This window comes from Tenggerimyces flavus (assembly GCF_016907715.1).
Lineage (GTDB): Bacteria > Actinomycetota > Actinomycetes > Propionibacteriales > Actinopolymorphaceae > Tenggerimyces > Tenggerimyces flavus.
This window is the reverse complement of sequence record NZ_JAFBCM010000001.1, coordinates 4,435,787-4,492,815: the sequence shown is the minus strand read 5'-3', so window position 1 is coordinate 4,492,815 and position 57,029 is coordinate 4,435,787. Positions and strand designations below refer to the sequence as shown.

Genomic DNA, 57,029 nt, shown 5'->3' with positions numbered 1-57,029 from the left:
CGACCCGCGCCTTCGCGGGAAGCCGGTGCTGGTCGGCGGCGGCGTGGTGTTGGCGGCGAGCTACGAGGCGAAGGCGTTCGGGGTCAAGACCGCGATGACCGGGCGGCAGGCGCGTGAGCTGTGCCCGGACGCGATCACGGTGCCGTGCCGGTTCGACGCGTACTCCAAGGCGAGCGACGAGGTGTTCGAGATCTTTCGCAACACCACGCCGTTGGTCGAGGGGCTGTCGATCGACGAGGCGTTCCTCGACGTCGGCGGGCTGTGGCGGATCGCCGGCTCGCCGCGGGAGATCGCGGCGAAGCTGCGGCGGGACGTGTTCGCCGAGGTGGGGTTGCCGATCACGGTCGGGGTGGCGCGGACGAAGTTCCTGGCGAAGGTCGCGTCCGGGGTGGCGAAGCCGGACGGGCTGTTGGTGGTCGAGCCGGAGGAGGAGCTCGCGTTCCTGCATCCGTTGCCGGTGCAGAAGCTGTGGGGCGTCGGCGCCGTCACCGCGGAGAAGCTGTACCAGCGCGGGATCGTGACGGTCGGCGACGTCGCGCTGCTGGCCGAGCGCGGGCTGACGTCGATGCTGGGCAAGGCGGTCGGGCACCACCTGTTCGCGCTCGCCAACAACCGCGACCCGCGGCCCGTGACGGTGGGCGTACGTCGTCGTTCGATCGGCGCGCAACGGGCACTGGGTACTCGGCGAAAGCCACCCGGTGCGGTGGAGGCGGCGCTGGTCGGGCTCGTCGACCGGGTGACCCGCCGGCTGCGGAAGGCGAGCCGGCTGTGCCGAACGATCACCCTGCGGCTGCGCTTCGACGACTTCTCCCGCGCCACCCGTTCACACACGCTGTCGCGGCCGACGCAGCAGACCGAGAAGATCCTGCACACCGCCCGCGGCCTGCTCGAGCTCGCGATGCCGATCATCGAACGCCAGGGCATCACGTTGGTGGGGGTGGCCTTGCAGAACCTCGACGACGACGCGACCGTCCAGCTGGAGCTGCCGTTCGACCACGCCAACCTCTCGGCGCTGGACGTGGCGATCGACGACGTCCACGAGAAGTACGGCACGTCGGCGCTCACCCGGGCCGTCCACCTCGGCCACGACCAGCACCAAACCGTGCCGCTCCTCCCCGACTGAGCTGACGCGGTGATCATGTTCGTGATCATGAAGGCTTAGCCGTCGTATGCGCCGGTTTGCCTTCATGATCACGTACATGATCACGGGCTGGGTCAGGGCTGGCGAAGGACCTCGCGCAGCTTCTTCGCGAACGGGGCCGGGTTGTCGACGAAGCCGGTGTGGTCGCCCGGGAACAGGGTCGGCTCGATGCCCAGCTCGGCGCCGAGCGCGCGCGACGTACGGTCGCACTGCTGGTCCGTCGACTCCTCGCCGATCCCGATCACCAGCCGCGCCGGGCCGGACCGCAGGGCGCCAAGATCCGGCGCGAAGTGCGTGGTCGCGCGCAGCTCGTGCAGGAAGAACCGCCGCTCCTCCTCCGCGCGTGCCGCGTCCCGCTCGCCGCCGAAGATCATCTCGAAGATCTCGTCCGGCAGGTTCAGGTTCCCCACCTTCATGAACAGCCGCCACGCACCCACCGGGTCGCCCGACCCATAGAGCGCGATCATCTCCTCGGTCTTCTCGTGCAGCGTCTCGCGATCCGGCAGCAGCTCGTTCAACGGCGGCTCGTGCGCGATCACCGTGTGCACGGCCGAAGGGTGCCGCGCGGCCAGCGCGAGCGTGGTCACCGCGCCGCCGCTCGAGCCGAACACTGTCGCCGGCCCCAGGTCCAGGTGCGCGACCAGGGCCACCATGTCGTCGGCTCGGTCCTCCGGCGTCGAGTCCTGCGACGGGTCGTCCAACGGGCTCCGGCCGATGCCCCGCGGGTCGATCGTCAGCACCGTGAAGTCCGCGGCCAGGTCGTCCGCCAGCGGAGCGAACGCCGCGGCATCCATCGGCGCTGCCACGAGCGCCAGCAGCGGCCCGCTGCCCCGCACCTCGTAGTACTGCGTGCCGCCCGCGACGGGGATGGTGCCGGTACGAATCGAGTCGTTCATCGGAGGTCTCCTTCGTAGCTGCTCGAGGGCGATCCTGCCCTCTCGAAAGATGGGACCGCCGCCGGCAAGGCAGAATCATCGCGTGGGCGAAACTTTCTTCGAGCAAACCGCGGATCCCGACCTCGCCAGCGCCAGATCCGGCGACGACGAGGCGTTCGACCGCCTGGTGGCGCCGCTGCGTCGCGAGCTGCACGCGCACTGCTACCGGATGCTCGGTTCGGTTCACGACGCCGACGACGCGCTGCAGGATGCGCTGATCCGCGCCTGGCGGAAGCTGGACCGGTTCGAGGGCCGCGGCACGTTGCGGTCCTGGCTCTACACGGTCGCGACGCGGACGTGCCTCGACGCCGTCGAACGACGCGAGCGCCGCGCGCTGCCGATGGACCTCGGCCCGTCGAGCTCCGTGGCCGTCCTCGACGACAAGCCCAACACCGAGGTCGCCTGGCTCGGCCCGTACCCGGACGTCGGACTCGACGAGAGCATCGAGCAACGCGAAGGCGTCGAGCTCGCGTTCATCGCCGCGCTGCAGCACCTGCCGGGCAACCAGCGCGCCGCGCTGCTGCTGTTCGAGGTGCTGAACTTCTCCGCCGCCGAGATCGCCGACGTCATGGACACGAGCACCGCCTCGGTGAACTCCGCGCTGCAACGCGCACGCAAGATCCTCGCCGAGAAGGTGCCGACCAGGAGCCAGCAGCAGACGGTCCGCCGGCTCGACGACGCGCGTCTGAAGGAGATCGTGAACGGCTTCTCGGCAGCGCTCGAACGCGGCGACGCCGAGGCGTTCGTCGCGCTGGTCAGGCAGGACGTCACCTGGTCGATGCCGCCGCTGAGCTGTTGGTACCAGGGCATCGACGCCGTGCTGGAGTTCGCGACGAAGATCCCGTTCGTCTGCGGCTCGTGGCGGCACACGATCGTCAGCGCGAACGGCCAACCCGCCATCGCCTGCTACCTGCTGCCGATCGGCGAGGAAGGCCCACACCGCGCCTGGTCGATCGACGTGCTCACGCTGCGGGACGACAAGATCGCGGAGGTCACCTCGTTCATCGGCGCCGAGCACTTCGCGTTGTTCGGACTGCCGGCAACGGCGCCACAGAGCTAGTCGTTCACACGTTCCTCACCCGAGCTTCGCCCGGACGTGGCAGCCTGGCTCGCCATGAAGATCCGTCATCTCGTCGCCGCGACCGCGATCGCCGCTCTCGGCGGCACCCTCCTGGCCGCGCCCGCCGAGGCGTCGAGCGGTTGGTTCGGGACGAAGGTCCGGTTCGCGACGTTCAACGCCTCGCTGAACCGTGCCGCCGCCGGCCAGTTGGTGTCCGACCTGTCGACCCCGGACAACGCGCAGGCGAAGAAGGTCGCCGAGGTCGTGCAGCTGAACCGGCCGGACGTCCTGCTGATCAACGAGTTCGACTACGTCGCGAAGAACGTCGCCGCCGACCTGTTCCGGAAGAATTACCTCGAGCGTTCGCAGAACGGCGCCAAGGCGATCCGGTACAAGTACGCGTACACCGCGCCGGTCAACACCGGCGTGCCGACGGGTCTTGACCTGAACCGGGACGGCAACCCGAACGGGCCGGACGACGCGTACGGCTTCGGCTTCTTCCCCGGCCAGTACGGGATGCTCGTGCTGTCGAAGTACCCGATCGACAAGCGGGACGTACGAACGTTCCAGAAGTTCCGCTGGAAGGACATGCCCGGCGCGTTGCTCCCCGACGACCCGGCCACGCCGGCGAAGGGCGACTACTACTCCCCCGAGGTGCTGAAGATCTTCCGGCTGTCGTCGAAGTCGCACTGGGACGTGCCGATCGAGATCCGCGACAAGACCGTGCACTTCCTGGTCAGCCACCCGACGCCGCCGGTGTTTGACGGACCGGAGGACCGGAACGGGACGCGCAACGCCGACGAGATCCGGCTGATGGCGGACTACGTGACGCCGGGCCGCGGCTCCTACATCTACGACGACAAGGGCCACCGCGGCGGACTGAAGCGCGGAGCGAAGTTCGTCGTCGCCGGTGACAACAACTCCGACCCGTTCGACGGCGACAGCATCCCGGGCGCGATCCAGCAACTGCTCGACGCGCCGCGCGTCCAGGACCCCAAGCCCTCGTCCGCCGGCGGCACCGAAGCCGCCGCGCTGCAGGGCGGGGCGAACGTGGGGCACAAGACCGACCCGAAGTTCGACACCGGCGACTTCACCGACAACGCGCCCGGCAACCTGCGCGTGGACTACGTGGTCCCGTCGACCGGCCTGTATCCGCTGGACGGCGCGGTCTTCTGGCCAGTGGCGAGCTCCCCGCTGGCGAGGCTGAACGACACGTCCGACCACCACCTCGTCCGCCAGGACATCTGGATCCCCCGCTGGTAAGCCAACCGGTCGGGCACCTCGAGCGTCGTGAGGGAGAAGGCCGCCGTTGCCAGGAGTGGGCGGCCCCGACCTGGGACGGTGCGGCCATGAGCCCTGCCCGTTGGCGCGGCGGGTGCCTGCTCGCTGCCCTGGCGTTCGCCGTGTCGTGTTCGCCAGGCATCGTCGTCGAACAAGCCGAGGGCGGACGACTGGGCGGAGACTGGCGGCCTGCCGCGTGGATCACCGACGACGGGCACCTCGCCGTGGTCGTCGCCGGGAGCAGCGGGTGCCCCACCGAACCGGTCGAGGTGGAACCGCTGGATCCGCACCACCTCGTGGTCACCGTCCGACCCGATGAGCCGAGTAACGGGGCAGTCTGCACCGCGGACCTGGTCCCGACGACCAGCGTGATCCGCCTGCCCGCCGAGATCTCGGCACCACCACTGACAGTCGACTTCCGCGGCAAGGGTCACGGAGTGCCGCACTCGGTGACCCTCCGCTGAACGTCAACCCCGCCAGGTGAGGCGGACGGGAACGATCGCGCCGCAGGGTTTTGGCTGGGTCGGGGGCACCCTGGTCCGAACCTATGGGACCAGGGTGCCCCTCACCCCAACCGTCGACCATCCGTCCATGATCATGAACGTGATCATGAAGGCAAACCCGCCGTATATGACCAGTTCGGCTTCATGATCACGGGCGTCGAGCGCACCTGGCGGATGGATCGGCCTCTCCGATAGTGGGACGCCCCCATCGAAACGCCCAGACGCGTCCCGCATCGTGACATTGCCCATCAAAGGGGCGTTCCCGACCACAGCGAGCACCCTCCGAACGCCCCCTTTATGGGCAAAGTGCAGGAGCTCGGCCGCGAGGGAGGGGCGCGGCGAGAGCGGGCGTGAGCTGATCGACGGGGGGTGATGGGCAGGGGAACTGGCAGGGAGTCGATCAGGCGCCACGTCGATCTCGTCCATGCGCCTTTCCGGTCGCGGCGGAGCTAGTCAAGGGTCGAAGATCGCGAAGCGACGCCTCTCTCCCGCGCGAAGCGACGCCTCTCTCCCGCGCGAAGCGCCGCCTAGAGAGGCGCCCTTGACTCGCTCCGCCGCGACCGGACACGGGCGGACGAGATGGCGAGGCGGAGCACCCACGCCCCAGAGAGCGCGCCGTAGAACGCGGCAGGGTGCAAATCGACTGGACCGTGGTCGCTATCGTGGGGGTACAGGCTTCGACCCGGCTATCACCGGTGAGCCTCCGGAAGAACGGCGCCAAGAGGCGCTCAGTAGAACCGGACGGGTACGGCCCGTCACAGCCGACACGAGCGGCCCCCGCACGAGCAGCAAGCGGGGGCAAGCGAGGTGGTACCGCGGGCTCCGGCTCGTCCTCGCCCAAGGCACGAACGGGCAGACGGACAGAGGCAGAAGACCGATGAGTTATCCGCGACACCGAGACGACGACCACGTCACCGCGAGTCCGTCGTTCCCTGACGTCGAGCGCGACGTCCTCGCGTACTGGCAGGAAGACCACACGTTCCAAGCCAGCATCGACCAACGCGAGGCCGGACAAGACGGCAGCAACGAGTTCGTCTTCTACGACGGCCCACCGTTCGCCAACGGGCTCCCCCACTACGGCCACCTGATGGTCGGCTACATCAAGGACATCGTCCCCCGCTACCAGACCATGCGCGGCCATCGGGTCGAGCGCCGGTTCGGCTGGGACTGCCACGGCCTGCCGGCGGAGGTGTACGCGGAGAAGGAGCTCGGCTTCAGTTCCAAGCGCGAGATCGTCGAGTACGGCGTCGGCAAGTTCAACCACGTCTGCCGCAGCTCGGTCCTGCGCTACACCAACGAGTGGCACCGGTACGTCAACCGGCAGGCCCGCTGGGTCGACTTCGACAACGACTACAAGACGCTCGACGTGACCTACATGGAAAGCGTCATGTGGGCGTTCCAGCAACTCCACGAGAAGGGCCTCGTCTATGAGGGCTTCCGCGTCCTGCCGTACTGCTGGCGCTGCGAGACGCCGCTCTCGAACTCCGAGATCCGCGTCGACGACGCCTACCGCGACCGCACCGACCCGGCGTCGACGGTCTGGTTCGAGCTCGAGACCGGCGAACGCGCGCTGGCCTGGACCACGATGCCCTGGACGCTCGTGCCGAACGTCGCGCTGGTCGTCAACCCCGACGTCGACTACGCCGTGGTGGAGAAGGACGGCCACCGGTACGTGCTCGCGGAGGCAAGGCTCGCAGCGTACGAACGCGAGTTCGGCGACGCGGTTCTCGTCGACACCGTCCCCGGCCACACCATCGTAGGCCGCCGTTACAAGCCGATGTTCGACTTCCTCACCACCCAGCTGGCGGACTCCCCCAACGCGTTCACCGTCCTGGCCGGCGACTTCGTCTCGACCGAGGACGGCACCGGCATCGTCCAGGTCGCGCCCGCACACGGCGAGGAGGACTTCGACGTCTGCACGGCCGCCGGCATCCCGACCGTGCTGACCGTCGACGACCAGGCACGCTTCACCGCGGTCGCGCCGCCGTACGAGGGACAGCAGGTCTTCGAAGCCAACAAGCAGATCCTGCGCGACCTCGCCGCACGCGGTCAGCTGGTCCGCCAGGACAGCTACACGCACGCGTACCCGCACTGCTGGCGCTGCGACACCCCGATCGTCTACAAGGCGGTCGCGAGCTGGTTCGTCGAGGTGACGAAGCTCAAGGCACGCATGCTCGAACTCAACCGCGACGTCACCTGGGTGCCCGAGCACGTGCAGGACGGCTCGTTCGGCAAGTGGCTGGAGAACGCGCGCGACTGGTCGATCAGCCGGAACCGCTTCTGGGGTTCGCCGATCCCGGTCTGGAAGTCGGACGATCCCGCGTACCCACGCGTCGACGTGTACGGGTCGCTCGCCGACCTCGAGCGCGATTTCGGCGTACCCGTCGATGATCTGCACCGTCCAGGGATCGACGACCTGACCCGGCCGAACCCCGACGACCCCGCCGGGAAGTCGACGATGCGGCGCGTGCCGGAGGTGCTGGACTGCTGGTTCGAGGCCGGCGCGATGCCGTTCGCGCAGGTGCACTACCCGTTCGAGAACGCGGACTGGTTCGAGCACCACTTCCCGGGCGACTTCATCGTCGAGTACATCGGGCAGACGCGGGCCTGGTTCTACAACCTGCACGTGCTGTCGACGGCTCTGTTCGACCGGCCGGCATTCCGTACGGCGGTCACGCACGGCATCGTGCTCGGTGACGACGGCCGGAAGGCGAGCAAGTCGCGGCGGAACTTCCCCGACCCGGAGCTGATGTTCGACCAGTACGGCGCGGACGCGGTGCGCTGGTCGCTGATGTCGTCGCCATTGGTACGCGGCGGCGAGGGCGCGGTCGGCGAGCTGTGGATCCGCGACGCGGTGCGGCAGGCGATCAACCCGTTGTGGAACGCGTACTCGTTCTTCGCGCTCTACACGAACGCGGAGACCGCGACAGCGACTTGGCGCACGGACTCGCCGCACGTGCTCGACCGGTACGTTCTGGCCAAGCTGCGTTCGACCGTCACCGCGATGACCGCGGCGCTGGATGCGCACGACATCCTCGCGGCGTGCGGTGAGGTGCGGTCGTTCCTCGACGTGCTCACGAACTGGTACGTCCGGAGGTCGCGTTCTCGCTTCTGGGCAGGCGATTCCGACGCGTTCGACACGCTCTACACGGTGCTCGAGGTGCTCTGCCGGGTGGCGGCGCCGCTGCTGCCGATGGTGACGGAGGAGGTGTGGCGCGGGCTGACTGGCTCCCGTTCGGTGCACCTGACGGACTGGCCGTCGGCCGACGAGCTGCCGGACGATCCCGCGCTGGTGGCGTCGATGGACGCGGTGCGGACGGTGTGCTCGGCCGCGCTGTCGTTGCGGAAGGCGTCGTCGCTGCGGGTCCGGCAACCGCTGGCCTCGCTGACGGTCGCGTCGCCCGACGCCGCGGCGTTGGAGCCGTTCGTCGAACTGTTGCGCGACGAGGTGAACGTGAAGTCGGTGGTGCTCGACGTCGACGTCACCGCCCACTGTCAACGTGAGCTTGCGGTCGTGCCGCGAGCGCTGGGGCCGCGGCTCGGCGCCGAGGTGCAGCGGGTGATCAAGGCCGTCCGGGCCGGTGACTGGTCGGTGTCGGACGACGGCGTGGTGGCGGGCGGAGTCTCCTTGCGACATGGCGAGTACGAGCTGCGCCTCGTACCGCTGACCTCGGAGTCGGCCGTCGCGCTGCCCGGCAACGCGGGCGTCGTGCTGCTCGACACGAAGCTGACGCCGGAGCTCGAGGCGGAAGGCGTGGCGCGGGACGTGATCCGCGCCGTGCAGCAAGCCCGGCGCGACGCGTCGCTCGACGTGTCCGACCGGATCGCGCTCCGCGTGACCGCGCCGGACGAGACCGTGGCCGCGGTCGACGCGAACCGCGACCTCGTCACCCGCGAGACGCTGGCGACCTCGCTGGAGCTGGCCGAAGGGGACGAGCTGGCGGTGGAGGTCGCTCGCGAGCGGTAATCGGTCGAGCGTGCCAGGATCTGCACGGTGATCGTCCTGGCCAGCGTCGTCGGCGTGCTGCTGCTCGTCGTCGGGTGGGCGGAGGTCGTCAACGGACGAGCGTCCCGGCAGTTGACGCACCCCGACCGGGGCGGGAGCGAGGCCGTCGTCGTCCTCGGCTTTCGCAATCCTCGGCCGGACCGGTTGAACGTCGTCAACCGCTGGCGAGTTCGCGCCGCCCTGCGGTCGATCGATCCGAGCGCGCCGTCGACCCGCCTCGTGTTCAGCGGTGGACCGCACGAGGCGGAGCTGATGGCGCGCTACGCGACCGGCCAACGCGGCTACGCCGGCGAGGTCGTCGTGGAGACGAAGTCGCGCAGCACGTGGCAGAACGTCGAGTTCTCGATCCCGTTCGTCGAGGACGCCGACCGGATCAAGATCGTCTCCCAGCCGTTGCACGCGCTCAAGGCCCGGCTCTACGTCCAGCGCCAGCGGCCCGACCTCGCCTCTCGGCTGGTGCGATCCGCCGACTACCGGCTCGGCGAGTGGGCTCCGCTCAAGCCGCTGCTCGCCGCGTACGGGCTGCTGGCCTTGGCGAAGGCCAGGCGGAGCCTCGCCGCCTAGCTCGCGGGTCGGGCGAGCGGACCGAGCGGACCGGCGCCGGTGGCGAGCAGGGCGGTGTCGAGCCGTTCGAGCGCGAGGCAGACCGCGCCAAGCGCTGCGGAGTCGGCGCCCAACGTGGAGCCGCGTACGGTCGGCGGCCGCAGGCAAAGAAGCTCCAACTCCCTTTCCAGCAAGGGCAACAACAGCTCGGTGTGCGCCGACATCGAGCCACCGAGAACGACCACTTCGGGGTCGATCATCGACGCCGCTGCCGCCGCGGCGACCCCCAGCTCGCGCACGTACCGCCGTACCGCCACGAGCGCCTCGGCATCGCCCTCGGCCGCCGCGACGAGCACGTCCGCGACGTGGTCGTCGGTCGGCCCGGAGGCCGGTTCGGCCTTGCAGAGCAGGAGATACTCGATCGCCGACTCCCACTTCAGTACCCGGTGCATGGACAGGTCGCCGGCGGCCGAGCCGAAGCCGCGATGGGGCCGCCCACCGATCACGAGGCCGAGGCCGGTACGCCGCCCGGCCTGCAGCAGCACCAGGTCGGCGACGCCGACACCGGCACCGCGGCGTTGCTCGGCCAATGCGGCGAGCCGGCTGTCGTTGTCGACCACGATCGGCCCGTCGACGATCGTGCGCAGCTTGCCGGCCAGATCGACGCCCGCCCAGTCGGGGATGGACGCGGACAGCAGGATCTGTCCGTCGCCGTCCACCCATCCCGTACTGCCGGCGACGGTCGCCCACACCTGATCGGACGAGACCGAACCCTGTTTCAGGCAGTCACGGATCGCCCGCTCGATCGCCTGAAGTCGCTTGGTGCGTGGCAGCTCCGGCTCGGTCCGATGCCGTAGCGAGGCGAGCACGGTGCCCTCGAGATCGGCCAGCTGGACGCGCACGTTGTGCGCGCCGATGTCGAGGCCCAGCACCCGGCCGGCGTCGGCGCGGAACGCGTACCGGTGCGCCGGCCGACCGCGACCGGCGACGACGGGCGCCTTCTCCTCCAGCCAGCCGTTGCCGACCAGGCCGCGCACGACCTCGCCCACAGACGCACGAGCGAGCCCGGTGCGTTCGGCGATCTGGGCGAGCCGCAGCTCGCCGCCCGCGCGCACGGTCGCCAGCACCGCGAGCTCGTTGAACCGCCGCAGCCGAGCCAGGTCCGCGCCGTCGGTCGTCATGACCCGCCAGCTTAACGATGGAAGCCGTCAATATTGCAACCGCTAAGCTCCACGCGTGTTTCGCGGATTCGGGACCCTACTGAACGTCGCCACCGTCCTACTGGGCACCGGTTTGGGTGTCCTGCTCGGCCACCGGCTTCCGCAACGTACACGCGACGTCGTCACCGACGCGCTGGGGCTGGTGACGATCCTCATCGCCGCGTTCTCCGCGGTCGCCGTACGGGACGCGCCGTTCGTCCGCGACGTCGGCGACGCCGCCACGATCCTCGTCGTGCTGGCCGCGCTGGTGATCGGCGGCGTCGTGGGATCGCTGCTGCGGCTGGAGAACCGGCTCGAGGGCATCGGCGGCGCGCTCCAACGCCGGCTGTCCAAGGGTTCGGAGTCGGAGGAACGCCGGCGCTACGTCGAGGGGTTCGTCGCGGCCTCATTGGTGTTCTGCGTCGGTCCGCTCACGGTGCTCGGCTCGATCTCGGACGGGCTCGGGCGCGGCAGCGAGCAGCTCGTGCTGAAGGCGACGCTGGACGGGTTCGCCGCCATCGCGTTCGCCGCGAGCTTCGGCTGGGGTGTCGCCGCCGCGGGCCTCGCCGTGCTCGTCGTCCAGGGCACCCTGACGCTCGTCGGCCTGGCACTCGGCGAGTTCCTGTCCGAGGGGCAGATCTCCGCGCTCACCGCGACCGGCGGGCTGTTGCTGTTCGGCGTCGGGCTGCGGCTGCTGCGGATCAAGCAGCTCCCAGTCGGCGACCTGCTGCCGGCGCTGGTCGCGGCGCCGCTGCTCACCTTGGCGGTGGCAGCCTTCCGCTGAAGCGGGAGCTACCGCGGCAACGTCCCGTTCATCTCGATCGTGTCCCGGTCGATCGCGACACCCTTCGCGTCGTACGCGGTCACCAGGTACGGCTGGTACGTCGGCGCCCCCGGCCCGATCACCAGCACCTGCGGCTGCGCGGCGGCCGACTCCACGACCCGCCGACCCCGCCCGTCCGACACCTGGAACCGCGCCGTCCCCGGCTTCGCCACCACCGCCAGGATCGTCTTGTCCAGCGTCGCGTCCGCACAGCCGATGGCGACGAACGACCGGTCCGCCAGGTCCGGATAGATGGCGTCGCCGACGCACTCCACCCGGTTCCGCCCCCAGACGACCAGCACCGCGGTCGACACGCCTTGCCTGCGGGTCTCGAGGATGGAGGTCCGGGTGTCGGTCGTCCGCGCCGCGAGCAGGGCGACATCGCCCTCGACGTGGTCCGGCCCGAGCACCGTTCCAGCCGCGCGGGCGTCGTCGTACACGAGCTCGTCGAACGGCGTCATCGGCCCCCACGTCGGGTCGGCCAGCTGGATCGTCGGCTGCCGGGTGAGCAGCGCCTCCGGCGACGCGGCGATCGTACGGACGGAGTCCCGGCCACGGGACGAGGGCCACACCATCGCGATCACCGTGCCGTCGGGCGACAGCCGGTCGATGTGCAGCCAGGTTTTGCTCATCCCCCGGTCGTCGACGACCAGCGGCTCCCAGCTCGGCTGGTCGTTCGGGCGCTCCCGCGTCCGCCGCAGCAGCCGCGGGGTCCCGACGTGGCGCAGCGCGTGCGGCGGTGCGAGCAGGAGCTGCACCAGCGAGGCACCCGTGCCGGTCTGCGTCATCGGCATGTTCAGGTTGCCGTCGTACCTGACCACGATCCCCAGCGGCTGCTCGTCGAGCTGCTCGACCCGGTCGACGACCCACTTGGCCGGCTCGCCGCGCTCGGAGACCTGCGCGAGGTACGGGACGTCGTCGGGCCCGACGGACTGCAGCAGCACAAGGCGGCCGGCGGCGATCCGCCCGGCCCACACGACGTAGATCTCGCGCCCGGGGCGTTGGCCCTGGTACGCGCGCCAGGCGTCGCTCGCCTCGTTCACCGTCCCGCGGTCGTCGGTGAGCTCGCCGCGCGGCTGCCAGCGCAGCAGCCGGGCGTCCTCCGGCGCGGTCGGTTTGTCCAGCCAGTCCAGGGTCGCGCTGACGGCGACGGGGGCGGCGAGCAGCAGGACCAGGCCGAGAACGACGACCAGCCCGACCCGCCTGCGCTGACCGCCGCGCAGCCCGAGCCTGGTGAGGAAACCGGGGCGCCTCGTGTCGCGTTCGGCGACGTACCGGACGCTGTCGCCGAGCAGGGGTGCCGCGGACGGCGCGGCGCCGGCGAACCGCATGCCCGCCTTCTCCATCACGCGCGTCGACGCGCCGTTCGCCCGGTACGCCTGGGCGTAGACGCGCAGCGCGCCGAGCTCGGAGAAGCTGACGTCGAGAGCGGCCTTGAGGGCCTCGGAGAGGTAGCCCTGGTTCCAGTACTCCGGGCGCAGCGCGTACGACGCTACGTACTCCCCCGCCCGGGTGTCGATCGAGCTGCCGATCCGCAGCCAGCCGATGACCTCGCCGGAGCGCAGCAGCACGATCGCGCAGTCGTGCGAGTGCCGCGGCCTTGTCGCGTTGGCGCGGAGCGCGGCGTCGAACCAGTGGTCGGCGTCCGCCCCGGTGGGGTTGTCCAGGTAGCGGGTGACGTCAGGGTCGTGCCGCCACTGCCGTACGGACTCGCGGTCGTCCTCCCGCAGGTCGCGGATCAGCAGCCGAGCAGTCTGTACGCGCATGCTCGGCACCTCCCGCGGGAACCTCGGCGGGCCGGACGGAGACCCTGTCGTCTACAGGCTAGAACGTGCCAGGCCGTCTCCGGGTAACGGAGCGCGTGGACCGCCGCGTCTGGCAGGTGGTCGCCTCACCCGGCCAGTGGCCCCTCTACCTGGCATCCGCCCGGCGTAAAGGGGCCAGACCGGTCGAACCCGACCACAGGACGAAAGATCGCGACTAGTCTTCGCCGAGGTAGGCCTTGCGGACTTGTTCGTTGCCAAGCAGCTGCTGGCCGGTGTCCGACAGCACGATCCGGCCGACCTCGAGGACGTAGCCGCGGTGCGCGAGCTCCAGCGCCGCCTGGGCGTTCTGCTCGACGAGCAGGATCGTCGTCCCGTCCGTCACCAGCTCGCGGATCGTCGACATGATCCGCTGCATCATCAACGGCGACAGGCCCATGGACGGCTCGTCCAGCATCAGCAGCTTCGGCCGCGACATCAGCGACCGGCCGATCGCGAGCATCTGCTGCTCACCGCCGGAGAACGTGCCCGCGGCCTGGCGACGACGTTCCTCCAGCACCGGGAACAGCTCGAACACCCGCTTCAGGTCCGCCGCCACCCCCGTGTCGCGACGGGCGTACGCACCGAGCCGGAGGTTCTCCTCCACGGTCATCCGCGGAAAGATCCGCCGCCCCTCCGGCGCGTGCGCCAGCCCCTGCTCGACGATGCGGTGCGCGGGCATGCCGTCGATGCGCTCACCCTGGAAGGTGATCGAGCCGCCCGTCAACGGCAGCAGGCCGGAGATCGTCCGCAGCGTCGTGGTCTTGCCGGCACCGTTCGTCCCGATCAGCGTGACGACCTCGCCCTCGCTGACCGTGAAGCTGATGCCCTTGACCGCGCGGACCTTGCCGTACGCGACGACCAGGTCCTTGACCTCGAGGATCGTTGTCATCAGGCGCCCTCCGCAGCCTCGGGTCCGGTGCCGATGTACGCCTCGATCACCCGCGGGTTGGACTGGACCGACTCCGGGGTGCCCTCGCAGAGCTTCTCGCCGCGGACCAGGCAGGTCACCCGGTCGCACAGGTTGAAGATGAACCGCATGTCGTGCTCGATCACCACGACCGCGAGGCCCTGCTCCCGGATCCGGAAGATCAGCTCCATCGCGCCGCGGGTCTCCTGCGGGTTCATGCCCGCGGTCGGCTCGTCGAGCAGCAGCAGCCCCGGGTCGGTCGCCAGGGCGCGGGCGATCTCGAGCCGCCGCTGGTCGCCGTACGGCAGGTTGCGGGCCAGGTGGTCCGCGCTCCGCTCGAGCCCGACGAACCGCAGCAGCTCGAGCGCCCGTTCGCGCGTCTCGCGTTCCTCGCGCCGGTACTTCGGCCCGTGCAGAATCGCCGAGATCGGGCCGGTCGTGGTGCGGCAGTACCGGCCGACCATGACGTTCTCCAGCGCGGTCATGTTGGCGAACAGCCGGATGTTCTGGAACGTCCGTGCGACGCCGGCTTTGGTCACCGCTTGCGGCCGCGGCCGGAGCGGGCGGCCGCGGAACGAGACCGTGCCTGAGGTCGGCTTGTACATGCCGGTGAGGCAGTTGAAGAACGTCGTCTTGCCGGCCCCGTTCGGCCCGATCAGCCCGACGATCTCGCCCTCGTACACGTCGTAGTCGACGTTGTTGACGGCCACCAGGCCGCCGAACCGCATCGTGACGCCGCGGGCGGACAGCAGCCCGGCGGCGGCGTGCCGGCCCGGCGCTGGAGCGGCTTGCTCGACGGTCATCGTGCCGTCACCTCCGCGACATCGTCCTCCACGCGTTCGGCGAGCGCCTCGTCCTCTTCGTGGAACTCCAGCTGTCTTCGCCTACTGGCCACGAGGCCCTCCGGCCGGAACCGCATCATCAGGATGAGCACGGCACCGAAGAACAGCAGCCGGTACTCGGAGAAGAAGCGCAGCTTCTCCGGCAGCAGCTTGAGGATCGTCGCGCCGAGCAGCACGCCCGCCACCGTTCCCATTCCACCGAGCACGATCGCGGCGACGAGGAACGCGGACTCGAGGAAGACGTACTGGTCCGGTGTCACCGAGACGTCGTGGTGCGCCTTGATCGTGCCGGCGAGGCCGGCGAGCATCGCGCCGCCGGCGAACGCCAGCAGCTTCAGGCCGAACGTGTTGACGCCCATCGCCTCGGCGGCCCGCTCGTCCTCGCGGATCGCGATCCAGCCACGCCCGATCCGGGAGTTGTTCAACCGGGCGAACACGGTGATGACGAACGCGATGAGGATCAGCAACACGAAGTAGTAGTTGGCGAATCGCCCCATGGTGACGCCGAAGATCGTGTGCTGGTCGCCGAAGTTGAACCCGAACAGCTCCAGGTCGGGGATCGCCGGGATGCCGTTCGGACCGTTGGTGAGGTCCGGCCCGTTCGTTCCGTCGAGGTTGTTGACCGTCAGCCGGAAGATCTCGCCGAACGCGAGTGTCACGATCGCGAGGTAGTCGCCGCTGACCCGCAACGTCGGACTGCCGATGATGATGCCGAGGAAGCCGGCGACGAGCGCGCCGATCAACAGCACCAGCGGGAACGGCGGCGTCCAGCCGATGTTGGCGAACGTCGACGCCGACAGCATCGCCCCGACGTACGCACCGGAGCCGAGGAACGCGACGTACCCGAGGTCCAGCAGTCCGGCCAAGCCCACCACGATGTTCAGGCCGATCGCGGTCGCGGCGAAGATGAGGATCTGGGTCGCGATCGACATGTTCGCGTCGCTGTCGCCCTGAGTCAGCGGGAACAGGAACGCGACCACGAACGCCGCGAGCAGCGTGACCCGGCGATGCCGGCCGGCCATGCGGGTGAACCAGCCGAGCAGGCCGCCCTTCTGCAGGATCGCCGCGACGCCGCCGACCATGATCAGCACGAGGACGAAGATCCACGCCTGGTCGGTGTTGAGCGCGTACGCGGCAGTGAGCAGCAGACCACCGAGAACCGCGGCGATGATGAGGATCTCGATGATGTCGTGCAGCTCGCCGTTCAGCTCCGGCGTCTCTTCGACCGGCATAGCGCGGGAGCCGACCAGCAGGATCAGCGCACCGGCGCCGGAGACGAAGCCGCCGGGATCGACGTTCACCATGCCACCGAGCGCGGCGGCGATCGCGATCAGCGTCAGCCACACGACCACGGTCGCGAAGATCCCGGCCATGCGGACGGGTCCGGAGCCACCGCGGAACAGCACGCCGAGCAGACCCGCCAGCGGTCCGCGCTGCGCGAGCAGATACACCAACGCAAGCCCGCCGAGGATGATTGTGTAGACCTGCGCGCCGGCGGGATAGAAGTAGACCGTCAGGTCGTGCAGGATGCTGCGGTCGTACGTCCACGGCAGCAGCGTGCCGACGGTGGTCAGCGCGGCGCCGATCAGTGCCACCAGCCAGGCCGCGTTGCCGAGCAGCCGCTCGAGCAGCGCGTCGATTCTCATGACGAGCCTCATGCGCGGTCCACCACCCTCGCACCCAGCAGGCCCTGCGGCCGGAAGACCAGGACCAGGATCAACAGGACGAAGGCCCAGACGTCCTTCCAGGCCGTTCCGCCGAACTGGCCAGGCACGTACTGGATCGCCATCGCCTCGGCCAGCCCGAGGACCAGGCCGCCGACGACGGCGCCGTAGATGTTGCCGATGCCGCCGAGGACCGCGGCGGTGAACGCCTTCAGCCCGGCGAGGAAGCCCATCCGGAAGTCGATCTGCGTGTACCGCAGCCCGTGCGCGACACCGGCGATCGCCGCGAGTGCGGCGCCGACGCAGAACGCGATCACGATGATGCGGTCGACGTTGATGCCCATCAGCCGGGCGGTGTCGGGGTCCTGCGAGGTGGCCTGCATCGCGCGGCCCGTACGGGTCCGGTTGACGAAGAACCACAGCAGCACGGTGCAGAAGATCAGCGCGACGATCGTGAACGCCGCGGCCCGCTGGATCACCACTCCCCCCATCGCGATCGGCTCGCCGGTGACGAACTCGATCTGCGGGAACGGGATCGCGCGCTTGGCGTCGTCGAAGCCGGGAATCCGCCCGTAGAACAGGCGAACCGCTTCCTGCAGGAAGATCGAGACCCCGATCGCCGTGATCAGGGGTGCTAATCGTGGTGCGTTGCGGAGTGGTCGGTAGGCGAACCGTTCCATCAGGATGACCACGCCGACGGAGGCCGCCATCGCGCCGATCACCATGACAGGAAGGACCCAGAGGGACCGCATGTCCTCGTCGAACGCCACCGTGTGGACCGTCAGTGCGCCGAACGCCCCGATCATGAACACTTCACCGTGGGCGAAGTTGATCAGCTGGATGATCCCGTAGACGACGGTGTATCCAACCGCGATCAACGCGTACAGCGAACCGAGCGACAGCCCGTTGATGAGCTGCTGGAGAAACTGGTCCACACACCACCTCCCTGACCGAGGTACGAGTGCCGAAAGCCTGCTAGTTCTGACTCAGTGGAGAACGCCAAAGGGGGCGGGCTCGTCGCCCGCCCCCCATGGCTCAACTGCTACTGGCCAAGGTCGTCCGTGCTGGCTGCGGCCCACTTGCCGCTCTCGACCTTGTACATGGTCAGGATCTTCGTCGTCGTGTCACCGAACTCGTCGAAGCCGACCTTGCCGGTGACGCCGTCGAAGCTCACGTTCGCCATCGCCTCGACGACCTTCGCCCGCGCGGACTTGGCGTCCGTCGCGTCCTTCAGGGCGACCTTGAGGGCCTCGATGATCGAGTTCGCGGCGTCGTAGGAGTAACCGCCGTAGGTCTCGTACGGGTCCTTGTAGCCGGCCTTGCCGTAGTCGTCGACGTACTTCTTCGCCGACTCGAGCGCGTCGGTCGGCGCGCCGACCGAGGTGGCGAAGTCGCCCTCGGAGGCCGCACCGGCCAGCTTGATGTAGTCGCCGGCCTGCATGCCGTCGCCACCCATGACCGGAACCTTCAGGCCACCGGACTTCATCTGGTTGGACAGCGGACCGGACTGCGGGTACTGACCGCCGTAGTAGACGAGCTGCGGCGCCTTGGGAGCGATCTTGGAGATGACCGCGCCGAAGTCCGTCTCGTCCTTCTGAACGGTCTCCGCCGCGACGACCGTGCCGCCGAGCTTCGTGTACTCCTTGGTGAACGCCTCGACCAGGCCCTGCCCGTAGGTGAGCTTGTCGTGGATCGTGGCGACCTTGGTGAACTTCAGCGTGTTGTAGACGTACTGCGCCGCGTACGGACCCTGCAGCGAGTCCACCGCGCAGACGCGGAAGTACGTCGGGTAGGGACGCTCGGGTGCGGTCTCGAACTTCGCACCCTTCGTCAGGGTGTCGTTGGTGTTCGCCGGAGACACCTGGACGATGTTCGCCGAAGCGAGAACCGGCTGCACCTGCTGGGCGATGCTCGACTGGAGCGTGCCGACGACACCGACGACCTCGTCGTCCGCGGCGAGCTTCGTCGCCGCGTTCTTGCCGGTGTCGGGGTTCTCCGCGTCGTCCTCCGCGGCGAGCTCCAACGTCCAACCAGGGATGGCCTTCGTCTCGTTCGCCTGCTTGATCGCGAGGTCGACGGAGTTCTTGATGCCGATGCCCAGCGCGCTCAGGCCGCCAGAGGTCGGCGAGATCACGCCGATCTTCGCGGTCTTGGTGGGGGCGTCGCCCTCGCCTCCCTGGCTCCCAGTCTCACCGCCGCGGTTGCCGCAACCAGCGGCGGCGAACGCCAAGGATGCGGCGACCAGCGCCACTCCGATCCGGATGGCGGAACGCTGACCCACGTTTCCTCCTGTGCCCGATGGAACCCGACGCGCCATATGCGCCGGCCACCCGCGTGGACCGCGGGTGTGGAGAGACTAGCCTCCCGACCCGTCTCAGTGAATGGACTCCCCCACCCTCTTACCGTGTCGTAACTTCAGGCACATCGGGAGGACTACCGTGTGCGACGATTCGTGCACTGGTGGGTGATCTAGGCCAAATCGGTTCGGAATCGGTTCGGAAGGGGTGGGGATTCCACCCCCTCCGCGCCGATTGCTGGCGTCACTTGTTGAAGGCCTCGGTCTTCGCCTTGACCCACTTGCCGCCCTCGACCTCGTACATCGTGAGGACCTTGTTGACCGGGTCGCCGAACTCGTCGAACCCGACCTTGCCCGTCACGCCCTCGAAATCGGTGACGGCGAGTGCCTCGATCACCTTCGGCCGCGCGGACTTCACGTCCGTCGCGTCCTTCAGGGCCACGGCGAGCGCCTTGATCACGGCGTTCGTGGAGTCGAAGGAGTAGGCGCCGAACGCCTCCATGGGCTCGGAGTAGCCGGCCTTCTCGTAGTCGGCGACGAACTTCGAGGCCGTCGGGAGCTCGTTGGTAGGCGCGCCGACCGAGGAGCCGTAGTTGCCGCTGGCCGAGTCCTGGGCGAGCTTGATGAACTCGTCGGACTTGATACCGTCGCCGCCCATCAGCGGCACGTCGAGCCCCGCGGACTCGAGCTGCGCGGCGAGCGGGCCGGCCTGACCGTACTCACCGCCGTAGTAGACGGCCTTCGGGTTCTTCGACTGGATCTTGGAGATGACCGCGCCGAGGTCCTTCTCCTTGGCGTCGACCGTCTCGGCCGCGACGATCGTGCCGCCCAGCTTCTCGAACTCCTTGGTGAACGCCTCGACGATGCCCTGGCCGTACGTCTTCTTGTCGTGGATCGTCGCGACCTCGGTGATCTTCAGGTCGTTGTAGAGGTACTGCGCGCCGAACGGGCCCTGGATGCCGTCGGTGGCGCACAGGCGGAAGTAGTTCGGGTAGAGCCGCTGCGGGTTGGCTTCGAAGTCGTTGCCGCGGGTCAGCGTGTCGTTGGTGTTCGCGGGGCTGACCTGCGCGATGTTGGCGCTGTTGAGCACGGGCGCGGTCTGCTGGGCGACGCCGGAGTTGAACGTACCGACCACCGCGCCGACCTCGTCGTCGCCGGCGACCTTCGTCGCGGCGTTCTTGCCGACGTCGGGCTGACCCTCGTCGTCCTCGGCCGCGAGCTCGATCTTCCAACCGGGGATGGCGTTCTGCTCGTTCGCCTGCTTGATGGCGAGGTCGGCACCGTTGCGGATGCCGAGGCCGAACGCGGAGTTCTCCCCGGAGAACGGCGCGATCACGCCGATCTTGACGACCTTCTGCTGCTGGGTGGTGGGGTTGCCGCTGCTCGGGTCACTCTCAGGATCCGTCGTGGCGCCTCTACTGCCGCACGCGCTGAGAGCCAGAGAAGCTGCGACGAGGGCCAATCCGATGCGGATGGCGGACCGCTGACGCACGATTTCCTCCTGGAACGCTTTGCAGGCGCCGGTTTCGGCGCCTGCTGCGAGCCTAGGAATCGTTCAGCGTGCGGGAATCGGGGAAACCCCCACGGATCAACCCTCCGTAGTCGACTCCGCTTGCGCCTCTTCTGCTTCATGGGCACCGGGGGCTTCGGCCTTCAACTCGTCACCCTCGTCGACCACCAGCTGCGCGACGCGGCGCATGCTGACGCGCTTGTCCATCGCGGTCTTCTGGATCCAGCGGAACGCGTCGGGCTCGGTGAGGCCGAACTTCGTCTGCAGGATCGACTTGGCCCGGTCGACGAGCTTGCGGGTCTCCAGCCGGTCGGTGAGGTCGGCGTTCTCCCGTTCCAGCTCCGCCTGCTCGGTGAACCGCGAGACGGCGATCTCGATCGCCGGGACGAGGTCGGCCTTGGTGAACGGCTTGACGAGATACGCCATCGCCCCGGCGTCGCGTGCGCGCTCGACCAGCTCGCGCTGGCTGAACGCGGTGAGGATCACGACCGCGCACAGCTTGTCCTTGGCGATCTGCTCGGCGACGCTGATGCCGTCGAGCTTGGGCATCTTGATGTCGAGGATGGCCAGGTCGGGGGCCAGCTCCTTGACGAGCGCGATCGCCGCCTCGCCATCGCCCGCCTGCCCGACGACGTCGTACCCCTCCTCGCCGAGCATCTCGGCCAGGTCGAGCCTGATCAACGCCTCATCCTCAGCCAGTACGACCCGGCGTACCTTCTGCTCGCTCACGTGACACCCTTCACTGCCGCCTTGGTCCAACTCCGCTGGCCAGCGTACCGGTCTCGGTAAGGTCTGCTATCTTGTCGGTGCTCGATGATATGGTTGGTCGGGCCGAATTGCCGGGTTGATGGAATCGGTAGACATGATGGCCTCAAAAGCCATTGCTCGAAAGGGCGTGTGGGTTCGAGTCCCACACCCGGCACCGAAACAAGGCATTGTCGGTGGTCACTGAGACCATTACTCGATGACTCACATTCGCCCCTGGGAAACGGTTTCGGAGAGCTTCGCTCTCACTGACGCTGGTATGACCGATCGCGACAACGCGGCGCATTGTGGTGTCGCGGTCAAGACCATCAGAAGGTGGCGTCGACTCTATCGACGACGCGGACTCCCTCGCGGCTCGCCCACCAGCGCACCGTGCCCACGATGTGAGGGTGCGCCGCTGGACGAAGCCGCCTATGCGTTGTTGCTGGGCTGGTATCTCGGCGACGGGCACCTGGTGCGCGGCCGGAACGACGTGTGGTCGTTGTCGATCTACAACGACGTCGACTACGTCGAGCTCAACGACGAGATCGCCGCCACCCTGGTCGCGGTGAAAGGTGCCGGGCGCGTGACCCGCCGGAGCCATCCGGGCTGCATCGAGACCAAGCTCTACTGGAAGCATTGGGCCTGCGTGTTTCCGCAGGCAGGTCCGGGCATGAAACACACCCGGCCTATCGTTCTCGAAGAATGGCAACGCCAGGTTGTCAAACGATTTCCGCATCGGTTCGTGCGCGGCCTCTTCCATTCCGACGGCTGCCGCATAACGAATTGGACGGTCCGGCATCTTCGCTCTGGGCCGAGGCGCTATGAGTATCCGCGCTATTTCTTCTCGAACAAGTCCGAGGACATCATCAACCTCTGCACCTGGGCTCTCGACCTGCTCGACATCGCATGGCGGCGGACCAACCCTCAGCACGTGTCCGTGGCGCGGCGGGAGGCTGTGGCCGCGCTCGATCTGCATGTCGGGCCGAAGAGCTAGGCGGCGTGGTGGTGGTTGTTGCCCTCCCGACGGCCGGTCACGCGCAGGTAGCCCTCGGCGTCGAGCTCGCCGCGGTCGCCGGTGCGGAGCCAGCCGTCGACCAACGCTTCGCGGGTGGCCGCGGGGTTGCGGTAGTAGCCGAGGAAGACCGTTCCGCCCTGCACAAGGATCTCGCCGTCGTGGGCGATGCGGACCTCGACGCCGCCGATGGGGCGGCCGAAGGTGCCGAGGCGGCGGAGGCCGGGGGCGTTCAGCGTCGCGATCCCGGTCATCGTCGGTGACCCGTACACCTCGTCCACCGAGACCCCGCACGCCCAGAGGAAGTCCAGCGCCTCGTACGTCATCCCGCCACCGCCCGACAGGGCGCCGCGGAGGCGGCCGCCGAAGACCTCGCGGACGCGGGCGAGCCAGCGGGTGTCCGCGACCGCGAAGTCGCGCCGCCGGTCGGACGGCACGGTCAGGCCGTGCTCGTCGGCGCCGCGCACCTCGCGTCCGAGGGTCACGGCCCGTTGGAAGGCGTGCCGGTCGGCCGCGGGCACCCGGTCGAGCAGGTCCGCCGCCTGAGCGTGCACCTGCTCGTACACCTCCGGCGTCGCGACGAGGTACTCCGGCCGCACCTGACCGAGCTCCGTCACCGCGGTCCGCGACCCGCCCGCACAGAGCCGGAGCGTCGCCCCCCGCCCGAGCGCGTCGTACTGGACCAGCCGCCCCAGTGCCCCGTGCAGCGGCAGCTGCAGGAACACCGTGTCGGCCGACTGGACCGGCAGCGCCGACCACATCCCGTCCAGCGCCGCCCGCCAGTTGTCCTGCGTCAGCACGCAGCCCCGGACAGGCCCGTCCTCGTACGTGATGCTCGCGACCTCGCCGCCATGCACCGCCGCCGACCGGTCCTGCAGCACGAGCGGGTCGAGGGTACGGCCGCGGTCGGCGAGCTCAGCCAGCCCCACGACGTCCGCCCGGCCGTCGGCGTCCATGACGACCGTCGTCGCCAGCCGCGGCACCAGCGAGCGCCGCGCGCCGAGGCGGGCGAGCTGCTCGACGTTCTCGCAGACCAGCACGCGAGCGCCGGAGTCAGCGAGCCGCGCGACCCACTCCTCGGCGTCGGCAGCCGGGTCGAGGGGTACGGTCACCGCCCCTGCCGCGAGCACGGCGAGGTCGACGATGGTCCACTCCGGGCGGTTGGCGGCCAGGATCGCCACCCGGTCTCCCGGGCCGACGTCGAGCCCGATCAGCCCGCGACCGACGTCGTCCACCGCCTCGGCGAGCTCGGCGTAGGTCAGCTCGGACCACCGGCCCGGCCGAGTCGCGCGCAACGCGATCGACGGTCCGTACCAACGCCCCCAGAACCTGCTCACGTTCGCAAGCGTGGGCACCGGGTCCTGCGACATGTCGGGTCCAGGCATAGTCGCTCCTTCGGCACACCCATACCTGGGCTGCCGCCGCGTGCTGCTGCTCTAGACCCCGACCCCTTGCCCCAGACCATACCGCTCACCACATGTGCACCGTTGATGACCCTTCGCTACCAGATGTATGGGTAGCGGCGTGCGATATCATGGGCGATATCGCACGGTGAGGGAGGGAACTCATGCCGGACGACTCGGAATCCCCTGCGCGCCTGCTGGTTCAGGCACTGAACGAGCTCAAGCCCGACGAGCGCGACCAGGTCCTCGCGTGGCTGTTCGACCGCATCCCGAACGCCACGATCCCGACCGCGAGCGCCCTCAAGCCCGAGCTACAGAAGGGCCTCGCCCGCCGCTGGGGTCAGTACGCGGTCGCGCAGGAGCAGCTGCTGGCGAACCTGGGCGAGTTCGCCCACAAGGACATGCGAATGGTGCCCGTACGCATGCCGGTCGAACAGCACGCCCGCCTGCAGGACTGGTGCAAGGAGCACAACTTCTCCATGGCCACCGTGATCCGCGGTCTGCTCGCCCGCTTCCTCGACGAGCAAGGACAGCCGCCGCGCGCGGAGACCACCTGAGCGGCCCCGTCGCGGTTTAGAGGCGGTACGCGGGTGCCGCTTCGGCGACGGCGTCGCCGATCCGGTGGACGCGGAGCGCGTTCGTCGAGCCGGGGATGCTCGGCGGGCTGCCCGCCACGATCACCACGCTGTCGCCGCGCCGGCAGCGGCCGACGGCGAGCAATGCCCGGTCGACCTGCTTCACCATCTCGTCGGTGTGCGACACGGTCGGCACCAGGAACGTCTCGATGCCCCACGCCAGCGATAGCTGGTGGCGGACGTCGTCCTCCGGCGTGAACGCGAGCAGCGGTACGAACGAGCGATAGCGAGCGAGCCGACGCGCGGTGTCGCCGGACTGGGTGAACGCGACCAGGAAGCGTGCTCCCAGGCGTTCGGCGACCTCGGCCGCGGCCTTGGCGATCACGCCGCCCTTGGTCCGCGGCGTCCACTCGATCTTGGTGATCTTGTCGAGCGCCTCGGACTCCACGTTCGTCACGATCCGCGCCATCGTCGTGACGGTCTCGATCGGATAGTTGCCGACGCTGGTCTCGCCGGACAGCATCACCGCATCGGCACCGTCGAGGACCGCGTTCGCGACGTCGGACGCCTCCGCGCGGGTCGGGCGCGGCGCGTTGATCATCGACTCGAGCATCTGGGTCGCGACGATCACCGGCTTCGCGTTCGTCCGGGCCAGCTCGATGATCCGCTTCTGGACGAGCGGAACGGTCTCCAGCGGCATCTCCACGCCGAGGTCACCACGCGCGACCATGAACGCGTCGAACGCGTCGATGATCTCCTCGAGGTTCTGCACGGCCTGCGGCTTCTCGATCTTCGCGATGACCGGCAGCCGTACCTTCTCCTCGTTCATCACGCGGCGCACGTCCTCGACGTCGCGCGCGTTCCGGACGAACGAGAGCGCGATCATGTCCGCGCGCAGGTGCAGCGCCCAGCGCAGGTCCTCGTGGTCCTTCTCCGACATGGCGGGCACGGAGAGCCCGATGCCGGGCAGGTTGAGGCCCTTGTTGTTGGAGACCTTGCCGCCGATCACGACCTTCGTGACGACATCGGTGCCGTCCTTCACGTCGAGGACCTCCAGCGTCAGCCGGCCATCGTCGACGAGGATCAGGTCACCCTTCGAGACATCATGTGGGAGGCCGTCGTACGTCGTCGACGCGCGCTCCTTCGTCCCCGGGATGTCGTCGGTGGTGATCGTGAACGTGTCCCCGTACACGAGGTTGGCCGAGCCCTCGGCGAACTTGCCGAGCCGGATCTTCGGCCCCTGCAGGTCGACGAGGATGCCGACCCCGCGGCCGGACTCCTCGGAGGCTTCGCGGACCATGCGGTAGACCCGTTCATGGTCGGCGTACGAACCGTGGCTCAGGTTCAGGCGGGCAACGTCCATGCCGGCCTCGACCAACGCCCGAATACGTTCGGGGGTCGAGACGGCGGGACCCAGAGTGCAGACAATCTTCGCGCGGCGCACACTACGAGCCTAGCCCCGTCAAGCAGACGTGGGTCGTCGGCCCGGTTACGGACGGGTACGGCGCAGGAATGCGTACGCACCCAGCAGAACGGCCGCCCAGACGAGCGCGTGCGCGCTGAGCGCCGCCGCTCCCCCGGCGTCGCCCGGCCCGAGTTTGGCCAGCCCGAAGAACTGCGGAACGAGCAGGTGCGCGATCGGCGACGTTCGCGATCCGAGCACGATGACCAGCACGGGCACACCGACCAGGATCAGCGCGGCCCAGCCAGCCTCGGGCACGACGGCGCGGCTCGCCAGCGCACCGACGCCGGCGCCGGCGAGCACCGCGAGAACGTGCACCAGCAGGCCGAGCCCGATTGCCGCGGCGAGGCTGGTGCGCTGGAGGTCGAGGGCTCGCAGCGCCAGTGGGGCGACGATGCCGACCAGCATGATCGGCACTCCGCTCGCCACGGCGGCGATCAAGCCGGCTTGGACTTCCTTGGCCGCCGAGCCGATGCCGACGCGGGCGATCATGCGTTGCTCGTCTGGCTCCGTGTCGAGGATGAGCTTGGTCTGCCAGGCGAACACCGCGAACAGCAGCGCCGCGGAGAACCCGTACGCCTGCGCGGGACTCGCCTTCCCGCCCGCGTGGGCGATGCCGAGGAGGACGAGCGTGCCGAGCAAGGGGCCCAGGGCGCGCTGGCTGCGGGCGTACGCGTTGACGCGCATCGAGGCGAGCGCGAGGACTCTCATCGGCGCTCCCTCGTTCCATGCACGTCGTACCCGGCCTCCCGAAGCCACTCGACGGTCGTCCCGACCTCGTCGGTCCTGACGACGATCTCGATCACGTGGTGCTCGGCGTCCTCCTGTGGTGCCGGCGCGTCCTCTTCTTTCAGCACGCCTTGGTGGACCTGCCAGTGCCGTACGTCGCCGAGGTCGGCGGCCCGTCCGCGGTGGTCGGTGAGGACGCAGCTGCCGCCGTTCTTGGTGAGCTCTTCGACGACGGCGGGGAGCTCGGCTTGGCTCTGCGCGTCGAGGCCCTCCCAGGGCTCGTCCATCACCAGCAGCTGGGGTGGGTTCAGCAGGGCTTGGATGAGGCCGACCTTTCTCGCCGTGCCCTTGGACAGCTCTTCGAGGGGCGTGGCGAAGAACGGGGTGAGGAAGAACCGTTCGCCCCAGGCATCGATCGTCTTTTGGGCAAGACTTTGCGAAAGGCCTTGGACGCGCGCGATCCCTTGCAGGTAAGCGAGAACGGCGAACGGCTGCGCGGTCGGGAACCGTTCGGGCACCCAGCCAACGATGTCGGGGCGGTCGCGTACCTTGCCGCGGCCGACCGGGAGCAGACCGGCGAGGACCCTGAGCAGCGTGGATTTTCCGGCCCCGTTGCGCCCGGTGATCACGATGGTGTCGCCTTGCCGTACCTCGCCGTCGACGTTCTGGAGGACCCAGGCATCGCGGCGGCCGTAGCGGGCGAAGACCCCCTCCAACCTCATAGCGAGGTGTCTATCAGACTCTCCTGTATGACGGACGGACGTGGGGAGCGGGCCCAGCAGCTCGCCGACGATCTGACGGCGCGCAACGTGAGCGCGGTAGCCCTGGGGTGGGTCGACAACGCGGGGATCACCCGGGTGAAGACCGTCCCGACGGCGCGGCTGCCGTACGCGGCGACGATGGGCATCGGGATGTCGCCGGTGTTCGACGTGTTCGTCGTGGACGACTCGATCACGACGAGCGAGTACATCGGCGGGCCGGTGGGCGACCTGCGGCTGGTGCCGGACCTGTCGCAGCTGCGGGTGCTCGAGGGTCAGCCCGGTTGGGCTTGGGCGCCGGTGGACCGGCTGCGGCAGGACGGCTCGCCTTGGGACGCGTGCTCGCGCACGTTCGCCCGGCGGCTCGCCTCGCGCGCCGCGGAGCGTGGGGTGACGTTCCAGATGGCGTTCGAGCTCGAGTGGTTCGTGGGGCGGACGTTGCCGGACGGGACGCTGGAGCCGGCGTGCGGTGGGCCGGCTTACGGGATGACGCGGGTCATCGAGCTGTCCTCCTACTCTCGCGCGCTGATCGATGCGCTGGTAGCGCAGGGCGTTCCGGTCGTTCAGTTCCATCCGGAGTACGCGGCCGGGCAGCTGGAACTGTCGGTCGCGCCCGCCGACCCGGTGTCTGCGGCGGATCTGATGGTGCTGGTGCGGCAGACGATCCGTGCGGTCTCGTTGGCGTACGGGCTGCAGGTGTCGTTCGCGCCGGTGGTCGTGCCGGGGTCGGTGGGCAACGGGGCGCACCTCCATCTGTCGCCCTGGGCCGCGGGCTCGAACCTGTTGGCCGGCGGTCGTGGCACGCGCGGGCTTACAGCGCCGGGTGAGGCGTTGTTGGCTGGGTTGGTCTCTCGGCTTCCCGCTCTGTGCGCGCTGTTGGCGCCGTCGGTGTCGAGCTACCTGCGGCTGGTGCCCCAAGCCTGGGCAGCGCCGTTCCAGTGCTGGGGCGTAGAGAACCGCGAGGCCGCGCTGCGCTTCGTTCCGGGGAACGTCGGCACGGAGGCACGGTCGGCGAACGCAGAGCTCAAGTGCGTCGACGGCAGCGCCAACCCGTACCTCGTCGTCGGCGCAGTCATCGCCGCGGCCCTCGCCGGCCTCGACGAACCCTCGGGCACGCTGCCCTCGGAGGTGACGGTCGACCCAGCGTCGCTGCCGGAGTCGGAGCAGCCAGCCCGGCTGCCCCAGTCCGTGGCAGAAGCTCTGGCCGCGTTGGAGGCCGACCCTGCGCTGACCACCGCCCTGGGCGAGCCATTGCTGCAGGCCTTCCTCGCCGTCCACCGCGCCGAAGCGGCACTGTTCGCCGACGCGACCCCGGACGAGATCGTCGCCGCGACCCGCTGGAAGTACTAGCCCACCGGCCGCTGGCCGCCCGCCCTGCCACCGATTCGGCGGCCACCGAGCCACTTTGCCCATGAAGGGGGCGTTCGGACCGGTTTCGAGGGGGTCGGGAACGCACTTTGGTAGGCAAAGTCACGATGCGGGATGGCACCCCGAGGGGGATGCCGCCCAACACCTGCGAGTGCGCCCGCGGCCGGCGCTGTTTTCATGAAGGGCACCTTCATTCGAACCTATTGAATGAAGGTGCCCTTCATTCAAAGCAGAGCGGGGGCGGAAGGCCCGGCTTCATCTGAGCCAGAAGAGGCCGGGGGCTCCACATGAGACCGCAACCCGGCAGCAGACCTGGGCCCAAGCAGGCCTGTCCCGGGACACCTGTTCCGGGGGAAGGGGGCGGCGCGTTTGAAACTGGTGGCCGGTCCGGGGCGGGTCAAGGGTCGCAAAGCGATCGCGAAGCGACGCCTCTCCCCTCCGCGCGAAGCGCCCCCGGAGAGGCGCCCTTGAGGCGCCCCGGACCGGCCACCACAATCGGACGCCGCCACAGACCCCAAGAGCACCAACCCCCGGCGAGATCTCATCGAGGACCGCACCAAGACAGCACCAAACCGCCGAGAGCTTCGCCGAGAACATGAGCCACTCGGCACCCGACGATGGGAAGCGCAGCACCCGCGACCTTGGATGAAGGGCACCTTCATCCAATAGGTTTGGATGAAGGTGCCCTTCATCTAAACCCCGTCGGACCAAGCCACCCGTCCATGATCATGATCACGGGTGTTGAGGGCACCTAGCGGATCGGCCGGCACATCGAACGAAGGTGCCCTTCACTCAAGCCGGTGGCGGCGGCGGTCACTTAGGCCGCTTGGTTGGTCGGTGGGTCGGTGGCTTGCTCGGCCTGCTCCGCTTGCTCAGCCAGATCTGCCTGTTGGCTCGTTCGGCCAGGAGGCGGAGCTTGCGGGCGTGGCGTTCGGGGAGGCCGAAGGAGCGGCCCAGGTTGTGGTCGTCGATGCGTTGGCGGCGGGCTTGGAGTCGGCGGATGGTGGCTTCGGGGGTGGTCGGCAAGGTGGCGAAGGGTGCTTCTCGTCTCATCGGGCTGGTCCTCTCGGGTGGCGATGAGACAAGCCTGCATGACGATTGAGCCAAGGAAAGGACGCGACAGCCGGGCTGTCGAGAACCCGGCAGATCCGCGCCCTGTGGACGAACCAGTGGCTCCGTGTGACGAGCATCGCGTTCCCAAGGAGCGCACCATTCGGTAGCGTATGGAGCACCGAACATACGGCACCGTATGGAGGCGGCCAAGGATGCGAGTCCACAACGTTCACGAGCGAGTTCTCCCCATCAGCATGGACAAGGCCGCTCCCCTCATCGACCAGCTCGGCCAGCCCGACGACCTCCTCTTCCCGACGCCACAATGGCCGCCGATGGTCCTGGACGGTCCGCTACAACCAGGCTCGAGCGGCGGGCACGGCCCGATGCGATACCACGTCCAGAGGTACGAGCCGGGAAGGCTGGTCGAGTTCGCCACCGAGCCGGGCATGGACATCGTCGGCACCCACGCGTTCAGCCTGGAGAAGGTGGACGACGACCACACCATCCTCCGCCACACCATCGAGGGCGAGCTCGAGGGCACCATGCGCCTCGCCTGGCCGACCGCCGTCAGGCCTATCCACGACGCCATGGTCGAGGACATCCTCGACCAGGCCGAACGAGTCGCCGGCCAGCAGCCACGGCGACGCCAACGATGGTCACCGTGGGTGCGCTTCCTCAGACGCGTCATCGCCAAGCGGGCAAGGCGAACGGAGCCGCCGCACACCGAGCTTCTCGAGAACGCGCTACCGGGGGTCGACTTCATCGACGCCCACGAGATTCCCACCAGGAAGGGCATGCCGATGACAGCGGAGCCGTGGGCGGACGCCCTGTTCGGCAGCTTTCCGAAGTGGGTCACAGCCGCCATGGGGCTGAGGCAAGCGGTCGTCGGGCTCATCGGCATCAACAGACAGCCCAAAGACCAGGCGTTCACGAAATACGCCAGCACACCGACCGAGGTCCTGCTGGGCAGCGACGAGAAGCACCTCGACTTCCGCGTCAGCATCAAGCGCGAGCCAGAACGCGTCGTCGCCACCACCGTCGTTCAGGTGCACAACGCGCGTGGTCGCGCCTACTGGGTCGTCGTCGGACCGATCCACCCGATCGTGCTGCGCTCGATGCTCAGCAGAACGGCCCGACGACTCGCCGACGAGTCACACCACTAGCGACCGCTCGGTCGGCAGGATCGGCGCCGGCAGCGCGGTGGAGCCGCGCAGGTACGCGTCCACCCCTGCGGCACAGGAACGGCCCTCCGCGATCGCCCACACGATCAGCGACTGCCCGCGCCCCGCGTCGCCCGCCACAAACACCCCAGGCACCGATGACTCGAACGACGCAGAGCGCCGGATGTTCCCGCGCTCGTCCAGTTCCACGCCGAACGACTCCGGCAGAGCCTTCTCCGGCCCCACGAAGCCCATCGCCAACAGCACCAAGTCCGCCGGAATCGAGTGCTCAGAGCCAGCAACCGGCGAGAAGCGCCCGTCCTTGAACTCCACCTCGACCAGCTTCAAAGACCGCACGTGCCCCGAAGAGTCGCCCTCGAACGACTGCGTCGACACCGCGTACTTCCTGTCGCCGCCCTCCTCGTGCGCCGAGGACACGCGGAACGTCATCGGGTACGTCGGCCAAGGCTGGTTGTCCGGCCGAGTCTCCGTCGGACGCGGCAGAATCTCCAACTGCACAACGGAAGCCGCACCCTGCCGGTGCGCCGTCCCCAAGCAGTCCGCACCCGTGTCACCGCCACCGATGATCACCACGTGCTTCCCAGTGGCGGTGATCTGGTCAGCAACAGCGTCCCCCAGCGAAGCCCGGTTCGACTGCGGGAGAAACTCCATCGCCTGATGGATCCCCGTGAGCTCACGCCCCGGCATCGGCAGATCGCGCCCGATCGTCGACCCCACGGCGAGCACCACGGCGTCGTACCGCTGCCGCAGCTGCTCCCCCGTGATGTCCGACCCGATCGTCACGCCAGGCCGGAACACCGTGCCCTCGCGCATCATCTGGTCGAGCCGCCGGTCGAGGATCCGCTTCTCCATCTTGAACTCGGGGATCCCATACCGCAGCAGCCCACCGATCCGGTCGGCCCGCTCGTAGACGGCAACGGTGTGCCCCGCCCGCGTCAGCTGCTGCGCGGCAGCCAACCCAGCAGGCCCCGAGCCCACGACGGCGACCGTACGTCCGGTCAGCCAGTCCGGCTGCTGCGGCGTCACCCAGCGCTCGTCGAACGCACGGTCGATGATCGCGACCTCGACGTTCTTGATCGTGACCGCGCCACCCGACGTGGTCTCGTCGATCGCCAACACACACGCGGTTTCGCACGGTGCCGGGCACAGCCGACCGGTGAACTCCGGGAAGTTGTTCGTCGCGTGCAACCGCTCGATCGCCGCGCGCCAGTCCTCCCGCCACACCAGGTCGTTCCACTCCGGGATCAGGTTCCCGAGCGGGCAACCCTGGTGGCAGAACGGGATGCCGCAGTCCATGCATCGCCCGGCCTGCTTGGAGATGATCGGAAGCAGCGTGCGCCCGATACCGCCGTCGGGGTAGACCTCGTTCCAGTCGCGCAACCGCTCCTCGACCGGACGCCGCGTCGCACCTTCGCGAGGCGTGGTGAGGAAGCCCTTGGGGTCAGCCATGCGCCGCCTCCATGATCGCTACGTCCACATCGCGCCCCTCAGCTTCGGCCTTGGCCCGCGCCTGCAGTACGCGCTTGTAGTCCTTCGGCATCACCTTCGTGAACCGCTCAACGGAGGACGACCAGTCGATCCGCAGCGCCTCTGCCACGATCGACCCGGTCTCCTCGGCGTGCTTCGCCACCAACGCCGTCAGCAGTTCGCGGTCGGCATCCTCGAGCGCCTCGAGGTCGACCATCTCGGTGTTGACGCGCCCCTTGTCGAGGTCGAGGACGTACGCCACACCGCCGGACATCCCGGCCGCGAAGTTGCGTCCGGTGGCACCAAGCACCAAGACCACACCGCCGGTCATGTACTCACACCCGTGGTCGCCGACACCCTCCACGACCGCGGTCACACCGGAGTTGCGTACGCAGAACCGCTCGCCCACCTTGCCGCGCAGGAACAGTTCGCCACCGGTCGCGCCGTACGCGATCACGTTGCCGGCAATGATGTTCTCCTCGGCGGCGAACGTCGCCGCGCGGTCCGGCCGCACGACGACCCGCCCGCCGGACAGGCCCTTCGCGAGGTAGTCGTTCGCGTCACCCTCCAGCCGCAAGGTGATGCCGGACGGGACGAACGCGCCGAACGACTGGCCGGCCGAACCCACGAACGTGAGGTCGATCGTCCCGTCCGGCAAGCCCTCGCCGCCGTACCGCTTCGTCACCTCGTGCCCGAGCGTCGTGCCGACCGTACGGTTGACGTTGCGGATCGACAGCTGCGCGCGCACCGGCTCGCCGCGGTCCAACGCGTCCTTCGCCAACTGGATCAGGTGATTGTCGAGCGCCTTGTCCAGCCCGTGGTCCTGCGACGTCACGCAACGACGCGCTGTGCCGGCGGGCAGGTCCGGCACCTCGAGGATCGGGCGCAGGTCGAGACCCGACGCCTTCCAGTGCTCGACCGCCGCGCCGATGTCGAGCAGCTCGGCGTGGCCGACGGCCTCCTCCAACGTACGGAAACCCAACTCCGCAAGGTACTCCCGCACCTCTTGGGCAATGAACTCGAAGAAGTTGACGACGAACTCCGGCTTGCCGTTGAACCGCTTGCGTAGCTCGGGGTTCTGCGTCGCCACACCCACCGGACACGTGTCGAGGTGACACACGCGCATCATCACGCAACCCGACACCACCAGCGGCGCGGTCGCGAAGCCGAACTCCTCCGCACCGAGCAGCGCCGCGATGACCACGTCGCGACCAGTCTTCAGCTGACCGTCGGTCTGCACGACTATCCGGTCCCGCAGCCCATTCAGCAACAACGTCTGCTGCGTCTCGGCGAGCCCGAGCTCCCAGGGTGCGCCGGCGTGCTTCAGCGACGTCAGCGGCGCCGCGCCCGTACCGCCGTCGTGACCGGAGATCAGCACGACGTCCGCGTGCGCCTTGGACACGCCCGCCGCGACCGTTCCGACCCCGACCTCGGCCACGAGCTTGACGTGCACGCGCGCGGCGGGGTTGGAGTTCTTCAGGTCGTGGATCAGCTGCGCGAGGTCCTCGATCGAGTAGATGTCGTGGTGCGGCGGCGGCGAGATCAGACCGACACCCGGCGTCGAGTGCCGCGTCTTCGCGATCCACGGATACACCTTGTTGCCGGGCAGCTGGCCGCCCTCGCCGGGCTTCGCGCCCTGCGCCATCTTGATCTGCAGGTCGGTCGAGTTCGTGAGGTAGTCCGCAGTCACGCCGAATCGACCGGACGCGACCTGCTTGATCGCGCTGCGTCGCTCCGGGTCGTGCAGCCGCTCGGTGTCCTCGCCACCCTCGCCGGTGTTGGAACGCGCACCGAGCCGGTTCATCGCGATCGCCAACGTCTGATGGGCTTCCATCGAGATCGAGCCGTACGACATCGCACCGGTCGAGAACCGCTTGACGATCTCCGAGATCGGCTGCACCTCGTCGATCGGGATCGGCTCGCGCACATTGTCCTTGAACGCGAACAGCCCGCGCAGCGTCATCAGCCGCTGCGCCTGCTCGTCCACCCGAGCCGTGTACTGCTTGAAGATGTCGTACCGGCCGGACCGGGTCGAGTGCTGCAGCCGGAACACCGTGTCCGGGTCGAACAGGTGCGGCTCGCCCTCGCGGCGCCACTGGTACTCGCCGCCGATCAGCAGCCGGCGGTGCGCGGTCTGCACGCCGTCGTCCGGGTAGGCCTTCTGGTGCCGACGCCTTACCTCGCTGGCGATCACGTCGAGCCCGATGCCGCCGAGCCGCGACGTCGTGCCGGTGAAGTACTTGTCAACCAGGTCTTGCCCCAGGCCGATCGCCTCGAAGATCTGCGCACCCGTGTAGGACGCGACCGTCGAGACGCCCATCTTGCTCATGACCTTGAGCACACCCTTGCCGAGCGCCTTCACCAGGTTGCGAACGGCCTTCTCTGGCTCGATGCCGTTGAGGAACACGCCTTCGCGCGCCAGGTCCTCGACCGTCTCCATCGCCAAGTACGGGTTGACAGCGGCCGCGCCGTACCCGATCAGCAACGCCACATGGTGAACCTCGCGCACGTCGCCGGACTCGACGACCATGCCGACGCGGGTGCGGTCCTTCGTACGGATCAGGTGGTGGTGCACCGCTCCGGTCAACAACAGCGAGGGAATCGGCGCGAGGTCGTTGTTGGAGTGCCGGTCGGACAGCACGATGATCCGTGCGCCGTTCGCGATCGCCTCCGACACGTCGAGGCAGATCTCGTCGAGCCGGCGTTCCAGCGCCGCTCCCCCACCGTCGACCGGGTAAAGACCCTGCACGACGAACGTGTTGTAGCCGGGCAGGTCGCCGTCGCGGTTGACGTGGATGATCCTCGCCAGCTCGTCGTTGTCGAGCACCGGGAACGGCAGCACGATCTGCCGGCACGACGCTGGTCCGGGGTCGAGCAGGTTGCCCTCTGGCCCGATCGTCGACGACAGCGAGGTGACGAGCTCCTCGCGGATCGCGTCGAGCGGTGGGTTCGTCACCTGCGCGAACAGCTGGGAGAAGTAGTCGAACAGCAGCCGCGAACGTTCCGACAGCACCGCGATCGGCGAGTCCGAACCCATCGACCCGATCGGCTCGTACCCGACCCGCGCCATCGGCGCGAGCAGCACGCGCAGCTCTTCCTCGGTGTAGCCGAACGTCTGCTGCCGGCGCAGCACCGACGCGTGGCTGTGCACGACGTGGTCGCGCGGCGGCAGGTTCTCGAGGCGAATGAGTCCGGCGTGCAGCCACTCCTCGTACGGTGCCTCCGAGGCGAGCGTCTCCTTGATCTCCTCGTCCTCGATGATCCGGTGCTCCGCGGTGTCGACGAGGAACATCCGGCCCGGCTCGAGGCGGCCCTTGCGGACGACCGTCTTCGGGTCGAGGTCGAGCACGCCGACCTCCGACGCCATCACGACCAGGCCCTCGTCGGTGACCCAGTACCGCGACGGACGCAGCCCGTTCCGGTCGAGCACCGCGCCGATCTGCGTACCGTCGGTGAACGCGACCGAAGCCGGGCCGTCCCACGGCTCCATCAACGTCGAGTGGAACTCGTAGAACGCGCGCCGCTTCGGATCCATCTCGGCGTGGTTCTCCCACGCCTCCGGGATCATCATCAGCACCGAGTGCGGCAGCGAACGGCCACCCATCTGCAGCAGCTCGAGCGCCTCGTCGAACGTCGCCGAGTCGCTCGCCTCCGGCGTGCAGATCGGGTACAGCCGCTTCAGGTCACCGGGGATCAGGTCGCTCGTCAGCAGCGCTTCGCGGGCCCGCATCCAGTTGCGGTTGCCCATCACGGTGTTGATCTCGCCGTTGTGCGCGAGGTAGCGGTACGGGTGCGCGAGCGGCCACGACGGGAACGTGTTCGTACTGAACCGCGAGTGCACCAACGCGACCGCGCTCGCGACCCGCGGGTCGGCGAGGTCGGGGTAGAACGGCTCGAGCTGCGTCGTCGTCAGCATGCCCTTGTAAACAACGGTGCGCGACGAGAGCGACGGGAAGTACACGTCGGTCTCGCGCTCGACGCGCTTGCGCAACGCGAACACCATGCGCTCGAGCGCCATGCCGACGACCCGGCCGGACGACGCCGACACGAACAGCTCGCGGAAGCGAGGCATGACCGCACGGGAGGTCTTCCCGAGCAGCTCGGCCGCGACCGGAACATCGCGCCAGCCAAGGACGTTCAGCCCTTCTTCGTCCGCGATCTCGCCGATCCTGCGTACGGCCTCGGTGTCGACCTGGTCGTCGTCGGGGATGAACGCCATGCCGACGGCATACTGGCCTGGACCAGGTAGGTCGAACTCGCAGACCTCGCGGTAGAAAGCATCGGGTACCTGGATCAACATCCCCGCGCCATCGCCGGAGTCCGGCTCGGCGCCCGAGGCACCCCGATGGTCGAGATTCTTCAATGCCGTCAGGGCATGCTCGACGATCTCGTGACTCGGTACACCGCTCAAGGTCGCGACGAACGCGACGCCACACGCGTCGTGCTCGAAGCGTGGGTCGTAGAGGCCTTGCGGCGGCGGGGGTGTTCCGCGCATATGGGGTACTCCCGTCGTCGTAACTCGCGTGCAATGGACAGGCGCGAGGGACGGCGTTGGCCCAGGCGGCGACGAGAGGCAGGGTACCCGATCACCCTCGCCGTCTTGGACAGCTCGATCTCACAGGGTGAGACGCCGCGCCGCGTACTGGTCCTCAGAGTAGCGGCGCGCCCCGGGATCCGGCTACTTGCGCTCCGGTGTGGGCTCTTCGGCCGCTGTCTCGGCGGGTTCGTCCGGCGTTTCGGCCTTCTCGTCGGTCTCGCTATCCGACTTGCTGTCGGGCTCGTCGTCCTCGGCGTTCTCGGGCTTCTCGGCGCTCTCGTCCGACGGGTCCGGGTCCGGCTGCGGGTTCAACGACGCGGGATCCTCCCGTCCCGGACGGAGCCGAGAGGAGATCACGAAGTACGCCACGCCGCCGAGGAACACGAGCACCGACGTCCACACGTTCAGCCGCAGGCCGAGGATGTGGTTGACCTCGTCGATCCGCATGTACTCGATCCACGCCCGACCGGCCGTGTAGCCCATCACGTACAGGGCGAACGCGCGCCCGTGGCCGAGCTTGAACCGCCGGTCCGCCCAGATCACCAGGGCCGCGACGCCGACGTTCCACAAGATCTCGTACAGGAACGTCGGGTGGAACGTCTCGAACGTCTCGAACCCCGACGGCCGGTGCGCCGCGTCGATCTCCAGACCCCACGGCAGCGTGGTCGGCTTGCCGAAGAGTTCCTGGTTGAACCAGTTGCCGAACCGCCCAGCCGCCTGCGCGATCACGACTCCCGGCGCGGCCGCATCGGCGATCGCGGGCAACGGGATCCCCCGGCGCTTGCACGCGATCCACGCGCCGAGCGCGCCGAACGCGATCGCGCCCCACACGCCGAGGCCGCCCTTCCAGATGTACAGCGCGGAGAGCGGGTCGCGCCCCTCGCCGAAGTACAGCTGGTAGTCGGTGATCACGTGGTAGAGGCGTGCTCCGACCAAGCCGAACGGGACCGCCCATACCGCGATGTCGGACATCGTCCCCGGCGCACCGCCGCGGGCGACCCACCGGCGGTTGCTGAGCCAGACGGCGATGACGACGCCGATGATGATGCACAGCGCGTACGCGCGGATCGGGATCGGACCGAGCTGCCAGACGCCCTGCGACGGGCTCGGAATCGACGCGAGGAGGTTCACGCACGCACCTTATAGGTCGGGCCTGCGAGCCGCCTGCCCGGCCGCGCCCGCCGCCAGGGTTTCGCATGAGGGCGTCCCTCATGCGAAGAGGCCGGTCTGTCATGCGGGTGCCATGACCGTGTCGGATGAACGCGTCGGGTGGACTTGTTGGACAGATCTCGGCTTCTAGACCGAGATCTCTCCAACAACTCCAGGCCGCCCCTCAGACAGATACCAGAACGTTCCCGTTGGCGATAGCTGGGAGCCTTCCAGTGTTTCGAGTCCGGGGCGCTTCCCGCATCGTGACTTCACCCACGAGAGGGGCGTTCCGAGGGCTGCTGGGAGGCTCGGGAACGCCCTCTTCGTGGGTAAAGTGCGCCGCCGCTCGGCGGGAAGCGAGCTGGCCGGCGACGCGTCCGTTTCGCATGAGGGACGTCCTCTAGCGAAGAGATCGCTACAGGGACGCCCTCATTCGAATCCCAGCGGGAGCGGAGCAGCCTCAGGACTTCGCCAGGGCGGCGTCGACGGCGGTGCGGAGGCCGTCGAGGGTGGTGTCCTCGGCGGGGATCTGCTTGCCGTTCACGAAGATCGTCGGCGTCCCGTTCACGCCGCGGCTCGTGCCCGTCTCGTCGACCGACTTCACGTAGTCGGCGAACGTCTCCTTGTTCACGCAGGTCGAGAACCTGCCCGAGTCCAGCCCCAAAGACGAGCCGAGCGAGACCAACTGAGCGTTCGTCCAGTCCTGCTTGAAGTTCGCATACAACGCGTCGTGATAAGCCTGCGCCTTCCCAGAGTCGGCCGCGCAGGCGAACGCGTTCGCCGCGAGCTCGGTCGGCCGCCCGAAGCCGGGCAGCGTCAAGGGGAAATAGACGAGCCGCACCTTCCCCGAGGACACGTACGCGTTCAAAGCCGACTCCGCGTTCGTCTCGAACTCCGCGCAGTGCGGGCAGGCGAAGTCCTCGAAGGCCTCGACCAGCACCGGTGCCGAGGCGACGCCGACCGCGACGCCGCTACCCAGCCCGTCGGTCGCGCCGGAAGGGAACGAGGCGGAAGTGTCCACCTTCGACCGCTGCCACTGCACCAGGCCACCGATCGCGACGAGGACGACCACCACGCCGATCGCGATGCCGACGCGCATCAGCCGCTCCTTGCGGCGATCCGTCTCGGCCTGCTTGGCCCGCTGCGCCTGCAGTTGCGCACGCGCGGCTCCGGCCTTCTTACTCACTGAGCCACCTCCACCAGCGTCTTCAGATCAGCTCGCAGGTCCCCAATCGGAGTTCCCTCCAACCACACCACACGACCTCGCTGCCGTGCGTCGAAACCGACGATCTGCGCTCCGTGTCCCACCTCGTACCCGCCTCCGGGCAGCCGTTTGGTGCCCTCCAGCGGTACGCCGACGGCCGTCGCGACGCGTTCCAGCGACGCCAGAGTGCCCGTCAGCCCGACGAACGACGTGTCGAACCGGTCCAGGTACGCCCGGATCGCGCGCGGGGTGTCCCGCGCCGGATCCGTCGTCAGGAAGAGCACCCGCACCTGAGCCCGGTCCGCCTTGTCGAGGCGGCGCAGCGCCTGCGCGAGGTCGGCGAGCACCGTGCCGCACACGTTCGGGCAGTGCGAATAACCGAAGAAGACCAGAGTGACGGGCGACGCCAACGAGGAAGGGAGCCGGTACGACGCGCCAGAAGTGTCGTTGAACGTCGCCGCCGGCAGGGCGTACGGGCGAGCCGGGACCATGCCGCGGAACGTGGGCGTAGCCGACTCGCGCGGCGCGGAACGACCCAGCGCCGCGTCGGAGATGCTCTGCGGCGAGGGCGACGGCGAGCTGCAGGCGGACAGCGTCGCGATCATGCCCACCAGGCACACCACCCACTTCACGATCCGTCAACCGTCGACGCCATGCCGATAGTTCCCCGAAGCAACAGGGTCAGCGAGAACGTTTGCGCACGCCAGCGGCCAGATCGCGGGCCAACTCCCCCACCGCCGCCACGCCGGACGCCTCGTCGGTGTCGAGCAGCAGGCGTACGAACGCCGAGCCCACGATCACCGCATCGGCGTACGAGGCCACCTCGGCGGCCTGCTCGCCGTTCGACACGCCCACGCCGACCCCCACCGGGATCGTCGAGACCGCGCGCACCCGGGCGGCCAGCTGGGGAGCCGCGGCACTGGTCGAGGTCCGCGCGCCCGTCACGCCCATCACCGACGTCGCGTAGAGGAACCCGCGGGACGCGTCCGCGGTCATCCGCAGCCGCTCGTCCGTCGTCGAGGGGGCCACCAGGAACACCCGGTCCAGGCCCGCCTCGTCGGACGCGGCGATCCACTCCGACGCCTCGTCGGGGATCAGGTCCGGGGTGATCAGTGCCGAGCCGCCGGCCGCCGCGAAGTCGTTCGCGAACCGGGACACGCCGTACCGCTCGATCGGGTTCCAGTACGTCATCAGCACCGTGCACGCGCCGGCCGACGTGATCTCCTCGGTCATCCGCAGCACGTCCGCCGAGCGGGTGCCGTTGCGCAGCGCGATCTCCGAGGCCCGCTGGATGACCGGACCGTCCATCGTCGGGTCGGAGTAGGGGAACTCGAGCTCGACGATGTCGACGCCGTTCTCGATCATCGCGCGGAGCGCCCGCAGACCGCCGTCGTACGACGGGAAGCCGACCGGCAGGCAGCCGACCAGCACGCCCCGGTTCTCCGCCTTGGCCTTCTCGAAGACCGGGGTCACGCTCACGACTGCTCCAACAGGCCGAAGTACGTCGCCGCCGTGTCCGCGTCCTTGTCGCCGCGCCCGGACAGGCAGACGATGATCGTCGCGTCCGGTCCCAGCTCCTTGGCGAGGCGCAGCGTGCCGGCGACCGCGTGCGCTGACTCGATCGCGGGGAGGATGCCCTCGGTGCGGGCGAGCAGCTGGAACGCGTCCATCGCCTCAGCGTCGGTCACCGGCTCATACGTCGCCCGCTTCGTCTCGGCGAGGTACGCGTGCTCGGGTCCGACGCCGGGATAGTCGAGCCCCGCCGAGATCGAATGGCTCTCGATCGTCTGGCCTTCGTCGTCCTGCATGAGGTACGTCCGCGCGCCGTGCAGCACGCCGACTCGGCCGAGCGTGATCGTGGCGGCGGTGCGGCCGGTCTCGACACCGTCCCCGCCGGCCTCGTACCCGACGATGCGGACGCCCTCGTCCGGGACGAACGCCGCGAACAGGCCGATCGCGTTCGAGCCGCCACCGACGCACGCGGTGACCGCGTCGGGCAGCTTGCCGTCGAGCTCGAGCACCTGGGCGCGGGCCTCGTCGCCGATGCCGCGGCAGAAGTCGCGGACCATCGCCGGGAACGGGTGCGCGCCGGCGGCGGTGCCCAACAGATAGTGCGTGTAGTCGACCGAAGCGACCCAGTCGCGCAGGGCCTCGTTGATCGCGTCCTTCAGCGTCTTGCTGCCGGAGTGCACGGGGATGACCTCGGCGCCGAGCATCTTCATGCGGGCGACGTTGAGCGCCTGCCGGCGGGTGTCCTCCTCGCCCATGTAGACGACGCATTCGAGGTCGAGGTACGCGCAGGCGGTCGCGGTGGCGACGCCGTGCTGGCCCGCGCCGGTCTCGGCGATGATGCGCTTCTTGCCCATCTTCGCGGCGAGCAGGGCTTGTCCGAGCACGTTGCGGATCTTGTGCGCGCCGGTGTGGTTGAGGTCCTCGCGCTTGAGCAGGATGCGCGCGCCGGCGACCTCGGAGAGACGGCGAGCCTCGTACAGCATGCTCGGCGTACCCGCGTAGTCGCGGAGCATCCGGTGGAACTCGGCCTGGAACTCGGCGTCCTGCTTGGACTGCGTGTACGCGAGCGTCAGCTCGTCGAGCGCGGCGATCAGTGCCTCGGGCATGAAGCGCCCGCCGAAACGTCCGAAGTGGCCGGTCGCGTCCGGGCCAGCGGATTTGCCCAGCAGATCAGTCGGATCAGTCATGGTGGCGCGTGTCGTGCCTGAGTGCGGGGTGGGCGCCGGCGGCGACCAGGTCGGCGACGGCCGCCCGCGGGTCCTTGCCCGTCACGAGGCTCTCGCCCACGAGCACGGCGTCGGCGCCGGCTCGGGCGTACTCGATCACGTCGTGCGGGCCGCGGATGCCGGACTCGGCGATCGTGACGATCTCGTCCGGAACGAGCGGGGCGAGCCGGGCGAACGCGCCGCGGTCGACCTCGAGCGTGGTGAGGTCGCGCGCGTTGATGCCGATCAGCTTCGCGCCGGCCTCGATCGCGCGGTGGACCTCGTCTTCCTTGTGGCACTCGACCAACGGGGTAAGGCCGATCGACTCGGCCCGCTCGATGAGCGAGATCAGCGCCTCCTGCTCGAGCGCCACGACGAGCAGCAGCGCGAGGTCGGCGCCGTACGCCCTGGCTTCCCAGAGCTGGTAGCTGGTGACGATGAAGTCCTTGCGCAGCACTGGGACATCGACCGCGTTGCGCACCGCGCGCAGGTCCTCGAGGCTGCCGCCGAAACGACGGCCCTCGGTCAGCACGCTGATGACGGCGGCACCGCCGGCGGCGTAGTCGGAGGCCAGTGCGGCGGGATCGGCGATCGCGGCGAGCGCTCCCTTGCTGGGGCTCGACCGCTTCACCTCGGCGATGACAGCCACTCCGTCGTCGCGGAGTTTCGGCATCGGGTCCAGCGCGTAGTCCTGCTGTCGTACCAGCGCCTTGAGGTCGTCGATCGAGACACGCGACTGCCGTTCGGCAAGATCGGCGCGAACGCCTTCGAGAATCTCGTCGAGCACGCTCACGCGGTAGATCCCTTCCTGCGCTGCCGTCGGGCTGCCCCCGGTTCGAACGTGCCCCAGCGTAACGACGCGCCGAGACGCCCCCGACACCGGCTCTTCTTGTCCTGTCCATGCAACAGGGCCCCGTGAGCGTTCACGGGGCCCTGCCTGAAGGTCGTGCGGTTGTTAGGCCTTGACGACCAGCGTGGAGATGATCTTGTCAGCGAACGTCTGCCGCTTGGCGTCCCACAGCGGGAACAGGTAACCGATGAAGCAGATGCCGTCGAGGATGTGGCAGATGTCCCGGACGAACGCCATCAGCGGACCGATCGGCTGACCGTCGGCCTCGCGGAGCAGCTTGAGCCCGAGCACCTGCTTGCCGATCGACTGGCCCGTGGTGCCCTGCTTGAACCAGCGGTTCCAGATGTTGATGCCCAGCGACACGAGCGCCAGCAGGTAGAACGCGATCTGCGCGCCACCCGACGGCGGAGCGCCCGTCGTTCCCGCCGACATCATCGAGGGGACGTAGATGAAGTACCCGATGGTCAACGGGATGTTGCCCACGAGGTAGTCGATGAGGTAGGCACCGACTCGCTGGATCCAGCTGGCGAGCATGTCCGGCGAAGGGCCGGCGGACGGCGGCGCCTGACCGTACGGCGTCTGCTGGCCGTAGGGGTTCTGCTGGGCCTCTCCGTACTGGGGAGGCGGACCTGGCTGGCCATAAGCCCCGGGCTGCCCCTGAGCTCCGGCTGGCGGTTGACCTGGCTGGCCTGGCTGACCGTAGGACGGCTGGCCATACCGACCGGGCTGGCCGGGCGGCTGGCTTTGCCCGGGAGGCTGCTGCCCGTAGGGCTGATCCGGCTGCCCGGGCCCCTGCGGGTCGGAACCCGGGGGCGGTGTCGGCGTACTCACTGCACTTCCTCCTTGATCAGGCAAGTGTCGCGAAGGCTAACGATGACCGGACCTTCCGGACACGTCCCCTCCCGGCGAGTCGCGCAAACAATAGCCACATTGCGCGGATCCGGCTCGCTCAGTTACGCCGCATGCGACCGCCTGTCGTGCGGCATCCGGCGTCCTCGTTGGGCTTCCTCGACGAGCCGGACCGCGCGGAAGAACTCGCCGCCCTACCCGCGCGTTTGGTATCGATTACTGTGGACAACGTGCCGAAAGATCGCTCCCCGGCGCTGGCCGATCACAGCGTGGCGCGGAAACTGCCGCCAGACCACACGCTGGCCGGACTCACCGTCCTCGGGTTCGGCGGAATCTGCCTCGGCGCGGTCCTCAACCTGACCTCCGGCGAGGTCGGCATCCCGTGCATCCTGCGGGCGACGACCGGTCTGGACTGCCCGGCATGCGGGACGACGCGCATGATGGCAGCGCTGCTGCGGGGCGACGTCGGCGCGGCTCTGCACTTCAACGCTCCGGTGCTGGTCGGTTCGGTCGTCCTCTCCTACCTCTGGTTGTCGTGGGTGCTGGAGCGGTTCGGGCTGGTCCGGTTGTGGCGGCCCAAGCTGCCGGCGCGAGTCCAGCGGCTGGTGTATCCGGCGATCATCGTGCTCGCGATCACGTTCATGGTGGTGCGCAACCTGCCGTTCGCGCCGTTTTCGGCGCTGTACGTCTGAGGATCCGATCTGGTAGGCAGTCAGCCATGACTGCTGTCGTACGTATCGGTGTGGTCGGAGCGGGCGCGATCTTCCGGGACCGGCACGCGCCGGGATTCGCGAAGGTACCTGGCGTTCAGCTCGAGGCGGTTGTCAACTCGTCGTTGACATCGAGCGAGCGGGCACGGGAGGAGTTCGGCTTCGCCCGGGCGCTCGGGTCCTGGCGCGAGCTGGTGGCAGATCCGTCGATCGACGCGGTGCTGATCGGCACCTGGCCGTACCTGCACAAGCCGGTCTTCCTTGCCTCGTTGGACGCGGGGAAGCACGTGCTCACGCAGGCTCGGCTGGCGATGGACGCCGTCGAGGGTCGGGAGATGCTCGCGGCTTCGCTCGCGCGGCCGGATCTGACCACGATGGTGGTGCCGTCGCCGATGTCGTTGTGGGCCGATGCCTGCGTACGGCGGCTGCTCGTCGAGGGCGCTCTCGGGTCGCTGCGGCTGGTGCGGGTGTTCTCCGGCGGCGGTTCGGGCGACGTGGCGCTGCGGCAGCAGTGGCGGCGGGACCGGCGGTTGTCGGGCAACAACGTGATGTCGTTGGGGATCCTGTACGAGGCTCTGGCGCGCTGGTTCGGCCACGCCACCTGGGTGCAGGCGGCGGAGCAGATCATCGACCCGGGCGGCCCGGACGGACCCGCGGACGTTCCGGACCTGGTGTCGATCACGGCGTCGTTGCCGGGTGGGGCTCAGCTGACGTTGGACCTGAGCCCGCACGCGCGCTTCGGCGAGGGCAACGGCGCGTGGCTGTACGGCTCGTCGGGGACGCTGCATGTGGATCTCGACGCGCGGCGGCTGACGTTGCACCGCCAAGGGGTCTCGCCGGAGGTCGTCACGCCGCTTCCCGAGGAGGTGGCCGAGTGGCAGGTCGAGCAGGAGTTCGTCGGGGCGATCCGCGGTGAGAACGCCGTGCGGTTGACGGACGTTCCGACGGCGTTGCGGTACATGGAGTTCACCGACGCCGTACGGAGGTCGGCGGCTTCCGGCTCGCGGGAACGGGTGGCGGCCGTCTGATGGTCGCCTTCGCCAGTTCGCTGGAGGGGCTCGACGAGGCGTTCGCCTGGGCGCGGGACCGGGCGCTGGCGTGGGTGCAGACCGGCTCGCCTGGGGTGCTGCCGAGCTACTGGGCCGGTATGGTCGACCGGCCGATGTTCTACTCGCGCGACGTCGCGCACCAGGCGCTGGGCGCTCATCTGCTCGGCCTGGATGAGGAGAACTTCGTGATGCTGCGGCACTTCGCGGCCTCGGCTACTGCTGCTCGCAAGTACTACCCGTTGTGGGCGTTCCTGTTCGACGGCACTCCGGCGGAGCTGGACTACAGGTCCGACGAGTCGTTCGTCCGCGAGACGCCGGCGGCTTTCGAGATCGCGGAGAAGGCGCTGTCCCTCTACCGGTGGACGGGTGACGTCCGGTACGCCACCGATCCCGCCTTCGCCTCGTACTTCGAGCATCTCTTCGACTTCGTCGCGTTGCACGACGTCCAAGGTCTGGGCCTCGCGGGCGAGTTGCAGACCGCCGACATCTTCGCCGGGAGTCCGACGTACAACGAGCATGCTGGCCTGCCCGACTTGCAGATCGCGGCCGACGGGGTGGCTTCGCAGTGGGCGGCGATGCGTTCTCTTGCTGACGTTCTCGGGTCCGCGCGGGCGGCCGCTGAGGCGGATCGGGTACTGGCGCTGTTCGAGTCGCGCTGGTGGGATGCCGAGGCCGAGCACTATATCGTGGGGCTGACGAAGGACGGCGGCCGCGCGAGAGGCTTCTCGTCGGAGGCGTCGTGGTTCCCGATGGTGAAGCGGATGCCGTTGGAGCCTTCGCGGTTGGCTTCGCACGTCGCCCAGCTGATGGACTTCGTACGCGACACTCCCCCGCGGTTCGTGGAGTCGGCGAGCTACCTGCCGGAGGTGTTCCTCGGCGCGGGGTTCGACGCGGAAGGCCTGCACTGGTTGCGATATCTCGCCGACACGCGGTCGGACTATCCGGAGATCTCCTACGTCGTGGTGGCTGGGCTGGTCGTCGGGCTGACGGGCCTCGAGCCGCGCGACGACGGCGTGGTCACGCGGGCGCACATTCCTGACGACGCGTGGGTCTCGGCTTCGGACGTGCCGGTGAGGGACGCGGTGGTGTCGATCCGGCATGACGGCGAGGTCGCCTCGACGCTGACGTCCTCGGTGCCGCTGCGGTGGGAGGCGCGCTTCGGCAACGGGTCCGTTCAGGTCGTCGACGTGCCCGCCGGGACGCCCGTTCGGCTCACGGCTTGACGCGTCGCCCTTCCTGTTCGGTGTGCTCCTGGAGCTGTCCGATCACGACGTTGAGGTCGTAGTCGACGTGGATGCTGTCGCCGTCTCCGTCGATGCGGCACGTGTACGTGGCGCGGTACGGCGTCTCGAGGAACCGTACGGTGAGCACGAGCGCGCCGTCCCGCCAGGCATAGCTGGCGACGACCTCGTCGCCGGTCCACTTGTCAGGGGTAGCTGTGACGGCGAATCGGTCGCCCTTGAAGTGGACCTCGGCCCCGACGGTGTCGCCGATCGTCAACGTGGCAAGGCCGTTGAGGGTTTCGTCGAACTCGTACGTTCCGGCTTGGGTCACCTGACCGTCGCCGGTGGGCGGCGTCAGCTCGAGCCTGGTCAGCTTGTCGCGCAGCTTGCCGGTGGTGGCCTCGTTCGGCGGGAGCGGCTCGTTCGGTAGCTGGTCCGGGAGTGCTTCCCAGATCGCGTTGAGGACCGCCTGCATGTCGAACGTGGCCGAGGTCGCGGCGATGACGATGTCGAGGTCGGGCAGCACGATGCAGTACTGGCCGAACGCGCCGTCGCCGCGGTAGCCGCGCCGGGCCATCCAGAACTGGAAGCCGTAGCCCTGCTTCCAGTCGGGGTTGTCCTGGTTGTCGTTCGGGACCTGCTTGCTGGTGGCCTGGGTGACCCAGTCCTGGGGCAGGACGCTTCCGTCGTTCGCGATGAGGAGGCTGCCGAACTTCGCGATGCTCTCGGTGGTGAGGCTGAGCCCGAACCCGCCGAGCGTGACGCCCTCGGGCGAGGTCGGCCAGTCCGCCTCGGTGGCGCCGATCTTGTCGAACAGGCGCGGGGTGAGGAAGTCGAGCAGCGTGCTGCCGGTGATGTGCTGGACGAGCGCGGAGCAGACGTACGTGGCGGCGGTGTTGTAGAGGAAGTGCGTACCGGGCGCCTTGTCGACGGGGTGGTCGAAGAACGCCTTCAGCCAGCTGTCCTCGCGGCCGCGGAGCATGACCGGCTCACCGACGTGGCCGGTCGTCATCGTGAGCAGGTCGCGTACCCGCATCGCCTTGAGGTTGTCGCTCGTCTGCTCGGGGAGATGCTCGGGGAAGTAGTCGACGATCTTGTCGTCCAGGCTGACCTTGCCGTCGGCGACGAGGTAGCCGACGCCCATGGAGGTGAAACTCTTGGAGAGCGAGTAGAGCTCGTGCCTGCGCTCCGCCGAGTACGGCGCCCACCATCCCTCGGCCAGCACGTGCCCGTGCCTGAGGATCATGAGGCTGTGGAGCTCCTGCTCGTTCTCGTCGAGCTTGGTGACGAGGTCGAGGAGGAGCTCGGAGTCAACGCCCTGCGCCTCGGGCGCGCTGCGCGGAAGATCGACGACCATGCCGCCAACCTACGTCGCGGCACCTGGATCGAGGGTGGGGATGACGGTCTCGGCCATCCCGCCGCTTCGGACTGCGCTCCCCTGCCACTCCGCCCAGCCCCACCGCTCGAGGCATCTGGCCCAGCGATCCGGCTCAGTTGGCCGACAACCCATCCCCTTCACCGTCGCCCCCTTGGGGGCGGCTGCTCTCCTGCTCTTCCTGTTGCTTTACCCAGCCCTGCTTGGGTAAGCAGCTCATCGGGGCTGTTGCGGCGGTCGATGGTGGTGGCCGGTCCACCCCCGGAAACAGTGTCCCGGGGGAGGTTCCTTCTTGCTGGGGTTTGTTGCCGTGTTGAGGTCGGCTGTGGAGCTATCGCGCAAGCACCGCCACGAGCTGGTCGATTGCCCAGTCGAGGTCTGCTGGCTCGATGACCAGCGGTGGGGCCAGTCTGATCGTTGAGCCGTGGGTGTCCTTGGCCAGCACTCCTCGTTCTGCCAAGGCCGCGCAGACTTCGCGGCCCGTTCCCAATGCTGGGTCGATGTCGATGCCTGCCCAGAGGCCTACTCCGCGCACTCCATGCAACCCGCGGCCTACGAGTGACTGCAGCCGGCCGTGCATCAGGGCGCCCAGTTCGCGGGCCCTCGCCTGGTACGTGCCGTCGGCCAGCAACCGTACGACCGACAGCCCGACCGCGCAGGCCAGGGGGTTGCCGCCGAAGGTCGAGCCGTGCTGGCCCGGCTTCACCACGCCCAGCACGTCCGGCGAGCCCACGACCGCCGACACCGGCACGACGCCGCCGCCCAGGGCCTTACCCAGCAGCATCAGGTCGGGCTTCACGCCGAAGTGTTCGCAGGCGAACGTCCGACCCGTACGGCCCAGGCCCGACTGGATCTCGTCGGCGATGAACAACGCCCCATGTTCACTGCACAGCCGCCGCACGTCGGCCAGGTACTCCGCGGGCGGCACGAGGACTCCGGCCTCGCCCTGGATCGGCTCGATCAGCACCGCGACCGTCGTCGCGTCCATCGCCGCGGCCAGTGCGGCTGAGTCGCCGTACGGAACGATCTTGAAGCCCGGCGTGTACGGACCGTACGAATCCCGGGCGTCCGGGTCGTCGGAGAAGCTCACGATGGTCGTCGTCCGGCCGTGGAAGTTCCCCGACATGACGATGATCGTCGCCTCGCCGTCCGGCACGCCCTTGACCTCGTACCCCCACTTGCGCGCGAGCTTCAGCCCGGTCTCGACCGCCTCGGCGCCGGTGTTCATCGGCAGCACCATGACCTCGTCCGAGGCCAGCGCCGGCGCGGCCAACGCGGCCAGCTCCTGCATGAACGGGCCGAACTGGTCGTGGTGGAACGCCCGCGACGTCAACGTCAGCCGATCCAGTTGCGAGTGTGCGGCGGCGAGGATCTTCGGGTGGCGGTGGCCGAAGTTCAGCGCCGAGTAGCCCGCGAGGCAGTCGAGGTAACGACGCCCATCGACGTCGGTGACCCATGCGCCGTCAGCGGCGGAGACGACGACGGGCAGCGGGTGGTAGTTGTGCGCCGCGTACCGTTCCGCCAGCTCGATGTGGTGCTCGGCAAGGGACTCGTGCAGTGCGGTCATGGCGACTCCCTCGTGTCTTAGGAACGGATCTCCAAGGTGCAGCACTTCGGGCCGCCGCCGGCCTTGCGCAGCTCGGACAGGTCGACCGGAACGGGCTCGTACCCGCGCTCGGTGAGCTGGCCGATGAGGCCGGTCGCCTGCTCCGGCAGCACGACGCGGCGTCCGTCGGAGACCGCGTTCAGGCCGAGCACGACGGCGTCGTCATCGGAGGCGAGAACGGCGTCCGGGAACAGCCGACGCAGAACGTCCAAGCTCTGTGGGGCAAACGCCTTCGGGTAGTACGCGACGTTGTCGCTGTCGAGCACGGACAGCGCGGTGTCGAGGTGGTAGAAGCGCGGGTCGACGAGGTGCAGCGTGACAACCTCGCGGTCGAGGAACGCGGCCAGCTCGGCGTGCGCGGCGACGTCTGTCCGGAAGCCCGTTCCCGCCAGCATCTTGTCGCCGATCGTGAGCAGGTCGCCCTCGCCCTCGACGGTCGCGGTCGGCATGACCAGGTCGGTGACGCCGAGCTTGTCGGCGTTCTCCTTGAACCAGGCGAGATACGCCTCACCCTCGGCAGCGCGCTCGGCGTACCGGAACCGCGCACCGAACACCTTGCCGTCGACGACGGTGGCTCCGTTCGCGGCGAAGACCATGTCGGGGAGTCCGTCGACCGGGTCGATCAGGCTGACCTCGTGGCCGAGCTCGAGGTAGGTGCGGCGGAGGTTCTCCCACTGCGCGATCGCCTTGCCGGCGTCGGCGGGGTCCTCGGGATGCATCCACGGGTTGATCGCGTACTCGACGGTGAAGTACGTCGGTCGGCACATCAAGTAGTGGCGCCGCGAACCGATGCGCGGGGCGCTCGGGGCGACGTTCGTTCTCGCTTGGGTGGACACATCTCCTCCAGGAGCTCGAGGGGACTCTCGTTACTTCGAAGAGTAGAGAGCGGAGACGATGGATCCAATGCGGCGATCATGCGTTCCAGGGCGCATTCGTTGCGCGAGAACGGTACCTCGCGGCGAATCGTTGCGTCTGTGACCTAGCTCTCAGCCGGCGAGGCGTAGCCGGGTCTGTCCAGCAACTGGGAGAGCACGAGGACGCTCTTCGTCCGGATCACGTACGGTTCGGCGCCGATGCGCTCGAGGACGCTCTCGAAGTGCTTCATGTCGGCCGCCAGCAGGTGCACGATCGCGTCGGCGTCGCCGGTCACGGTGTACGCGGTGACGACCTCGGGGAACTTGGCGACGCCGGCCTTGATCGTGGTCGGGGAGGTCTTGCCCTGGCAATAGAGCTCGACGTACGCCTCGGTGGTCCAGCCAAGCGCTCTCGGGTCGACCTTGGCGGTGAAGCCGGTGATCGCGCCGTTCTGCCTCAGCTTGTCGACGCGGCGCTTGACCGCGGGCGCGGACAGGCCGACCTTCGCCCCGATCTCGGCGAAGCTGGCCCGCCCGTCGTCGAGCAGACAGGCGACGATGCGTTCGTCCAGCGGATCCAGGCGCATGAACCGATCATGCACCTGCGAGGCTGCCGAGCATGGGATTGGCGGTGTTGGTGACGGCGTCCGCGCCCAGGCGCGGCGGCGTCGGAGACGATGTGGGCGCTGCTCGCGCACGCTCCCTCCGGCGCGGTGCTGGAGAGCTCCTGGCGCACCGACGTTCGTTCGCTCGTGGCTGCCGGGTTGGCACGGGCGGGCGTCGGATGGCCGGTCGAGGTGTGGTGTGACGTGCCGCCGGAGGTGGCGTGGCAGCGGTACGTCGAGCGCTGGCCGTCCGTTCATCCGATCCACGGCGCGCTGATGACCACCGACGAGTGGGCTGCGATGGTCGCCCATGGCGAACCGCTCGGACTCGGGCCGGTGATCCGCGTCGACACCACGCGACCGGTCGACGTCGCGGCACTGGCCGCCACGGTCCGGGCATAGACGACCGCTCAGAACGGTGGCGGGTCCGGGTCGGTGAGTTGAGCTGGTTCGACGATGTAGTCGGTCCCGTGGGGGTCGGTCCACTCGAAGTGGCCGGGCTCGGGCTGGCGCATGGTCCAGGTGCCGGACTGTTTGACCTGGTCGTGGTGGGCGCAGAGGGCTCCGGCGTTGCAGGCGCAGGTCGGGCCGTTGTCGGCGTGGTTGGTGGTGTGGTCTCCGCGGCAGACCATGGCCGGGTGCCGGCAGTTCGGGAACCGGCAGCTGCCGTCGCGGATCTTGACGTGCTCGTCGAGCAGTCCACGGAAGTAGCGGGTGGAGACCCGACCGGTGTGCACGACCTGCCCGGTGACCGGGTCGGTGGCGGCCCAGCAGGCGGTCGCGTCGGGGTCACCGGCGAGCTTGCCGGTCAGTTGGCGTGCGATCTCGGTGATCACCGGCCCGTACCCGGCGAGCGTCGCCGGCCGGGTGCCCAGGTCCAGCAGGGTGGTGATCGGCGCGGTCAACACCAGCTTCGGGCCGTTCCGCCGCCGCCCCTCGACCGTGACGTCGGGAACCTCGGTGAGCGGGCTGACGGTGGTGGCGGTGGTGGCTTCGTCGAGGGGCTTGCCACGCAGCATCGCCGAGGCGAGGTCGGCACGCAACTGTGGGCGGCTCCGTTCATCGCCCATCGCCTTCCGCGTGTCCACACACGACCGCAGATACGCCTCCGCCTCAGCCACCTCATCCACCGGCAACCCGTACACCCGGATCGTCGCCGTCGAGTCCTCGTCCGGGAAGAAGTCCACACCCCGATCCGCGACCCGCCGCTCGTGCCGCTCCCGAGCAGCGTCGGGATTGATCCGCACCACCTGCGACGCCACCTCGGCACGCAACCACCCGGTCGTACGCGTCTCCGCCCGCCCCAGTACGGCGTTCTCGACCTTCTGCCGATCCAACGGATCCGCCAACACCGCCACCCCGGCAGCCAGAACCTTCGCCTTCGCCAAGTCGATCCGCCCCGAAGCCAACGCCGCCCGCGTCCCCGGCAAGTCGATCAGCTGCGCCGCCAAACCCGCGAACGTCTCCCCCGCGTACCGAGTCCACGACAACGTCGCGGCGACGACGTCTCCGATGAACGGATCCCACCGCTCCGTCCGTCGCGGCGGCCCGTCGTCCGGGCCTGGCGCGGTGTGCGCCAATGCCTCCACATCAGCCAACGACTCCGAGTCCAACCACGCCATGAACCGCTTCCGCGCCCGCAGCCGATCCTCCAACTCGGCACCGCTGCAGTCCGCGCGATCCTTCCCACACACCGCCGCCAACTGCGGCGCCTCGGGCGAGGTCAGAGTGTCGAACATGCTGTTGATTCTACAGCATGAATCACGTCAATGCCCAACAAAACAAGGGCTATCTCGCGCCGAAACAGATTCCGGCCGCCGGCGTCGCCTCAGACTGCCGAGGTGTGGGATCCCGGCTTCCTGGAGGGGAGCACTGTCCAATTTGCCATGTCTATAAGGGGAAAACAAGACTTGATCTTCCCTCCCGCACACCGGACACTCGGTCACTATGGTGTGGGATCCACTTGGCACGATTGGCAATGTTCTCTGGCTCAGCGGCGCGCAGTGGGCGGGAAAGTCCACGGTGGCTCGCATTCTCGCCCGGCGGCACGGGATCACCGCGTATCACTGCGACTTCGCGAACGCGCACGGGCATCAGGACCGCAAGCTCGCCGGACAGGTGCGGAACGGCGAGCAGCCGCACGACTTCGACCCCGAACAGCACTGGGTACGCAGCACGCCGGAAGAGATGGCGGCCAGCGTGCTCACCGGTTTCCAACGCGGCTTCGACTGGGTGCTCGACGACCTCCGCGCCCTCGTCTCCGGCCGCCCGATCCTCGCCGAGGGCTGGGCACTCCGTCCCGAGCTCGTCGCGCCCATCGTGGACGACCGGCGGCGGATGCTCGTGATGGTGCCATCGGAGGAGTTTCGCCAGCACCAGTTGAAGAATCTCCCCCGCGCTGGCGAGCTGAAGCTCGGACTCAGCGATCCCGAGCTCGGTCAGCACAACCGCCTCGCCCGCGACCGCCTGGTCGCCGAGGACGTCGTCGCCGAGGCACGGGCATACGGGATCCGCGTTCTCGAGGTGAGCGGAACGAGGGACGCAGAAGAGATCGCCAACGACGTCGAGGACCACTTCGCGCCGTACCTCGCCGGTGCGGTCCTCGTCGGCGGCATCACCGCTTGACCTGGAGCGCGCTCCAGAACCTACGGTCACCCGATGACCGAATCCCCAGTCACCCTGATCACCGGAGGCTCCAGCGGCATCGGCCTGGCGGCCGCGCGACAGTTGCTCGCAAATGGGCAGCGCGTCGTTCTCTTCGCCAGGAACGTGGACCGCCTCGCGAGCGCAGCGAAGGCGCTCGACTCAGCTGACGACCTGTTCACGTACGCCGGCGACGCCTCGGACTGGAACGATGTCCGGGGCGTCGTCGCGGCCACCACAGACCGCTTCGGGCGGCTCGACAACGCGGTCGCGAACGCCGGGTACGCCACCCACGACGGGCTGGACGACGGCGACTCGGAGGGCTGGCGGCACATGGTCCTCACCAACGTCCTCGGGCCAGCCCTGCTGGTGAAGGCAGCGTTGCCCGCGCTGCGCGAGAGCAAGGGCCGCATCGTCTTCGTCGGGAGCGTCGCCGGGCACCTCAACACGGCCGGCAACATCTACGGCGCGACCAAGTGGGCGGTCACCGGCCTGGCCGAGAACACCCGGCTGATGGTGACGAACGACGGCATCGGCGTCACGCTCGTCTCCCCCGGCATGGTCGAGACGGACTTCTTCGCACCCGTCGGCGGACCACCGCCGGACCGGACCCGGCTGACGGCCGACCAGCTCGCCGCGTCGATCGTCTGGGCGATCGAGCAACCGGCCGGCGTCGACGTCAACACGATGATCGTGCGGCCGGTCGGCTCGCCTCGTTAGCGCGTGGTCAGGAGGGTGATCGCGACGACGAGCAGCGGGACCGCGACCGCGATGCCGATGATGACGAGGATGCCGCGGCCGCCGGGGCGTTTCAGTTCGCCGTAGCCGGCGGCGCCGCGGCTGTAGATCGTGTACGGGGCCGCGTACGAGAACGTCACCGGCGCCCAGGACGAGGTGTCGACGTCGATCTCGGCCTTGCCGACCTTGATGCCGAAGTACAGCGAGTACAGCTTCGCGCGGTACCGGCCGGGCGGCACCGTGACCTCGTTCACGGCGTCCGACCGCAGCTGGAAGCGCAGGTCGTTGTCGAAGTCGACCATGATCGGGCACGACGACCAGCGGATCTGGACGCCGTTCGACGCGTGGATCGTCACCGGGACGCCCGGTGGCTGTGGGGTGCCGGTCATGCCGGTCAGGCGTTCTCCACCCGCTCGCGGAGCTCGGCTGGGTCGTGCGACGGCGTACGTGCCGAGCCGAGGCCCATCGACGACATCACGCCGATGGCGACGGCGCCGAGCACGAACAGCACCGCGCCGGCGACGATCAGCCAGAGCAGTTCCAGGACGAAGCCGAGCCCGATGACCACGGACGCGACCAGCATGATGATCACACCGGTCCAGGCCGCCGGGCTGTGACCGTGGTGACTATTCGCCATCGGTGACCTTCCTCCACGCGAACGCTACGCAAGACATTCTGGACCACGACTCACACCGTCGGGTCCTCACCCCGATCAAGGGCGCGCCACGTGTCGTCCTCGCCCGAACGAGTCTGGCTGGAAGGGCGGTCATAACGCGACGACATCCCCGGCCACCGCCCGCCGCGCAGAACGGTGAGCAGCCCGCCCAGGAGCACCAGCACCCCACCCGCGACGGACACCCACGGCCAGGCCGTCGGCCCCCAGGGCTGCGGGTCCGCGGCGATGCCAGGATCGGTGTCGACCGCCACCCAGCCCCAGCCCCACACACTCATCCACACCAATCCCGCGCCCGCCAGGACCACGAGGACGCCGACGACCCGTCGAGCGACACCGCGAGTCGCGAACACCGCCACGAGTCCGGCCAGCCCCACGAGGGCGAGCGCGAAGGCGCCCGACGACATCGTGCGGCCCGTCGCACCCTGCACCGGCACTCCCGCGCTCAGCCACACCTGCGTCGATGCGAGCAGCGCGAGCGCCGAGCCGACGAGGACGAGCCCGATCCCGACGAGCAGCTCGCGGCGGGGCGCCATCACTGCTCCACGAACGTCTCGGCCACCGTGATCGCCCGCAACGCCGCGGCGGCCTTGTTCCGGGTCTCCTCGTCCTCCGCCTCCGGGTCGGAGTCCGCCACGATCCCACCGCCCGCCTGCACGTACGCCACCCCGTCCCGTAGCAACGCCGTACGAATGGCGATCGCCGCGTCCAGGTCGCCGGCGAAGTCCGCGTACCCCACGACCCCGCCGTACAAGCCCCGCCGGGTCGGCTCGAGCGCCTCGATGATCTCCATCGCCCGCGGCTTCGGCGCCCCCGACAACGTTCCCGCCGGGAAGCAGGCACAAAGCGCGTCGAACGCCGTCCACTCCGGCGCCAGCTTGCCGACGACCGTCGACTCCAGGTGCATCACGTGGCTGTACCGGCGCACGGTCATGAAGTCGATGACCTCCACCGACCCCGGCTGGCAGACCCGGCCGAGGTCGTTGCGCCCGAGGTCGACGAGCATCAGGTGCTCGGCGCGCTCCTTCTCGTCGCCGAGCAGCTCCACCTCGAGCTCGTGGTCCCGCTCCGGCGTCGCCCCGCGCGGCCGCGTCCCAGCGATCGGGTGGGTCATCGCGCGCTCCCCCGTCACCGTGACGAGCGCCTCCGGACTGCAGCCGACGATGTCGAAGTCGTCGTACCGCAGCAGATACATGTACGGCGACGGGTTCGACAGCCGCAGTACGCGATAGACGTCGAACGCCTTCGCCGTCGTACGCCGCTCGAACCGCTGCGAGACGACGATCTGGAACGCCTCGCCCGCGCGGATCTCCTCCTTGGCCTTCTCGACCGCCTCCATGTGCTGCTCCATCGAACGGCACCGGTCGTACTCCAGCGGAGCCGACAGATCGGCGGTCACCACCGACGACGGCGTCGGCATCGCCAGCGCTTTCGCCATCACGTCGAGCCGCGACACCGCGTCGGCGTACGCCTCGTCGACGCGCTCGTCGGAGTCGTCCCAGTTGATCGCGTTCGCGATCAGCAGCACGGTGCCGTCGACGTGGTCGACGACCGCGAGGTCGCTCGCGAGCATCATCGACAACTCGGGCACCTTGAGATCGTCAACCGCCTTGGTGGGAAGGCGTTCCAGCCTCCGGACGGCGTCGTACCCGATGTACCCGACCAGTCCACCGGTCAGCGGCGGCAGGTCCGGGAAGCGCGGCGTGTGCAGCCGCGCCAAGGTCTCCTTGACAGCCTGCAAGGGGTCGCCGCCCGAGGGGAGCCCGACCGGCGGCGTCCCCAGCCAGTGCGCGACGCCGTCGCGTTCGGTCAGCGTGGCTTCGGACCGTACGCCGATGAACGAGGACCGCCCCCAGACGCCGTGCTCGGCCGACTCGAACAGGAACGTGCCCGGCTCGTCGCGCGCCAGCTTCGCGTACACGCCGAGCGGCGTCTCGCCGTCCGCGAGCAGCCGGCGCGTCACCGGGATCACCCGCC

General features: G+C 68.9%; 50 protein-coding genes and 1 tRNA gene (2 of these 51 running past the window's edge). 18 read left to right on the top strand and 33 right to left on the bottom strand.

Annotation, left to right across the window (positions count from 1 at the left end; translation table 11 throughout):
- On the top strand, nt 1–1,123 hold the 3' portion of the coding sequence (gene dinB, locus JOD67_RS20965; protein WP_307782483.1) for a DNA polymerase IV. The gene continues 68 nt to the left of window position 1, outside the view; 1,123 of the gene's 1,191 nt are visible here — the last part of the coding sequence; the start codon falls outside the window, past its left edge; its stop codon occupies nt 1,121–1,123.
- Between the two features lie 92 nt (nt 1,124–1,215).
- Here the strand turns inward: dinB and JOD67_RS20960 are convergent, their stop codons facing one another.
- Nucleotides 1,216–2,037, bottom strand: a complete 822-nt coding sequence (locus JOD67_RS20960; RefSeq protein WP_205119291.1) for an alpha/beta fold hydrolase — start codon at nt 2,035–2,037, stop codon at nt 1,216–1,218.
- A gap of 82 nt (nt 2,038–2,119) precedes the next feature.
- On the opposite strand from JOD67_RS20960, the gene JOD67_RS20955 reads away from it, so the two are divergent.
- The 5 genes from JOD67_RS20955 (at nt 2,120) to JOD67_RS20935 (ending at nt 9,490) form a co-directional block, all read left to right on the top strand.
- Nucleotides 2,120–3,136, top strand: coding sequence for a sigma-70 family RNA polymerase sigma factor (locus JOD67_RS20955; protein ID WP_307782482.1), 1,017 nt, complete (start codon nt 2,120–2,122; stop codon nt 3,134–3,136).
- Between the two features lie 54 nt (nt 3,137–3,190).
- A complete protein-coding gene (locus tag JOD67_RS20950; RefSeq protein ID WP_205119289.1) occupies nt 3,191–4,399 on the top strand; it encodes an endonuclease/exonuclease/phosphatase family protein in 1,209 nt (402 codons plus the stop codon).
- 86 nt (nt 4,400–4,485) lie between these two features.
- Nucleotides 4,486–4,881 carry a hypothetical protein gene (locus JOD67_RS20945; protein ID WP_205119288.1) on the top strand — a complete coding sequence of 132 codons (396 nt, stop codon included), beginning with the start codon at nt 4,486–4,488 and terminating at the stop codon, nt 4,879–4,881.
- Between the two features lie 916 nt (nt 4,882–5,797).
- Nucleotides 5,798–8,887 (top strand): isoleucine--tRNA ligase, encoded by a 3,090-nt coding sequence (ileS, locus tag JOD67_RS20940; RefSeq protein WP_205119287.1) that lies wholly within the window; start codon nt 5,798–5,800, stop codon nt 8,885–8,887.
- Between the two features lie 27 nt (nt 8,888–8,914).
- Complete coding sequence (locus JOD67_RS20935; RefSeq protein WP_205119286.1) at nt 8,915–9,490, top strand: YdcF family protein; 576 nt, start codon at nt 8,915–8,917, stop codon at nt 9,488–9,490.
- On the opposite strand, the gene JOD67_RS20930 is transcribed toward JOD67_RS20935, so the two are convergent.
- Nucleotides 9,487–10,650, bottom strand: coding sequence for an ROK family transcriptional regulator (locus JOD67_RS20930; RefSeq protein WP_205119285.1), 1,164 nt, complete (start codon nt 10,648–10,650; stop codon nt 9,487–9,489). The two genes, JOD67_RS20935 and JOD67_RS20930, sit on opposite strands and share 4 nt — an antisense overlap.
- Nucleotides 10,651–10,705: 55 nt before the next feature.
- Here JOD67_RS20930 and JOD67_RS20925 point away from each other — a divergent pair, with 55 nt between their 5' ends.
- Complete coding sequence (locus JOD67_RS20925) at nt 10,706–11,452, top strand: DUF554 domain-containing protein (RefSeq protein WP_205119284.1); 747 nt, start codon at nt 10,706–10,708, stop codon at nt 11,450–11,452.
- Nucleotides 11,453–11,460: 8 nt separating this feature from the next.
- Here JOD67_RS20925 and JOD67_RS20920 read toward each other — a convergent pair whose 3' ends face one another.
- From JOD67_RS20920 to JOD67_RS20885, 8 genes are all read right to left on the bottom strand, one after another.
- Nucleotides 11,461–13,257, bottom strand: a complete 1,797-nt coding sequence (locus JOD67_RS20920; protein WP_205119283.1) for a GNAT family N-acetyltransferase — start codon at nt 13,255–13,257, stop codon at nt 11,461–11,463.
- Nucleotides 13,258–13,471: 214 nt separating this feature from the next.
- Entirely contained in the window at nt 13,472–14,185 is a 714-nt protein-coding gene (locus tag JOD67_RS20915; RefSeq protein ID WP_205119282.1) for an ABC transporter ATP-binding protein, read from the bottom strand.
- Complete coding sequence (locus JOD67_RS20910; RefSeq protein WP_205119281.1) at nt 14,185–15,006, bottom strand: ABC transporter ATP-binding protein; 822 nt, start codon at nt 15,004–15,006, stop codon at nt 14,185–14,187. Before JOD67_RS20910 ends, JOD67_RS20915 begins: the two co-directional genes overlap by 1 nt.
- Nucleotides 15,003–16,691 carry a branched-chain amino acid ABC transporter permease gene (locus tag JOD67_RS20905; RefSeq protein WP_239553950.1) on the bottom strand — a complete coding sequence of 563 codons (1,689 nt, stop codon included), beginning with the start codon at nt 16,689–16,691 and terminating at the stop codon, nt 15,003–15,005. The genes JOD67_RS20910 and JOD67_RS20905 overlap by 4 nt, the downstream gene beginning before the upstream one ends.
- Before the next feature lie 8 nt (nt 16,692–16,699).
- On the bottom strand, nt 16,700–17,644 hold the full coding sequence (locus JOD67_RS20900; RefSeq protein WP_205119279.1) for a branched-chain amino acid ABC transporter permease: 945 nt from the start codon (nt 17,642–17,644) through the stop codon (nt 16,700–16,702).
- A gap of 107 nt (nt 17,645–17,751) precedes the next feature.
- A complete protein-coding gene (locus tag JOD67_RS20895) occupies nt 17,752–18,990 on the bottom strand; it encodes a branched-chain amino acid ABC transporter substrate-binding protein (protein ID WP_205119278.1) in 1,239 nt (412 codons plus the stop codon).
- Nucleotides 18,991–19,249: 259 nt separating this feature from the next.
- Nucleotides 19,250–20,497 carry a branched-chain amino acid ABC transporter substrate-binding protein gene (locus JOD67_RS20890; protein ID WP_205119277.1) on the bottom strand — a complete coding sequence of 416 codons (1,248 nt, stop codon included), beginning with the start codon at nt 20,495–20,497 and terminating at the stop codon, nt 19,250–19,252.
- 96 nt (nt 20,498–20,593) lie between these two features.
- On the bottom strand, nt 20,594–21,244 hold the full coding sequence (locus JOD67_RS20885; protein WP_307782481.1) for an ANTAR domain-containing response regulator: 651 nt from the start codon (nt 21,242–21,244) through the stop codon (nt 20,594–20,596).
- A 109-nt stretch (nt 21,245–21,353) separates the two neighbouring features.
- Between JOD67_RS20885 and JOD67_RS20880 the strand changes: the two genes are divergently transcribed.
- Together JOD67_RS20880 and JOD67_RS20875 are read left to right on the top strand one after the other, a co-directional pair.
- Nucleotides 21,354–21,437 (top strand) — tRNA-Leu (locus JOD67_RS20880).
- Between the two features lie 102 nt (nt 21,438–21,539).
- Nucleotides 21,540–22,256 carry a transcriptional regulator gene (locus JOD67_RS20875; RefSeq protein ID WP_239553949.1) on the top strand — a complete coding sequence of 239 codons (717 nt, stop codon included), beginning with the start codon at nt 21,540–21,542 and terminating at the stop codon, nt 22,254–22,256.
- Here the strand turns inward: JOD67_RS20875 and JOD67_RS20870 are convergent.
- Nucleotides 22,253–23,659: an AMP-dependent synthetase/ligase gene (locus JOD67_RS20870; RefSeq protein WP_205119274.1), complete on the bottom strand. Its 1,407-nt coding sequence runs from the start codon at nt 23,657–23,659 to the stop codon at nt 22,253–22,255. The two genes, JOD67_RS20875 and JOD67_RS20870, sit on opposite strands and share 4 nt — an antisense overlap.
- Nucleotides 23,660–23,841: 182 nt before the next feature.
- On the opposite strand from JOD67_RS20870, the gene JOD67_RS20865 reads away from it, so the two are divergent.
- Complete coding sequence (locus tag JOD67_RS20865) at nt 23,842–24,234, top strand: hypothetical protein (RefSeq protein ID WP_205119273.1); 393 nt, start codon at nt 23,842–23,844, stop codon at nt 24,232–24,234.
- A 16-nt stretch (nt 24,235–24,250) separates the two neighbouring features.
- On the opposite strand, the gene pyk is transcribed toward JOD67_RS20865, so the two are convergent.
- Genes pyk through JOD67_RS20850 form a run of 3 tightly spaced genes read right to left on the bottom strand, consistent with a single transcriptional unit; the run spans nt 24,251 to nt 27,165 of the window.
- Nucleotides 24,251–25,696 carry a pyruvate kinase gene (gene pyk / locus JOD67_RS20860; RefSeq protein ID WP_205119272.1) on the bottom strand — a complete coding sequence of 482 codons (1,446 nt, stop codon included), beginning with the start codon at nt 25,694–25,696 and terminating at the stop codon, nt 24,251–24,253.
- Between the two features lie 45 nt (nt 25,697–25,741).
- Nucleotides 25,742–26,425, bottom strand: coding sequence for a hypothetical protein (locus tag JOD67_RS20855; protein WP_205119271.1), 684 nt, complete (start codon nt 26,423–26,425; stop codon nt 25,742–25,744).
- Nucleotides 26,422–27,165, bottom strand: coding sequence for an ABC transporter ATP-binding protein (locus JOD67_RS20850; RefSeq protein WP_205119270.1), 744 nt, complete (start codon nt 27,163–27,165; stop codon nt 26,422–26,424). Before JOD67_RS20850 ends, JOD67_RS20855 begins: the two co-directional genes overlap by 4 nt.
- 27 nt (nt 27,166–27,192) lie before the next feature.
- On the opposite strand from JOD67_RS20850, the gene JOD67_RS20845 reads away from it, so the two are divergent.
- Complete coding sequence (locus JOD67_RS20845) at nt 27,193–28,551, top strand: type I glutamate--ammonia ligase (RefSeq protein WP_205119269.1); 1,359 nt, start codon at nt 27,193–27,195, stop codon at nt 28,549–28,551.
- Between the two features lie 831 nt (nt 28,552–29,382).
- Here the strand turns inward: JOD67_RS20845 and JOD67_RS20840 are convergent.
- Nucleotides 29,383–29,622 carry a hypothetical protein gene (locus JOD67_RS20840; RefSeq protein ID WP_205119268.1) on the bottom strand — a complete coding sequence of 80 codons (240 nt, stop codon included), beginning with the start codon at nt 29,620–29,622 and terminating at the stop codon, nt 29,383–29,385.
- 212 nt (nt 29,623–29,834) lie between these two features.
- Here JOD67_RS20840 and JOD67_RS20835 point away from each other — a divergent pair, with 212 nt between their 5' ends.
- A complete protein-coding gene (locus JOD67_RS20835) occupies nt 29,835–30,785 on the top strand; it encodes a DUF2867 domain-containing protein (RefSeq protein ID WP_205119267.1) in 951 nt (316 codons plus the stop codon).
- Here JOD67_RS20835 and JOD67_RS20830 read toward each other — a convergent pair.
- The 9 genes from JOD67_RS20830 to JOD67_RS20790 all read right to left on the bottom strand — a co-directional run bounded on the left by JOD67_RS20830 (nt 30,774) and on the right by JOD67_RS20790 (nt 43,261).
- Entirely contained in the window at nt 30,774–32,252 is a 1,479-nt protein-coding gene (locus tag JOD67_RS20830; protein WP_205119266.1) for a glutamate synthase subunit beta, read from the bottom strand. The genes JOD67_RS20835 and JOD67_RS20830 overlap by 12 nt on opposite strands.
- A complete protein-coding gene (gltB, locus tag JOD67_RS20825) occupies nt 32,245–36,765 on the bottom strand; it encodes a glutamate synthase large subunit (protein ID WP_205119265.1) in 4,521 nt (1,506 codons plus the stop codon). Before gltB ends, JOD67_RS20830 begins: the two co-directional genes overlap by 8 nt.
- Before the next feature lie 183 nt (nt 36,766–36,948).
- Nucleotides 36,949–37,938: a prolipoprotein diacylglyceryl transferase gene (gene lgt, locus JOD67_RS20820; RefSeq protein ID WP_205119264.1), complete on the bottom strand. Its 990-nt coding sequence runs from the start codon at nt 37,936–37,938 to the stop codon at nt 36,949–36,951.
- A gap of 478 nt (nt 37,939–38,416) precedes the next feature.
- Nucleotides 38,417–39,142, bottom strand: a complete 726-nt coding sequence (locus tag JOD67_RS20815; protein WP_205119263.1) for a DsbA family protein — start codon at nt 39,140–39,142, stop codon at nt 38,417–38,419.
- Nucleotides 39,139–39,792, bottom strand: a complete 654-nt coding sequence (locus JOD67_RS20810; RefSeq protein ID WP_307782480.1) for an SCO family protein — start codon at nt 39,790–39,792, stop codon at nt 39,139–39,141. The genes JOD67_RS20815 and JOD67_RS20810 overlap by 4 nt, the downstream gene beginning before the upstream one ends.
- Before the next feature lie 49 nt (nt 39,793–39,841).
- On the bottom strand, nt 39,842–40,639 hold the full coding sequence (trpA, locus tag JOD67_RS20805) for a tryptophan synthase subunit alpha (RefSeq protein ID WP_205119262.1): 798 nt from the start codon (nt 40,637–40,639) through the stop codon (nt 39,842–39,844).
- Entirely contained in the window at nt 40,636–41,859 is a 1,224-nt protein-coding gene (gene trpB, locus JOD67_RS20800; RefSeq protein WP_205119261.1) for a tryptophan synthase subunit beta, read from the bottom strand. Before trpB ends, trpA begins: the two co-directional genes overlap by 4 nt.
- Nucleotides 41,852–42,670, bottom strand: coding sequence for an indole-3-glycerol phosphate synthase TrpC (trpC, locus tag JOD67_RS20795; protein ID WP_205119260.1), 819 nt, complete (start codon nt 42,668–42,670; stop codon nt 41,852–41,854). The genes trpB and trpC overlap by 8 nt, the downstream gene beginning before the upstream one ends.
- 162 nt (nt 42,671–42,832) lie before the next feature.
- The gene (locus JOD67_RS20790; RefSeq protein WP_205119259.1) at nt 42,833–43,261 is read right to left on the bottom strand and encodes an RDD family protein; all 429 of its coding nucleotides are present in this window, start codon (nt 43,259–43,261) and stop codon (nt 42,833–42,835) included.
- A 428-nt stretch (nt 43,262–43,689) separates the two neighbouring features.
- Between JOD67_RS20790 and JOD67_RS20785 the strand changes: the two genes are divergently transcribed.
- The 3 genes from JOD67_RS20785 to JOD67_RS20775 are packed head-to-tail and all read left to right on the top strand — an operon-like array spanning nt 43,690 to nt 46,558.
- Nucleotides 43,690–44,268, top strand: coding sequence for a DUF2752 domain-containing protein (locus JOD67_RS20785; protein WP_205119258.1), 579 nt, complete (start codon nt 43,690–43,692; stop codon nt 44,266–44,268).
- Between the two features lie 26 nt (nt 44,269–44,294).
- Nucleotides 44,295–45,314 carry a Gfo/Idh/MocA family protein gene (locus tag JOD67_RS20780; RefSeq protein WP_205119257.1) on the top strand — a complete coding sequence of 340 codons (1,020 nt, stop codon included), beginning with the start codon at nt 44,295–44,297 and terminating at the stop codon, nt 45,312–45,314.
- Nucleotides 45,314–46,558 (top strand): hypothetical protein, encoded by a 1,245-nt coding sequence (locus JOD67_RS20775; protein ID WP_205119256.1) that lies wholly within the window; start codon nt 45,314–45,316, stop codon nt 46,556–46,558. Before JOD67_RS20780 ends, JOD67_RS20775 begins: the two co-directional genes overlap by 1 nt.
- On the opposite strand, the gene JOD67_RS20770 is transcribed toward JOD67_RS20775, so the two are convergent.
- The 4 genes from JOD67_RS20770 to JOD67_RS20755 all read right to left on the bottom strand — a co-directional run bounded on the left by JOD67_RS20770 (nt 46,548) and on the right by JOD67_RS20755 (nt 50,980).
- Nucleotides 46,548–47,915 carry a serine hydrolase domain-containing protein gene (locus JOD67_RS20770; RefSeq protein WP_205119255.1) on the bottom strand — a complete coding sequence of 456 codons (1,368 nt, stop codon included), beginning with the start codon at nt 47,913–47,915 and terminating at the stop codon, nt 46,548–46,550. The two genes, JOD67_RS20775 and JOD67_RS20770, sit on opposite strands and share 11 nt — an antisense overlap.
- Nucleotides 47,916–48,264: 349 nt before the next feature.
- Nucleotides 48,265–49,500, bottom strand: coding sequence for an ornithine--oxo-acid transaminase (gene rocD, locus JOD67_RS20765; protein WP_205119254.1), 1,236 nt, complete (start codon nt 49,498–49,500; stop codon nt 48,265–48,267).
- Between the two features lie 17 nt (nt 49,501–49,517).
- The gene (ddaH, locus tag JOD67_RS20760) at nt 49,518–50,375 is read right to left on the bottom strand and encodes a dimethylargininase (protein ID WP_307782479.1); all 858 of its coding nucleotides are present in this window, start codon (nt 50,373–50,375) and stop codon (nt 49,518–49,520) included.
- 143 nt (nt 50,376–50,518) lie between these two features.
- The gene (locus JOD67_RS20755; protein ID WP_205119253.1) at nt 50,519–50,980 is read right to left on the bottom strand and encodes an Lrp/AsnC family transcriptional regulator; all 462 of its coding nucleotides are present in this window, start codon (nt 50,978–50,980) and stop codon (nt 50,519–50,521) included.
- A gap of 90 nt (nt 50,981–51,070) precedes the next feature.
- Here JOD67_RS20755 and JOD67_RS20750 point away from each other — a divergent pair, with 90 nt between their 5' ends.
- The gene (locus tag JOD67_RS20750) at nt 51,071–51,400 is read left to right on the top strand and encodes a P-loop nucleotide/nucleoside kinase family protein (RefSeq protein ID WP_205119252.1); all 330 of its coding nucleotides are present in this window, start codon (nt 51,071–51,073) and stop codon (nt 51,398–51,400) included.
- A gap of 8 nt (nt 51,401–51,408) precedes the next feature.
- On the opposite strand, the gene JOD67_RS20745 is transcribed toward JOD67_RS20750, so the two are convergent.
- Nucleotides 51,409–52,737 (bottom strand): DUF222 domain-containing protein, encoded by a 1,329-nt coding sequence (locus JOD67_RS20745; RefSeq protein WP_205119251.1) that lies wholly within the window; start codon nt 52,735–52,737, stop codon nt 51,409–51,411.
- 283 nt (nt 52,738–53,020) lie between these two features.
- Between JOD67_RS20745 and JOD67_RS20740 the strand changes: the two genes are divergently transcribed.
- A complete protein-coding gene (locus JOD67_RS20740; RefSeq protein WP_307782478.1) occupies nt 53,021–53,623 on the top strand; it encodes a hypothetical protein in 603 nt (200 codons plus the stop codon).
- 33 nt (nt 53,624–53,656) lie between these two features.
- Nucleotides 53,657–54,361: an SDR family oxidoreductase gene (locus JOD67_RS20735; protein ID WP_205119249.1), complete on the top strand. Its 705-nt coding sequence runs from the start codon at nt 53,657–53,659 to the stop codon at nt 54,359–54,361.
- On the opposite strand, the gene JOD67_RS20730 is transcribed toward JOD67_RS20735, so the two are convergent.
- The 4 genes in view from JOD67_RS20730 to JOD67_RS20715 are tightly spaced (at most 50 nt apart) and all read right to left on the bottom strand, a layout consistent with a single transcriptional unit that may run on beyond the window.
- Nucleotides 54,358–54,768 (bottom strand): hypothetical protein, encoded by a 411-nt coding sequence (locus tag JOD67_RS20730; RefSeq protein ID WP_205119248.1) that lies wholly within the window; start codon nt 54,766–54,768, stop codon nt 54,358–54,360. The two genes, JOD67_RS20735 and JOD67_RS20730, sit on opposite strands and share 4 nt — an antisense overlap.
- A gap of 5 nt (nt 54,769–54,773) precedes the next feature.
- Nucleotides 54,774–55,016, bottom strand: a complete 243-nt coding sequence (locus JOD67_RS20725) for an HGxxPAAW family protein (protein ID WP_205119247.1) — start codon at nt 55,014–55,016, stop codon at nt 54,774–54,776.
- Nucleotides 55,017–55,066: 50 nt separating this feature from the next.
- Nucleotides 55,067–55,588, bottom strand: coding sequence for a Trp biosynthesis-associated membrane protein (locus JOD67_RS20720; protein ID WP_205119246.1), 522 nt, complete (start codon nt 55,586–55,588; stop codon nt 55,067–55,069).
- A protein-coding gene (locus JOD67_RS20715) for an anthranilate synthase component I (protein WP_205119245.1) crosses the window boundary here: on the bottom strand, nt 55,588–57,029 show its 3' portion. The gene runs 61 nt beyond the window's last position; only the last 1,442 of its 1,503 coding nucleotides appear in the window; its start codon lies beyond the right edge, outside the window; its stop codon occupies nt 55,588–55,590. The genes JOD67_RS20720 and JOD67_RS20715 overlap by 1 nt, the downstream gene beginning before the upstream one ends.

What these genes read in the sequence shown, in the direction of transcription:
- JOD67_RS20960 (WP_205119291.1), bottom strand. Translation starts at nt 2,037, where the DNA reads ATGAACGACTCGATTCGTACCGGCACCATCCCCGTCGCGGGCGGCACG.
- JOD67_RS20835 (WP_205119267.1), top strand. Translation starts at nt 29,835, where the DNA reads ATGCGAGTCCACAACGTTCACGAGCGAGTTCTCCCCATCAGCATGGAC.
- JOD67_RS20915 (WP_205119282.1), bottom strand. Translation starts at nt 14,185, where the DNA reads ATGACAACGATCCTCGAGGTCAAGGACCTGGTCGTCGCGTACGGCAAG.
- JOD67_RS20850 (WP_205119270.1), bottom strand. Translation starts at nt 27,165, where the DNA reads ATGAGGTTGGAGGGGGTCTTCGCCCGCTACGGCCGCCGCGATGCCTGG.
- JOD67_RS20855 (WP_205119271.1), bottom strand. Translation starts at nt 26,425, where the DNA reads ATGAGAGTCCTCGCGCTCGCCTCGATGCGCGTCAACGCGTACGCCCGC.
- JOD67_RS20840 (WP_205119268.1), bottom strand. Translation starts at nt 29,622, where the DNA reads ATGAGACGAGAAGCACCCTTCGCCACCTTGCCGACCACCCCCGAAGCC.
- JOD67_RS20865 (WP_205119273.1), top strand. Translation starts at nt 23,842, where the DNA reads ATGCCGGACGACTCGGAATCCCCTGCGCGCCTGCTGGTTCAGGCACTG.
- JOD67_RS20870 (WP_205119274.1), bottom strand. Translation starts at nt 23,659, where the DNA reads ATGCCTGGACCCGACATGTCGCAGGACCCGGTGCCCACGCTTGCGAAC.
- rocD (WP_205119254.1), bottom strand. Translation starts at nt 49,500, where the DNA reads ATGACCGCACTGCACGAGTCCCTTGCCGAGCACCACATCGAGCTGGCG.
- JOD67_RS20770 (WP_205119255.1), bottom strand. Translation starts at nt 47,915, where the DNA reads ATGGTCGTCGATCTTCCGCGCAGCGCGCCCGAGGCGCAGGGCGTTGAC.
- trpB (WP_205119261.1), bottom strand. Translation starts at nt 41,859, where the DNA reads ATGACTGATCCGACTGATCTGCTGGGCAAATCCGCTGGCCCGGACGCG.
- JOD67_RS20720 (WP_205119246.1), bottom strand. Translation starts at nt 55,588, where the DNA reads ATGGCGCCCCGCCGCGAGCTGCTCGTCGGGATCGGGCTCGTCCTCGTC.
- JOD67_RS20920 (WP_205119283.1), bottom strand. Translation starts at nt 13,257, where the DNA reads ATGCGCGTACAGACTGCTCGGCTGCTGATCCGCGACCTGCGGGAGGAC.
- JOD67_RS20775 (WP_205119256.1), top strand. Translation starts at nt 45,314, where the DNA reads ATGGTCGCCTTCGCCAGTTCGCTGGAGGGGCTCGACGAGGCGTTCGCC.
- JOD67_RS20725 (WP_205119247.1), bottom strand. Translation starts at nt 55,016, where the DNA reads ATGGCGAATAGTCACCACGGTCACAGCCCGGCGGCCTGGACCGGTGTG.
- JOD67_RS20945 (WP_205119288.1), top strand. Translation starts at nt 4,486, where the DNA reads ATGAGCCCTGCCCGTTGGCGCGGCGGGTGCCTGCTCGCTGCCCTGGCG.
- JOD67_RS20750 (WP_205119252.1), top strand. Translation starts at nt 51,071, where the DNA reads ATGTGGGCGCTGCTCGCGCACGCTCCCTCCGGCGCGGTGCTGGAGAGC.
- JOD67_RS20950 (WP_205119289.1), top strand. Translation starts at nt 3,191, where the DNA reads ATGAAGATCCGTCATCTCGTCGCCGCGACCGCGATCGCCGCTCTCGGC.
- JOD67_RS20780 (WP_205119257.1), top strand. Translation starts at nt 44,295, where the DNA reads ATGACTGCTGTCGTACGTATCGGTGTGGTCGGAGCGGGCGCGATCTTC.
- JOD67_RS20845 (WP_205119269.1), top strand. Translation starts at nt 27,193, where the DNA reads ATGACGGACGGACGTGGGGAGCGGGCCCAGCAGCTCGCCGACGATCTG.
- JOD67_RS20875 (WP_239553949.1), top strand. Translation starts at nt 21,540, where the DNA reads ATGACCGATCGCGACAACGCGGCGCATTGTGGTGTCGCGGTCAAGACC.
- JOD67_RS20745 (WP_205119251.1), bottom strand. Translation starts at nt 52,737, where the DNA reads ATGTTCGACACTCTGACCTCGCCCGAGGCGCCGCAGTTGGCGGCGGTG.
- gltB (WP_205119265.1), bottom strand. Translation starts at nt 36,765, where the DNA reads ATGCGCGGAACACCCCCGCCGCCGCAAGGCCTCTACGACCCACGCTTC.
- JOD67_RS20735 (WP_205119249.1), top strand. Translation starts at nt 53,657, where the DNA reads ATGACCGAATCCCCAGTCACCCTGATCACCGGAGGCTCCAGCGGCATC.
- ileS (WP_205119287.1), top strand. Translation starts at nt 5,798, where the DNA reads ATGAGTTATCCGCGACACCGAGACGACGACCACGTCACCGCGAGTCCG.
- JOD67_RS20785 (WP_205119258.1), top strand. Translation starts at nt 43,690, where the DNA reads ATGCGACCGCCTGTCGTGCGGCATCCGGCGTCCTCGTTGGGCTTCCTC.
- JOD67_RS20910 (WP_205119281.1), bottom strand. Translation starts at nt 15,006, where the DNA reads ATGACCGTCGAGCAAGCCGCTCCAGCGCCGGGCCGGCACGCCGCCGCC.
- JOD67_RS20755 (WP_205119253.1), bottom strand. Translation starts at nt 50,980, where the DNA reads ATGCGCCTGGATCCGCTGGACGAACGCATCGTCGCCTGTCTGCTCGAC.
- JOD67_RS20830 (WP_205119266.1), bottom strand. Translation starts at nt 32,252, where the DNA reads ATGGCTGACCCCAAGGGCTTCCTCACCACGCCTCGCGAAGGTGCGACG.
- JOD67_RS20930 (WP_205119285.1), bottom strand. Translation starts at nt 10,650, where the DNA reads ATGACGACCGACGGCGCGGACCTGGCTCGGCTGCGGCGGTTCAACGAG.
- JOD67_RS20790 (WP_205119259.1), bottom strand. Translation starts at nt 43,261, where the DNA reads ATGCTCGCCAGCTGGATCCAGCGAGTCGGTGCCTACCTCATCGACTAC.
- JOD67_RS20730 (WP_205119248.1), bottom strand. Translation starts at nt 54,768, where the DNA reads ATGACCGGCACCCCACAGCCACCGGGCGTCCCGGTGACGATCCACGCG.
- JOD67_RS20905 (WP_239553950.1), bottom strand. Translation starts at nt 16,691, where the DNA reads ATGAGAATCGACGCGCTGCTCGAGCGGCTGCTCGGCAACGCGGCCTGG.